We start from the raw sequence: 56518 nt of genomic DNA on the forward strand, positions 1-56518 counted from the left end.
ACGCTGGCCGGGGAGGTGCTGCGGTCCAAGGACATCGACGAGAAGCACGGCACGCCGGTGTCGGACGTCATGCTGCACGTGCCGCCCGCGTACGAGTAGTAGCCGACCTGCATCATCGCGTACTTGTACGTGTACGCCGCATAGCCGCCCGACGTCTTGCCGATCGAGTTCGAGGTCGTGTCGGTCAGCTGCAGGAGGTGGGTCGTGCTGAATACCCGGATCGCGGTCGAGGTGTTGCCGACCGCCGTCACGTAGATCTTGTCGCCGTACCAGGCCATCCCGCCCATGTGCGCCTTCGCCGCGGTGAAGCTGGACCCGGTGCTGGTGGGCACGGCGAGGTAGACCATGCGGTTGGTCGGCGCCGCCGGCTTGTCGTAGTCGACCGCCATGATCCGCGCGTCGTCGTTGCGGCCGAGCGCGTCGGTGCCGTGCCAGCCGGACAGGATGATCTTGTCCGCGCCCCACATGCCGTCGTCGTCGGCGTCGCCGGACGTGGTGATGCCCTGCGGAGACCAGGTCGCGGTGCCCGCGCGGTCGGCGTCCCAGCAGAACGACGTGGTGGCCGCCGGCGCCTTCGGCAGCGAGGCCTTTTCCGCGCTCGTGCAGCCGGTCGTCGGATAGCTCGGGTCGTTGACCACGGTGTTGAGGCTGACGTTGGGCAGCGCGTTGTCCAGCGCGGTCAACGCGGCGGGCGGCGTGGCGTGCCACACCAGGCTCTGCTTGGCCGTGGTCGTCAGCGGGTCGCTGTAGGCGGCGCTGGCGGTGCCGGGTATCACCAGCGCGCCGGCGACCACGGCCAGCACCAGGGGAACCATTCGGGAGATTCGCATGGCACCATTTCCGCACGCTTCTTCCGGAAGTGTCAAACTGCGGTTCAGCGGGCGTTTGTACGATTCTTGTACGGTGATTCGGTAGAACTATGATCGGGCCGGAAAACGGTCACTCCGCCGATCCGGGGTCCTTGCGCCGGTTGGCATTGAAGCGCGCTTTCTTCTGACGATTCCCACACGTGTTCATGTCACACCATTTGCGGGTGCGGCTTTGACTGGTGTCGAAGAAGGCGGCTTGACAGGTCGGCGAGGCGCACAAGGCCAATTTTCCATCTCGTTCGCCGGCGATGATGCTGATCGCGTCGGCGGCGATCACGCTGAGGGCGTCTTCCACGGAGGAAGCCGAGCTGAGCCGCCAGCGCCGCTCACCCTCGGGCGTCAGGACAGCCGCGGGCCGGCCCTGAGCACTGCGGTCATTGATGACCTGGACAGCGGACGCCGGGAGAGCGTCCTGGCTCGCGGCCGCGGTCGCGGCGGCGTGGATCGACTCCCTCAGCTCCCGAGCGAGGTCGAGCTGGGCAGCGGTGCACGAGTCCACGGCGAGGCCGCTCACCGCCAGCCAGTCGACGAGCCGGCGCGGCGTGGGAATGCGCTCCACCGCGTCGCCATGTCGCTCCGACAGAGTCCCCGTGAAGCTGGTCGCCAGCACGCTACCCAGGCGAAAGTCAGGGAACTCGACACGCATGGAACCACCTTAGCAGGTTGCACAAAGGCAAGGCGGCCTGCTAGAACCGTCTAAGCCGGTTCCACGACGACCAGGAGGTCTCATGCCCCGTCCGACCAGTGACGTTCAAGCATTCGAAGCCCACGCACCTGACGCCGACCTCGACGATCTGCGCGCGCGACTGGCGGCCGCGCGACTGCCGGAAGCCGAGACGGTCTATCGCGCCGCGCCCGGCCCTCGCCGATGGGACCAGGGCGTTCCGCTCGCCGACCTCGTTGATGTCGTGAACTACTGGCGCACCGGGTACGACTGGCGGTCGTTCGAAGAGCGCCTCAACCGGATCGGCCAGTTCCGCACGACCATTGACGATCTGGGAATCCACTTCCTGCACCGCCGATCCGCGCGCGCGGATGCCACTCCGCTGATCCTGACGCACGGCTGGCCGGGCAGCATTGCCGAGTTCATCGACGTGGTAGACGAGCTGGCAGATCCGGAAGATGCGGACGCGCCGGCGTTCCACGTCGTGGTCCCGTCGTTGCCAGGCTTTGGTTACAGCGACAAACCGGCCACCACCGGATGGGGAACCGAAAAGATCGCGGCCGCCTGGGTGGAACTGATGGGACGGCTCGGCTACCGCGAGTTCGTCGCCCACGGCGGCGACTGGGGAGGCAATATCACCACGGTTCTCGCCGGCCGGTTCCCGGCGCACGTACTCGGCATCCACACCACGTTCGCGGAGGGACCGCCCGGGTTGACCACGGACGGGCTGACCGCGGTCGAGCGCCAGTGGACCGAGGAAACCCGCGATTTCTGGCGCAACCGCGCGGCGTACGCGAAGCAGCAGGCGACCCGGCCGCAGACCATCGGCTACTCGCTCGTCGACTCACCGGTCGGGCTGCTCGCCTGGATCCTGGACAAGTTCGCCGAGTGGTCGGACACCGAAGACAGCCCGTTCGAGACGATTTCGATAGACCGAATTCTCGACGACGTCACCCTGTATTGGCTGACACGGACCGGTGCATCAGCGGCCCGCATCTACTACGAAAGCCACAACTCGCTCGATCCCGAACTCCGGGTCGACGTCCCGGCGGCAATCAGCATGTATCCCCGCGACATCGAGAAGTATCCGCGCGCCTGGGCACAGGAGCGGTACCGGCAGATCGTCCGATGGCGTTCGCCCGAACGCGGGGGACATTTCCCGTCGCTGGAGGTTCGCGAGTATTTCGTCAAAGATCTGCAAGAGGGCCTCGCGGCCGTGCTGGCCGCCAATCGGTGAACGCGGCCGGCCGCTGGGAGGGTGCGTCACACCCATCCCCGCCGTCCGGACCTCGTTTACCGTGGTCAGCGTGGAACGAGGCAACGAGCTAGGCGACTACCTGAGGGCGCGCCGGGACGAGGTCACCCCGGCGGCGACCGGGCTGCCCGACGACGGTTCACGGCGGGTGCCCGGGCTGCGCCGGGACGAGGTCGCGCTGATGGCCGGAGTGAGCACCGACTACTACGTGCGCCTGGAGCAGGGCCGCGAGCGGCATCCGTCCGACCAAGTCCTGCACGCGATCGCGCGGGCGTTGCGCCTGGACGAAGCCGCGGCCGCGCACCTGTTCCAGCTCGGCCTGCCCACCCCGCTGCCGGCGCCGGACCCGGTGGCCGAGGCCGGTCCGGAACTGGTGCGGTTGCTGGACCGGCTGGACGACGTGCCCGCGTTCGCGGTCGGGTCCGCCCAGGACGTGCTGGCCGCCAACGCGCTGGCCGAGCGGCTCTACGCGGGTTTCGCCCGGTTCGACAACCTGCTCCGGATGATCTTCCTCGATCCGTGCGCCCGCGAGTTCTACGTCGACTGGGATACTGCGTCCGCCACGGCGGTGAACAACCTGCGCGCCTCGGCCGCGCGATTCCCCGGTGACCGCCGGATCGAGGCCGTCGTCGGCCGGCTGAGCGTGCGCAGCCCGGCGTTCGCGACGTTGTGGGCGCGGTACGAGGTCCGCCCGCGCACCCACGAGGACAAGCACTTCCACCATCCCCAGGTCGGGGAGCTGTACCTGCACTACGAAGCGCTGGCCGTGACCAGCGCGCCGGGACAACACGTTTCCGTGTACAGCGCCGAGCCGGGCAGCCCCAGTGAGGACGGGCTGATCCTGCTGCGTCAGCTGGATGCCTTTCCGGACAAGGGAAATCGCCAGCTGTGATCGCGTTGCCCGCCTGAACCCCATCAACGAAAAGGAAACCCCATGCTGCTCCCCTACGACGAGGCTGGGTCGGGCCCGGCGGTGGTCCTGCTCCACGCCCGTCCCGCCGACCGCTCCATGTGGCGTGACCACCTGCCGCGCCTGGCCGCCGCCGGTTACCGCGCGATCGCGCTCGACCTGCCCGGCTACGGCGAGGCGGTGCTCCCGGACGGCCACGGGGCCGAGCCCGCGCAGGACGTGCTGAGCACCCTCGACCAGCTCGGGGCCGGCCGCTTCAGCCTGGTCGGCAACTCACTCGGCGCCCTGGTCGCGCTGCAGACCGCGGCAACGGCGCCGGAACGGGTGGAGGGACTGGTGCTCATCGGATACCGCCCCCACGACCAGCCCGCGACGGAAGGCCTCGACCTCGCGTGGCACCGTGAACGAACCGCGCTCGCGGCCCGCGATCTCGAAGGCGCGGTCCGCGTCGCCGTCGAGACCTGGCTCGGGCCCAAGGCTTCCCCGGAAATCCGGACGCACGCCGCCCGGATGCAACGCGGCAACCTGCTCCTGCGGCAAGCCCACGGCGAACCCCCGCGCGCCACTGACCCAGACCTCGCCGGGCTGCGGCCGCTGGCGTCACGAACCCTGGTCGCGGTCGGCGAGCACGACCTGCCGGACTTCTCCACCGGCGGCCGCGCACTGGCCGACGCCATCGGCGCAAGCGGGCCGGTCGTCGCCCCCAGTGCCGCCCACCTGGTCCCGCTGGAACAGCCGAAGTGGCTTTGCGTTCTGCTGCAAGGATTCCTCACCCAACCCGCCGGGCAAACGGCCGCCTGACCCGCAAAGGCGGCGCGCGAACAGCCGGACCCGCGAGGCCTGTCAGCCCAGCTCGGGACCACCCGCAGCCGTCGCCGCACGCAAGCGGATCGCGTTCTGCCGGACGCGGCCGAGCAGCTCGTGCAACTGATCGCGTTCGGCCGGAGTGAACCCGGCGTAGAGGTCTTCCTCCACCCGCTCCTGCACCGTCCACAATGCAGCGACGGCCTGTTCCCCGTCGCGGGTGATGGTCACCGCGTCGCCGTCTCCGGTCAGATATCCGCGCTCCCGCAACGGACGCACCAGTTCGGCGAGTTCGTCCTCGGTCGCGCCGAGGTCCCGCCGCAGCTGGTCGACCGGCGTGCTGCGCTCGCAGACCACCACCATCAACAGCACCACCTGCGCGCTGTCCAGCTCGCCGAACTCACCCGGCTGCGCGTCGAAGGCCGCGCGGACCAGTTGCGCGGTAACGCCGAGATTGCGGCCGAGGCTGTCCCGGATCCGGTCGGTCAACATGGTCAGGATCATCCTCATCCGCAGCTCGTAGATGCTGATACCGGTGGCCACGCCGACGTTGAGCGACTCGACCGCGCCGGCCATCGGGATCCGCACCGCCAGATCGGCGCCGGCCAGCGTCTCCGGCGTGACGCCTTCGGTCTCGTTGCCGACGACGAGGGCGACCTTCCGTCCGCGCAGCGGCGCCATGGACTGCACGTGGCTGCCCCGCGGCGAGGTCACCACGATCTGAAAACCATTGTCCCGCAACGCTTTCAGCGCGTCCTCGGTAGTGTCGAACCGGCGGACCCGGCAGCCGAGCACCGCGCCGCGAGCCGCGTCCAGCACCCGCCGGGAGGACAGGTCCGTCGCCGGGTCGGTGACCACGACGTCCCGCACACCCAGGGCTCGCGCGGTGCGCACGATGGTGCCGAGGTTGCCCGGATCGGCCACCTGCTCGCACACCACCGCGAAGTCCCCGTACGGCTCAGCCGGCCCGGTCTCCGCGGGCAGCACGGCCACCGCCAGCCAGTCGACCGGCTTCGCGCTGCCGGTCACCTTGCGCAGCAAGCCGTCCCGCACCACGTGCACGGTCACCCCGGGCAGCGCCGCCTCCGCCGCCGTGGCCGACCGCAGCACGTAGTCCACTTCGGCCCCGGCGGCCAGCGCCTGCCGGATCAACCCGATCCCCTCGACCAGGCATCGCCCGGCGGCCAGCCGGCCGGGCCGCGTGCCCAGCGCCCGCGCCGCGCTGATCCTCGGGTCCTTGATCGAGTCGATGACTTCCACAACGGTGCAGGCTAGCTGGCGGGACCGGGGTAAGCCGTGACCGGTCCGGTACGTACCGTGAAGATACGCTCCGGACCGGCCGATTCACCTGCCACGTCAGGATTTGGCGCCACCGGTGTCGGAGCCGACGTAGGTGTCCTTGTGGTCGCCGGTCGGCCCGCTCGCGCTCTGGTGCTGGTGCGTTTCCGCGCCGACGGCGGTGTACACCGTCCCACCGGCCAGGCCCATCAGCGCGACGGCCGCCGCGCCGGCCAAGATCCTGTACCGCCACGCACTGCTTTTGGTGTCAGACACCGATCCCACCCTTTTCTGTGATACCCGTAACTGGCGCGGTTCCCGAGACTCGCTCTTTCGATGATGCCCACGCCCGCTCGCCGGTTCCACCACCGCGGTACTAACAGGCACAAAGGACTGCCCGTTACCACCAGGCGGCCGGAATTGCGTGTGGGTAACGCGAATCCCGGGCCGGGAATGCTCACCCGACGAGCCGGTCGTCTGCTTCGTTGAGCAGGGCCAGCACGTCGTCGGCGTCGGGCAGGCCGAGGCGGACGAACAGCGTGTGCGCACGCCGCAGGTGGGCCAGTGCCGCGTCGGTTTCGCCGCGCTGGCCCAGTGTTCGCCCGAGCACGGTGAGTGCGTGGGCGAGGTCCCGTTCGATGCCGAGTTCTTCGCAATTCTCAACGGATTCGGCGGCGTACTTCTCCGCCTCGTCGTACCGTCCCATCACCCGCAAGGTTTCCGCGAGCCGGTACAGCGACTGCGACGCGCGGTCCGGCAGGCTGGAAGCCCGGCTGGTGACCAAGCAGGCCGTGAAGTGCGCGACGGCCTCGTCGTACCGCCCGAGCTCGTGCAGGGCCAGGCCCAGGACGTAGTGCCCGGAGGCCTTGCCCGGCCGGTCGCCGAGGCTGTCGGTCAGTGCCAGCGCGGACTCGCACGAGGGCACCGCCTCGGCGGCGCGCCCGCTGCGGACCCTGGCCAGTCCGGCGTTCAACGTGGTCGCCGCCTCCGCCGAACGGTGGCCGAGCTCGCGGGCCAGCGCGACGGACTCGTCGTAACAGGCCAGTGCTTCCTCGAAACGGCGCAGGTACTGGCAGGCCACGCCGAGATCGTTGAGCGCCTGCCGCAAGATGTCCCGTTCGCCGGTGCGGCGGGAGATTTCGACGGCCGCGCGGGCGTGCCGGGCGGCTTCGGCCGGGCGGGAAGCGCGCAGCGCCGCGATGGCGAGGATCAGCAACGCCCGGGCCGCGCTGGGCTCGTCGCCGCAGCGTTGCGCGGCCTCGCGCACCAGGTCCGCGGTGTCGGCGAGCCGGGGGTAACGCGTGTCGTGGCTGAGCGGGCTGGTGCACAGCAGGAGGTCCGCGGCGACACGCAGCCGTCCGGGATCCCGGGTGCTCGGCGAGGCCGCGGCGCGGCGCGCGACCGCCGTGACGATCTCGAATTCTTCGTTCGCCCAGGTCCGGGCGGCGTGGATGTCGGGGAACGTCAGCCCCGGCATGGGCAGGGGCCCCACCAGGTTCGCGACCGGATCCCCCGGGACGACGTGGGCCAGCGCCGCGCACGAGGTGGCCAGCAGGTGCTCGAGCAGCGCGCGCAGGGCGACGTCGGCCTCTTCGTCCGGCCGCTCGGCGGCGCGCTGCGCGGCGTAGGCCCGCACCAGGGCGTGATAGTGGTAGCGGCCGGGCTCCGGTGACTCCAGCAACGCCGCGTCCACCAACGACTCCAGCAGGAGTTCCGCGGTGGCCTCCGGCGCGCCGAGCAGGGCGGCCGCCGAGCCGAGCGAGACGGTCGCCGCGCCGGGGACGGACAGGAGCCGGAACGCCAGCGCCTGGGCGAGGGACAGCTGCTGGTAACTCAGCTCGAAGACGGCCCCGATGGCGAGGTCGCCCACCCGCAGTTCGCTGAGCCGGCGGCGCTCGTTGTCCACCCGGTCCGCCAGTGCCCGGATGGTCCAGCCGGGCCGGGCCGACAGGCGGTTCGCCACGATGCGCACGGCCAGCGGCAGCAGCCCGCACGCCTGGACCAGGCGGCGGGCCTGGGCCGGCTCGGCCGCGACCCGCTCGGCGCCGATCACCGCGACCAGCAGGTCGAGTGCTTCTTCGGGGGCGAAGGCGTCCAGGGCGAGGTGGGCCGTGAGCGGCAGCCCGACCGGCACGGCCCGCGTCGTGAGGATGACCCCGCACTCCGGCGAGCTGGGGATCATGTCCCTGACCTGGGCCGCGTCACGGACGTTGTCCAGCACCAGCAGCACCCGCCGGCCGTCCAGCAGGGAGCGCAGGAGCGCACGCCGGTCCTCCAGCCGCTCGGGCACCGCCTCGGGCGCGATGCCCAGCGAGGTCAGGAACCCGGCCAGCACGGTGCTCGGCCCGGCCGGGTTCTCCCCCTCCCCGCCCAGGTCGGCGTGCAGCTGCCCGTCGGGGTAGGCCGAGCGGACCCGGTGCGCGGCGCACAGGGCGAGCGACGTCTTGCCGATGCCCCCCATCCCGGCCACCGCCACGACGGCCGGGGTGTCCCGCCCGGTTTCGGTCAACAGCGCGAGCAGCCGGTACAGGCCCGCGGTGCGGCCGACGAAGTCCGGGAGGGTGGGCGGCAGCTGGCGGGGCACGGGCAGGGGCGCCCGCACCGATCTCTCCGGCGGCGCGGTGGCGGGGGCGTCCTCGCTCGCTGCCGCGTCCCCGGTTTCGGTGTCTTCGGCCGGTTCCCCGCCGTTCGCCTCCCGCTCGCCGTGGCCGGTCCCCCCGGCCAGGATGGCGGCGTGCACGGCGGCCAGTTCCGGGCCCGGCTCCACGCCGAGCTCGTCGACGATCCGGCGGCGGAAGCGGGCGTACACCGCGAGCGCGTCGGCCTGGCGGCCGGCCAGCTGCAGCGCGCGCATCAGCAGCCCGTGCGGACGTTCGCGCAGGGGGTACGCGGCCGTGAGCTCGGTCAGCGCCGAGGTCGCGAACATCTCGCCGTCGAGGCGGAGCTGAAGGTCGAGCTGCTCCTCCAGCGCCACGAGGCGCAGCTCGCCGAGCCGGTCCCGCTGCATCTCGGCGAACGGCCCCGGCACGCCGGCCAGCGGCTCCCCCCGCCACAGGCCGAGGGCCTCGGTGAGCAGCGCGCAGGCCTGTCTCAGCAGCCCCTCGCCACGAGCCGTCGCGGCGCGGCGGATCAACGTTTCGGCGCGCTGCACGTCCAGCGCGTCCGGCGGGACGAGGAACCGGTAGCCGTCACCGTGCGAAACCAGCACGCGTGGCTGGGACGGATCGGGTTCCAGCAGCCGCCGCAGCCGCCAGGCGTAAGTGCGGAGGGTGCGGATGCCGCCGCCGGCCGGCGGGAACTCCCAGACGGCGTCCACGATCTGCCGGGCCGAGACGGTGTGGCCCGACTGCAGGAGCAGGTACGCGAGCATGGCCTGCTGCTGCGGCGGCCCCGCGCTGACCTCACGGCCGTCCCGGTACACGAGCATCGCGCCCAGTACGGCGACCCGCAACGGTTCGGAGAGGTCGCCCGCGGGATCCGGTCCGCCGGCTTCCGGGACGGCCGGGTAGCCGACGGTGCCGTCTTCCGGCTCTCCCACTTGCCACCCCCCGCGGTTGCGTTCTGGGACGCCCCCACGGCCCTGCGGCCAGTCCGGCCGAGACGAGCCCGGTGCCTGGTCAACGACGGTGTTGACCGAACGCTGACCGCACGTGGAACGCGGCTCGGCAGACTGGAAAAACGTCGATCGAAGGCACCATAACAGGAGATCGACACCGGCGAGGCCGCAGCCGAATGGCTGCTGCCTCACAGCTGCACCTTCCCGGCTGCCGGGTGCGCTGACCGCTCGGGATCACCGGCGACGGAGGCGACTGAGAGTGACGACGACCAGCCAGACCCATCCGGTCGTGTCGGCGCCGCCGGCATCGCCCGGACGCCCACTGGCGTCGTGGCCCGGCCTGAAGCCGGCCGAGCCGCTCATGCGACCCATGCCGGCTCCTCCACGGATTGGAACCACAATGGACTTTCCCACCGCCTACGACGCTTCGGCGGACGGACTGCTCCTGCGCCCCTACCGCGTGGCGGACGTGCCCAGCCTGGTGACCAACGGCCGTGACCCGGAGACCCGCGCCTTCATGGCGGGCACCCCGGCCGACCTGACCACCAAGGGCATGCTGGAGTGGGTGCGGGAGATCGGTTCCCGGCCGTCGCCCGACCCGGACCGGCTCAGCTACGCGGTGGCCGACCCAGCCACGGACGAACTACTGGGCGGCGCGGTCATCCACGTGACGCGGCGCCGCGACGTCGCCGAGCTCAGCTTCTGGGTCTGTGAAGACGTTCGCGACCGGGGCGTCGGGACCCGCGTGGCGCGCGCGTTGAGCGAATTCTGCTTCTCCCAGGGAATCCACCGGGTCGAGCTGGTCATCCGGGCGGACGACATTCCCAGCCAGCATTTGGCGAAGGCCGTCGGCTTCCAGCGCGAGGCGCAGCTGCGCGAGGTCCTGCCCGGGTCCGGCGCCGGCTTCGGCGCGAACTCCGGACGACAGGACGGCGAACTCTGGGCGCGCCTGCGCACCGACGCGTAAGCCTTCACAAAACCGCACTGGCCAAGGAAAACACAGCCGGCACTGAAGAGTCAGTGCCGGCTGCAGTGGTGCCTGAACGGTTCTCCGCCTCAGATGATCCCGGCGCGCAACGCATAAGCGACCGCGTGCGACCGGTTGCGGAGCCCCAGCCGGTGGGTCAACGAGTAGATGATGTTCTTCACGGTGTGGTCGGCGTAACGCATGCGACGGGCTATCTCGTTGGTGTCACAGCCTTCCGCCATCAGCCGGACCACCGCGACCTCGCGCTGGGAGAGCACGTGCTTGCGGGCCGGGATCGGCCCGCCGCGCCGCGTTCTCCTGGCCTGCGCCAGCAACCGGAGCGCGGCCGTGTCCACCGCGGCCGCGCGGACGCACCGCGGCAGCCGGTCGTCGGTGACGGCCGCGCGGGGCAGCACCGCGACCACCGACGGTTCGAGCGCGGACGGCAGCTCGACCTCCTCCGCCGGATCCATCAGCAGGACAACGGGTTTGGTCTCCGCGCCGATCGCGGCCTCGAGTTCGGCGACCGCCGCCGGGTCCAGCTCGTCGAAGGCGGCGACGATGACGTCGGCCCGCCGCCGGGTCTCCCCGCGGCCGACAACCATGCCCTGCCGTCCGCTCAGGCAGGCCACCAAGCCTGCCCCGGTAAGGGGATCGAGGGCATGCACCGCCACAAGAACGTCCTCCACGGGATCCTCCTCAAAACTCTCCACCGGACAACAGTCGGTCCGGACGGGGCCGCGCGCCGGTACACCGCTTTTCGGTGCGCAGGACGAAGCCAAGCTGGGTGTAAGCCTCCGAGCAGACCTCATGAGAGGAGACGCCTGTACCGGCCGGCGGTTGCCGCCGTTCCCGGTTTCCGGTGTCCTCGTGCGTTCTTCTCTCCCTGGCCGGTTTCGGACCAGGAGGCCTTGGTACAAGTGAACACCGTGCCGCTACGGCATACTCAAGTCCGGATTACGTAACGAAGCCCACTGGCGGCGTAGTTGCCCGGCCGGACCTCATCCGTTGCCCGGCAACGCCTTGGAGCTGTAACGGGCGGCACGCAGGTAGCCGAGCACGAGCTGCTCGAGTTCCGGCCGCGCCGATTCCCAGCCCTCAGGCACGGCCCTGGTCCCCCGGACGAGCAAGGTCGCCTGACGGCCGGTCCGGGACTGCTCGACCACTTCCAGCCCGCCGGGCGTCTCCGCGGCGGCCGGGCCCACGAGCACCTGGTGCTCCTCCAGCAGTTCCTCGACGTCCCCGGATACCCGGCACTGCCCGCGTTCCAGCAGCACCAGGTGGTCGACGACCGGGCCGAGATCGGTCAGCAGGTGGGAGGAGACCAGCACGGTGGTGCCGCGTTCGGCCACATCGGACATCAGGATCCGGAGCGTTTCGTCCCGCGCCAACGGATCCAGGTCGGCCAGCGGCTCGTCGAGCAACAGCAGCCGCGGCAGCCGGCCCAGTGCCAGCGCGAGGGCGAGCTGGCTGCGCTCACCCGCGGAGAGGTGGCGCACCTTCCGGTCCCGCCCGACCCCGGAAAGCAGGTCGAGGGCCCGCTCGGCGTAGGCGGCCGACCAGCGTTCGTTGAGCTTCGCGCCCGCTTTCAAGGTCTCGCCGACGGTGAAGTCCTGATACAGCGGACGTCCCTGCGCCAGGAACGCGACGTCCGGGTGCACCCGCGGGCGCACCGGCTCCCCGGCGACGACCAGCTCGCCGCCGGTGGGGGCGACGAGCCCGGCGGCCATCCGCAGCAAGGTGCTCTTGCCCGCGCCGTTGGGTCCCACCAGCGCCCCGATCCGCCCCGCCGGCAGGGTGAACGAGCAGTCCCGCAGCGCCCACGTGGCGCCGAATCGCCGGCTCACGGCCTGTGCGCTCAGCATCTGCCCCTCATTCCCCCGGCGCGTGCTGTGCCGTTCGTTACTGATCCGACGGCAGCCACGGCGGAAACGGTTTCTTCGAGCAGGTCGGCTGTAGCCCGTGTCCGCCTGCTTTCGGTCGGATCAGTAATGTGCGCGCCGGACGTCTTGGTAGAGCGCGTCGACGTCCTCGATGCCCAGGCCGGCTTCGACCGCCCGGTCCATCCACTCGGCCAGATCCCGCCGCAACGGCGTCTCCCGCCCGCCCGCCTCACTGCCCAGCGAGCCGGTGATGAACGTGCCCACGCCCCGGCGTCCTTCGGCCAGGCCCGCGCGTTCCAGCTCGCGGTAGGCCTTGTTGACCGTGTTCGGGTTGATGGCGATCGCCGCCACGACCTCCCGGGTGGTGGGCAGCCGGTCGCCGGGCTTGAGCAGCCCGAGCCGCAGCGCCTGCTGCACCTGGTGGACGATCTGCAGGTAAGTGGAGACCCCGGACCGCCGGTCGATCCGGAACTCGATCACCTGGGTCAGCTTAGAGGGTGGCGGCGGCCCGTCCGGGCCGGACGCGGTGATCACACCCTCCGGCGCAGGGCCCACCACGAAGCCAGTACCGCCGCGGCGGCGAGCACGGCGAAGACCGCCGCCTCCACCCAGTGCACCGCCGTGGCCGACCCGGCCGGGAGCACGTCGGCGAACGACTTCGCCAGGCCGTGTTCCCGGTAGCAGGTGGCGAGGTCGGCCGAAGTCGCGGAGTTCCCGTGCGCCCCGCACGAAGCGACCTGGCTGTGCGCCGCTTTCGAGGAGATCTCCTGGCCCCCGGCCGTGAGGAAGCCGCTGCCGGTCACCTGCACGCCGCGGCCGGTCACCGCGGCCGTCGACGGGTCGTCGGACACCACGCGCTCGACCCCGCCGAGCGAGGGCTGCACGATGCTGAGCGCCACGCGGAGCACGAGGAACGACAGCAGCGTCACGGTCATCGCCACCAGCGTGCGCCGGGCCAGCGTCCCCACCGCCATCCCGATGGCGAGGCAGAACAGCAGGTACACCGCCGGGGAGACCCCGCTCGAACCGAACGTCGGATAGGCGTAGGGACCGCTGACCAGCGGCCCGAGCGAACCCGCCGTGTCGAGCCAGCCCGCCACCAGCAACTGCAGCACGACCAGCACCAGCACCGCGGGCGCCGCCGCCATGGCGAGCTTCGTGCCCATCCACCGGCCCCGCCCGACCGACTGGGTCAGCGCCAGCAGGTGCGTGCCGTGCTCCAGCTCGCGGGCGATCAACGGGGCGCCGCAGAACATGCCGAGCAGCACCGGCAGGGCGAGCAGGAAGAACTGGGCCGCCTTGAGCCGGTCGAACCAGGTGTCCTGGAACTCCCCCGTGCGCACGCGGCACGCTTCGTCCGCGGTGCCGGACAAGCAGTTCCCCAGCGCTGACAGGTCGGACTGCATCACACCGCGCAGCACCAGAACCGCGCCGCCGCCGGCGATCAGCAGGACCAGCAGCGAAACGAGCTGGGCCCGCTGCTGCCGCCACGCCACCCAGATCACGCCGTTACCTCCTCGTGCGAACGCAAGTAGCCGAGGGCGAGCTGCCCCAGCGTGGGCCGGTGCCACCGCCACCGCGGATCGGGTGGTGCGGAGAAAGCCGCGGACACCAGCAGTTGCCGTACGCCCGGCCGGTTCGCCGAGTCGATCACCGCGTGCGGCGGGACCGGCGGCCGTCCGTCCGGCGGCCCGGTCAGGATCGCATGCCCCGCCACGAGTCCCGCGATGTCACCCGCGAGCCGGGCCCGTCCGGCGGTCAGCAGCACCAGGTGGTCGCACACCTCCTCCAGCTCCGCCAGCACGTGCGACGACAGCACCACCGTCATCTCCTGCCGCTGCTGTTCCGCGCGGAGCAGTTCCAGCACCGCGGTCCTGGCCAGCGGATCAAGGTCGGCCAGCGGCTCGTCCAGCAACAGCAGCCGCGGCCGGGTCCCGAGCGCCACGGCGAGCGCCACCCGGGTCCGCTGCCCGCCGGACAGCGACGAGACCTTCGCCGTCAGCGGCACCCGCGCCTGCTCGACGAGCCACTCGGCGTACTCCTGGTCCCACCCCGGGTTGGCGGACCGGCCGAAGCGCAGCATCTGCGCGACGGTGAACTGCGGGTAGAGCGGTTTGTGCTGGGCCAGAAAGGAAATCCGCGGATCCGGGACCGTCCACGGCGGCTCGGTCCCGTACACCGACACCGAGCCCTCGGTCGGCCGCCCGGTCCCCGAGAGCAACCCCAGCAACGTGCTCTTGCCCGCGCCGTTCGGCCCGACCAATGCCACCATCCGCGGGCCGGGGATCTCCAGCTCGCACCCCCGCAGGCCCCAGCCGCGGCGATACCGCCGGCCCAGCCGCGCGGCGTGCACGGCGAGCCGGTCCCCCGGCACCGGCATCCCTGCCACCCCAGGCCTTCCCCTCGTCACGGTCTCAGTACGAGCAGTCGACACGGGGCCCTGCCGTGCTGCCGCCCGCGACGCAGGTGAAGGTCTTCCCCGCGTCGATCGGTGCGTAGCCGATCACCGGAACGCCGTTGCTGCGGAAGGTCACGGTGCTCCACACCCCCGGCGGCGTGGCGAGCGCCTGCGTGGTGTTCGCGGGCTGCTCGTAGGCGTAGCCGTCGCCCGTCGCGGTGACCAGCCGGACCTCCAGCGGATACCCGGCGGTGGTGACCGTGAGTGGCGTCGAATCGGCTTCCCGTGCGGCGGGGCGCTGGTCCGCGAAGGCCACCCCGGACAGCGCGATCGCCGAAACGGTGGCGGCGAGCGCCCCGGCGGCCACCCGTCCGGCGACCCGGCGGTTGTGTTCGGTCACGGATTTGCCTCCTTGGCTATTTAACTACCTAACTAGTGAAACTAAGGCGACCGTAGCACTCTTTCGTGGGACTTGCCGGGGGTGCCCGAGCGAGGCGAGCTTGACCGTGCCGCGACGGCACAGTTTCGAATGGCCGCCGGCGCGACACCGAGCAACTCAAGGAGAAGACATGAGCTGGACCCTGCCGCAACGGCTGTACCTGCTGAGCTATCACGGGGAAAAGGGCAGGCTCGACCTCGCCTCGGTCCTGGTGCGCGGCCAGCTGATGCGCGCCGCGGCGGTGGCCGAGCTGGCCATCGGAGGGCAGCTCGTCGACCAGGGCGGCAAGGCCGGCCGCGTCCCCGGCCGCCCGGCGCCGGAGGACCCGTTCCTGGCCGACGTCCTGGAGTACGTCTCGCCGGACAAGCCGCGCCGCTGGTTCACCGTGGTGGACCACCGGTGGGCGAAGGCCGAAAGCACGGTGAAGGACCAGCTGGCCGGGAACGGGACGATCACCGTCGGCAAGGGCAAGGCACTGGGGCTGATCCCGGTGGAAGAGATCACCCTGGGCAATCCGCACGAGGTGACCGGCCTGCGGGAGACGACGAGGAACGCGGTGCTCCTCGGCCGCGACCCGGCCACCGTCCCGGCGGACGAAGCGGCCCTGGCCCTGTTCGCCGCCGAGGGCGACGTCGGCAGCGTGTTCACCCACAAGGAGCGGTCCCGGCACAAGGGCGAATTCAAGGCGCTGGCCAAGCAGTTCGACGCCACCGTCCCCGGGGTGCGCAAGGCGCTCCAGCTGTCCATCGCGACCCGCCGGGGCGCCGCGGCCGGCTGAGGCGCGGTCGGTCCAAGGTGGCCGGTCCGGGGTTCATACCTTAGAATTTATGACACACATCACGCCTGCTAGGGGTTGAGTATGCCGCAGCGGCACAGTGTCTTATACCCGTTTTAGGCTAAGACGAGGTGAACGGCTTCAAGCCGCTTCGCCTCGTCGGCCCATACATCCAGTGAACCCCTAGCGGTGACCCTAACGGACCGAGTCGAGGCGGCGCATGCAACCTAATCTTGAACCTGGCGAGGACTTCGCCCTTCTCTTGGAGCGAGAGGCCAGGAAACTCCAGGAGAAGGGCGAAGCGCTCGCCGCCGCGTTCGCCGCCTCCGGCTCCACCGTGCGGTCTTCGGACGGCTCGGTGACGGTGAAGGTCGAGGCCAACGGCTCACTGAGCTCCATCGAGTTCGGCAACCGGGCCTGCGCGATGGGACCGGCCAACCTCTCCTCGCTGGTGATGAAGACCGTGCGCGAGGCCCAGCTCAAGACCGCCGGCAAGATCGCGGATTCCTACACCGAGATCAACGGCGACGACCAGGCCGCCGAGCTGGTCCGCACCTTCCTTCCGAAGGTCGAGGACACCGAGGAAGGCGCCCAGGAGAACCCCGAGCAGAACAAGTGGGCCCCGGAGGCGTACGAGGAGGAGCCGCCGCCGGCCGCGCGCCGGATGCCGCCGCCGCAGCAGCAGCCGGGCCGCCCGATGCCGCCGCAACCCGGACGCCCCCTGCCGCCGCAGCCGGGCCGGCCGATGCCACCGCAGCCGGGTGGGGCCGTGCCGCCGCAGTCAGGGCCGCCGATGCCGCCGCAGCCGGGCCGCCCGGTACGGCCGCCGAACCCGCCCCCGCCCCCGCCCCGGCGACCGCACTCCGACCCGGACGACGATGAAATGAGCCCCTGGTGAGCGACGGAATCAAAACGCAGTACGAGGCGCTTGGCGCTTTCGCCACCAGCCTCGACAAGATCGAAGAGCAGTTGCAGAAGAGCGCGGACATGGTGGGCAGCTGCGTCGGCGACCCCGGCATCTTCGGCATCACCGGCGGCCAGCTCTATGGGGCCGGCGCCAGCATGCACTGCGCGAAGGCACGGGATCATCTGCACGATTACTCGGCGAAGGTGAAGGACTTCTCCGACAAGGTGCGCGATTCCGCGAAGAAGTATCAGGAAGGCGACAAGGACGCGGAAGACTCCATCATGAGCGCCGCCAAGGGCCTCGGAGAGGTGAAGGTCAAGTGAGCGACGAGTACCACCGCGGCGATGTCGGGAACGGCAGTGGTATCAGCGCCGACGACTTCAAGGACCCGAAGAACCCGGGCGGGGGCGACAGCGCCGGCGCGGGCTTCTTCGACACGGCGTTCGGGCTGAAGAAAGCGGTTGCCGAAGGCGACAGTCTCAGCATCGGCATGGCCTCGGTCGGCATGGCGGTCGACATTCTCGGCATGGTCCTCGACCCGCTCGGATCGCTGCTCACCGCCGGGATCGGCTGGCTGATCGAGCACCTGGTCATCTTCCGCTGGCCGCTGGACGTCCTGATGGGCGACCCGAAGGGCATCGACGCGGCCAAGGAGGCGATCTGGGCCGAGGGCAAGACCGTGAAGGGACTGTCGGACGCCCACGCGAAGGCCACCCAAGACGTCCTGAAGAGCTGGACGGGCCAGGCGGCCGACACGTTCCGCACCGACATGGAGGGCGTCGCCGCCCAGCTCGACGCCCTGTCCGACTACGTCAACCTCGCCGGCAAGCAGATGGCGATCGCGGGCGGCCTCATCGGTACCGTCCGCGGCATCATCCGTGACCTCATCGCGATGACACTGGCCGGCATCCTCAAGGCCGCGATCATCGCGGTGGCGCTGGCGCCGGTGACGTTCGGCGGCTCGATCATCGCGGCGATCACCAGCACGATCATCGAAGTCGGCGTGGCGATCGGCAAGATCGGCACGAAGATCGCCGACCTCGCCAAGAAGCTGGCCGAGATGCTCAAGCTGCTGGCCAAGACCCGCGGCGCGGCCGACGACGTCGTGAAGAACACGGTCGGCGGCAATCTCGGCAAGATCAAGGTGCCGCCGAAGACCGGGCCGTACACCCCCAAGCCGCCGCCGGACAAGCCGATGATCAAGGAGAACGGCGAGCCCGGGGACAAAACCCCCGAGGGCGAAGGCAAGCCGGGCGACAAGGACCCCACCACGCCGGAGGGCAAAAAGCCGGAGAAGGTCGGCGACATGGTCACCCGGGTGGTCCGCGAAAAGCTGGAAAAGGAACTGCGAAAAGAAGTCAAAACGCAGAACGACCAGGTCGAAATGGACGCGGCCCTCAAGAATTTCGACAAGTGGTGCGGCGCGCCGATCTCCCTCACCAGTGGGAACTCCAAGAAAGCCCTGGAGGGAATCGAAAAGATCGTGAAGATCATGAGCGACCCGACGTACGGTGCTCAGGGTATGGGCGGGAAGATCATCGTCGACATGATGAAGAACATCCCGCCCGCCGCGACAGCCAAGCCCGAGGAAGAAAAGGCGAGTTAACCGCCAACCGCCGGCTCCCGTTTTGCCGTCAAGGCCTCCTTACCCGCGTCCGACGCGGGTAAGGAGGCCTTGACGGACTTCTGGCGGTCAGTCGAGGACCGCGGTCGCCTCGACCTCGACCAGAACGTCGGGCTCGGCCAGCGCGGCGACGCCGATCCCGGTCAGCGGCGGCATCGGCGTGACGCCCAGCTTCGCCGACGCCCGGGCGACGCCCTCCGCGAACAGCGGCATCTTGTCCTCGGTCCAGTCGACCAGGTAGACGGTCAGCTTCACCACGTTGTCGAACGTGGCGCCGACTTCGGCCAGCGCGGTGCCGATGTTGAGGTAACACTGCTCGACCTGGGCGGCGAAGTCGCCTTCGCCCACCTTTCCCCCGTCGGCGTCGCGGGCGATCTGACCAGCGATGAAGACCAGCTTCGATCCCGTGGCGACCGAAACCTGCCGGTAGATGCCGACCTCAGGCAGCCCCTTGGGGTTGACCAGGGTGATAGCCATGCTGACTCCTTGTCCGTGCGAGCTGGTCCCCAAACCATAGCATTGCAATGCTATGGTTTGACCCATGGCGAGGATGAAGGATCCCGCGGTCCGCACTCAGCTCCTCGAGCGCGCCGCACATCTGCTCCGTACCCGCGAGCCCCTCACCCTGCGCTCGCTGGTGGCCGGGACCGGGGTGTCCACAATGGCCGTCTACACCTACTTCGGTGATATGGACGGCGTCTGGAAAGCCTTGCGGCAGGAGGGTTTCACCCGCCTGGCGGCCAGATTCGCGGATGTGGCCCCCTCCGGCGACCCGGTCGAGGACCTGACCGTCCTGATCACCGCCTACCTCGGCAACGCCCTCGACCACACCGACCTGTACCGGGTCATGTTCGACGCGAGCTTCGCCCTCGAAGACCTCAAGGCCGCGGACGCGACCCTGGAGTACCTGGTCCAAGCCGCCGGCCGGGCTACCGCCGCCGGCCGCTTCCGCGCCGGGACCGACCCGCTGGAACTGGCGACCCAGAGCTGGACCATCGCCCACGGACTGGTCTCCCTGGTCGCGAACGGCCCGTTGCCCCGCGAAACGCTCGCGAACGGCGTCCCGCTGCTGATCGGGCTGTTCGTCCACAGGGGAGACGACCCCCGCAAGTGCCGTCGCTCGGTCGAGAGCGGCTGGAAGAAACTGCGGCCGCACAACGGGTCCTAGATGACCAATTCCAAGGGGTCAGTGGTAGTCCGAGGTGAGGGAGCGGTAGACCGGGCCGCTGATCTTGCTCGACGCTATGCGCCGCCCTCGATGAGCAGTTGCGCAGTGGCCCATCAACGCCGACACCACTCGAAGCGTCGGACCCACAGTTGCGGTCATATGGCATCACGCTTCGCCCGCCGTTCCATCACCAACGGCACCTCACCGAGGTGGGCCCTAGTCTCGATCGTTGGCACCGCAGTACGTCCTCGGCCCTGTTGTCATGCGACCCCCAGGTGCAGATGGCGGCTCCCAGGTGTTGTTGGCGGCTGGGCGAGGGGGTCAGCGGGATTGTGCGTCGACAGTTCTGGGAGACCAGAAATTTCCCGCGGGAAATCACCGGTCTCCCATGCCGATCACGTTGCCCAACCGTCCGTCACGCAGGTGCAGGCCGGGTAGCCGCTGCTCGATGGTGGCGATACCACAGGCGGCCAAGCCCTCGTCACCGTCCACCACGAGGATCCGCACCCGACTGTCGGTCAACTGCTCCTTCAGCACCGTCGCGAGGCTCACGCGCCAGCCGTCGTCACCGTTGCCGGGGTTGAAGAACTCGCCGCCCAGGTCCTCGATCAGTAACGCCCGCAACAGGACGAGTTCCGCGATGTCACCTTCACCTGCTTACCGCACCGATCCCATCGATCGCGATCATATAGCGATAGGAGGAGTATGCGGCTGGTTCGACCGGTGGCTGGGGTCGAGCGGCGGGTAGTCGGTGTAGCCACGGTGGTCACCCCGGTAGAAGGTGTTGGGGTCGGCTGACGCCAAGGGGGCGCCGACGCGGAGGCGGTGGACGAGGTCGGGATTGGCGACATAGGCCGTCCCGAAGGCGAGGATGTCGGCCAAGCCATCGGCGATGAGGTGCAGCTGACCGGGACCGGCGGGCGAGTCGTCGTGGGTGGCGTGCGGGTTGAGCATGAGGACCCCGGGCCAGCGGGAACGTAGCTGGGCGGTCAGGGCGCGGTGGTCGGGGAACTCGAACAGATGGAAGTAGGCCAGATCGGTCCGCAGCTCACCGACGAGCGCGGAGTACAGGGCGTCGACGTCGTCCTCGTGGAGACCGAAAGCGGTGCAGCCAGGGGAAAGTCGCAACGCGACACGGTGCGGACCGATCCGGCCGGCGACAGCGTCGACGAGTTCGAGCGCGAAACGGATCCGGCCGGCGATCGAGCCGCCGTAGCGGTCGGTGCGGAGATTGGCGTTGCCGACCAGGAACTGCTGAATCAGGTACCCGTACCCACCGTGCAGTTCGACGCCGTCGAAGCCGGCGGCGATGGCGTTGGCCGCGGCGGAAGCGAAGTCGGCGATGGTGTCCTGGATCTGCGAAACGGTCAGTTCGAGCGGTACGGGATAGGGCCGGTGCTCACGGTCGTTGATGCGAACCTGCCCCTCGGCGGCCACCGCGGACGGGGCGACGGGGTGTCGGCCGGTGAGCGAGGGATGGCCGCACCGACCCCCGTGGCAGAGCTGGGCGAAGATCCGCCCGCCCTCGGCGTGCACCCGGTCGGTGATCGGCCGCCACGAACGAACCTGCTGGTCAGAGTGCATACCGGGCATGTCGGTGTAGCCCTGCCCGACGACATTGGGGTGCTTCGCCTCGGCGACGATCAGGCCGGCGGTGCTGCGCTGGGCGTAGTACTCGGCCATCAACGGCGTGGCGGATAGCCCTGGCCCGTAAGCACGGCGGCGGGTCAGCGGCGCCATGGCGATGCGGTTGGGCAGTGTGAGCCCACCGAGCTGGATGGGGTCGAACGGAGTTGGCATGCCACAGACGATGGCCGCCCCACACACGAAGTCACCAGCAACAACGAAGAATTCGGCGATTTATGCCGCCAGCTAGAGTTTGACGGTGATATCCGACGGACCGGACTGCTTGACGGTCCGGACCGCGGGCGCGGTCTCCACGGCGGACAGCCCGGGCAGCGCGGCGATCGGGCCGGTCAGGTAGGCGTACAACGCCTGGGGATCACGGCACAGCACGCTCGCGTACAGGTTGGACGGTCCGGTGGTCGCCCCCACGAAACCAGCCTCGGCGTGCCGCGCCAACTCCTGCCCGGCGGCGACAAGTTGGCTTGGCACAACGGAAAGCCAGAGCGACGCGGTCGTGCGCAACCCCAGCAGCGTGGGATCGAAGTCCACGTCGAAGTACAGCACCCGGTGCTGCCGGAGCTCGGCCATCCGCCGTCGCACGGTGGTCTGCGACCAGCCGGTCGCCGCGGCGAGCTCCCGATACCCCAGCCGACCGTCACGGGCCAACTGCGTCAACAGCGCCCGATCCCCGTCGGAGGGCACGATCGGCGGTCCCTCGACTGCCTCGTCCGGACGCAACTGCTCGCACTGCTCGGGTGTCAACGGCCCGGTGCTGGTGAGCGTGCTGTTCGGCCCGCCGAAAAACGTGTGCAGCACGCTGTGGCCAATGACCTGCGTCACCCGAGGCGTGCGCGGCAGCCGCGTGAGGACCGACGACGTCCCGGCCGCGACCCGGACCATGCAGATGATCTCCGCACCGCCGGACGCCACCTGCACCCAGGACGTCTCCGGCCGGCGGGCGAGGGCGTGCGCGAGGTCGGCCGCCGCGCCCGGCGCGCACCCGACCCGGACCAGCCACTGCTCCTCCCCCATGGCCTCCGCCCAGGTCTGGCCGACGACCCGGACCGTGCCGGCGGCGCGCAGTGCCTGGTAGCGGCGGGCCACGGTCTGGTCGGAGACACCGAGGACCTCGGCGACGGCGCTGAACGCCACCCGGCCGTCGATCTGGAGCGCCTGCAACAGCCCTCGCACCACGTCCTCCGCCACAAGGACAACACTAACCAGAGAACGGGTCGACACCGGCGTGGTCGGCGTCGACCCGGCCAAGTCCCCACTGCCCGACGGGCTGACCTGCCAGCGGGCTGACGGCAACCGGTTCACCTTCACCTGGGCTCGGTAACCACAGGTGGTCCCCACCTCGGGGGATGACGTGGTCCGGGAACCCGCATCGGGGCCACGACCCTGTCGTGTCGTGCGTGCCGCCAGCACGGTGGCACGCACGACACGACCGCGGGTGAGCTCGACAGTGCCAGTGTCACTGACAGGCAGGCTTGCACCACACGGACTGGGCCGTGCGGCGACGACAGCGAGGGCGTCCAGAATCATCGGGTGACCACCGATCTGGACACCCTCGCGACTGCCTTGTACGTCACAACCGATGACCTGCTCACCGCCACCCCGCAGCTGGCACCGTGGCGTCCCACGGTCGGTATCGTGCCCAGGCTCACCGATGCGGAGTTGGTGACCTTGCGGTGATGCAGGCGTTGTCGGGGTTCACCTCGGAGTACCGGTGGCTGCGCTACGCCCGAGCCCATCTGGGGCATTTGTTTCGCTACCTGCCCCAGCAGCCGGGCTACAACAAGCGGCTGCGTGCCGCGGCGAGCCTGATCGCCAGTGTCATCCGGATGTTGGCCATGGATACGACGCTGTGGACCGATGACGTGTGGGTGGTGGACTCCACCCCGGTGGAATGTGGCCGCTCGAAGGACACCGTGAAGCGCTCTGACCTCGCCGGCTGGGCCGAGCACGGCTACTGCGCCTCCCACTCCCGCTACTTCTGGGGCCTGCGGCTGCACTTGGTGTGCACCCTGGGCGGACTCCCCGTCGCGTTCGCGTTGACCGGCGCGAAAGCCGACGAGCGTCAGACCCTGCTCGACATCCTGCATACCGACCCCACCCTGACCTCGGAGCGGCACGGGCAGACGGTGATCGGGGACAAGAACTACTTCGGCGCCGAGTTCGAGACCGAGTTGACCGCACAGGGACTGGATCTGCTGCGCCCCGCCCGCAAAGGGCGAGGCCGAACGCCCCGGGGCCCGGTTCTTCAAGCCGCTGCGCCAGACCATCGAATCGATCAACCAGACCCTCAAGGGCCAACTGGACCTGGAACGGCACGGCGGACACACCCCCAACGGCGTAGTCGTCCGTGTCCTGCAACGCATCCTCGCGCTGACTGCGGCGATTTGGCACAACGACAAGATCGGCGGGCCGGTCTACCGCTCCCTTACGGCGTATGACCACTGACCCCTTGGAATTGGTCGTCCTAGGCGAGGATGGGGATCAGCCCCGCGGCGAAAACCAGGTAGAGCAGTCCGGAAAGGGCCAGCCGCAGCGGGGTGAGCTTGTGGGCGCGCAGCAGCGCCAGCAGGTAACCGATCGCGATCATGGTGACCACGCCGGCCCAGAGCAGCGCGCTGTCGAAGTGCCAGCTGGTGAACAGCAGCCCGAGACCGCTGGGCACGGTGGCCTGGATCATCATCGCGCCGGAGATGTTGGCCAGCGCGAGCTGCGTCTTGCCCTGGCGCACCCAGATGATCGCGTTCATGATCTCCGGCAGCTCGGTCGCGATCGGCGACAGCAGCAGCGCCGTCACCGCGCCGGAAAGCCCGAGCATCGGGCCGACGGCATCAAGCTGGTGCACGAACAGCTGCGACGCCACGAAGATCACCCCGAGCGACCCCAGCGTCTGCAGCACCACCGCCCAGGTGGCCGGGACCGCGGCCGTTCGCTGCAGCTTCAACGGTTCCAGCTCGCCTTCGCTGTCCTGCTCGCCGTGGCCGCCGCGCATCTCCCGCCAGAAGTAGGCCGCGTAAGCCGCGAAGAAGATCAGGCCCAGCCACGGTTTGAACGCGAACGCGACCAGGCCCAGCGCGACCTTGACCACGAACACCGCGACGAACCAGCGCTGGTCCTTGGCCAGCCGCGCCGAGTCCGACGGCTCCCCCAGCACCTCGCCCGGAGCCCCGCCGGCGCCGAGCCCATCACCGGAACCGCCACCGGGCCCGGCCGTCGCCAGCTCGCGGCGACGCTGACGGCGCTTGGCCAGCAGCATCAGCCCGGTCACGCCGTAGGCCACGGTCGCCAGCGCCAAGGGCCCGCCCATCGCCGCGCCGACGCCGATGTCCCGCGCCTGCGCGGTCGCCCCGGTGGTCACCGCGACCAGGGTGACCACCGACTCGGGCAGCGCGGTGCCGAACGCGGCCAGGATCGTGCCCACCGCCAGCTGCCCGACGTTCAGCCGCCGGCCGAGCCATTCCACGGCGTTGACGAACCACTCGCAGGACAGGTAGATCGCCCCGGCACAGACGATCAGCAGGACAAAATGCCACATGGTTCGCCGCCTTCGACTTTCCTGGCACAGCACGGAAATCCCCGGACACGCGGCAGCGGGCGCTCGGGCCGCTCCCCGCCGGAACGAGCACCACCCTGCCACACGTTTCGTCATATTCGCAAACGACGAAACAGCGACGGTTCGGCACACCGGCCGCGCGGAAACCGCAGGTCATAGGCAACAATGGGGTTCGCCATGGCGAACTCCGACGAGGCGCGCACCGAACATCCACCGGGGGATGAACGCGTCGAACCGACCTCCCCGCAGCTCACCGCGGCCGCGAGCACCTTCGCGCTGCTGGGCAATCCGGTCCGGCTGCACGTGCTCTGGCTGGCCGCGCAAGGGATTCACGATGTGAGCGCCCTCGCCGCGCGCACCGGGGTGGGCGTCGCCACCATGAGCCAGCACCTGAGCAAACTGCGGCTGGCCGGGCTGATCAGCGTCCGCCGCGACGGACGGCACCACATCTACAGCGTCGAAGACCCGCACGTGCTCACCGTGGTCGAGCAGATCTTCGACCACATCGCCCCCGACGGCACCCTCGCCCCCGACCCGCCGGGCCGCTGACCGTCGCCGGCCCGCACACCGGGATTCCCGGTCACCGGTAAAGCCGGGGCAGGACGAAAAGACCTGGTCCCGCCCGCACGAAGCGGCGCGCCGGACCAGCGTCGGCAGGTCACCGCCGTGGGCCGCGGCCGGCACTCGGACCCCGGCGGCACACTCAACCACCATTGGTGTGAACTACGCCACACCCTGGCGGGACGCAGCAGCACTTGACCATGCCGCACCGTCAGAGTTTTGACTGGAATCCGCCGGCGTGATCGCGCCGGCGGACCGCGGTTCCGGAAGAGGTGGGCAGTCGTGGCTTGGAGCACCCGTGAGATCGCCGAGCTCGCCGGCACGACCGTACGGGCCGTACGCCATTACCACGAGATCGGCCTCCTCGACGAGCCCGAGCGGCGCGCCAACGGCTACAAGCAGTACGTCGTCGCCCATCTCGTGCGGATCCTGCGAATCAAGCGGCTGATCGACCTCGGGTTCTCCCTGTCCCAGATCTCCGCCATGGGCGACGCCGACGAGCATCCCGAGGAAGCCCTGCGCGCGCTGGACACCGACCTCTCCACGACCATCGAGCGGCTGCAGCGGATCCGGGTCGAGCTGGCCCTGATGCTCCGGGAAGCCGCGCCGACCGACCTGCCCCTCGAACTCGGCCCGGCGACCACCGACGGCGGGCTGTCCGACAACGACCGCTCGTTCATCATCGTGCTGACCCGGGTGCTCGGCCCGCAAGGCCTCCAGGCCTACGCGGAAATACTCCAGTCGTGCCAGGCGAACCCCGAGGTGGCCGCGTTCGACAACCTGCCCGCCGACGCCGGCGAGCAGACCCGCGCCGAACTGGCCCAGCGGCTGTTCCCCCACGTCCACGACCTGATCTCCGGCCACCCCGGGCCCGGGAAGGGCAGCAACGACGCGCCCGGGGGCCCGCGGTTCGCCGCGCAGACCGTCGTCCAGGCCATCCAGGACCTCTACAACCCGGCCCAGATCGACGTCATGCGCCGCGTCGCGCTACTGGGGCAGGCGCCGGAGAAGAACTGACCGGTCTCCCCTGCCCGCCCCTCCATCGCGAGCAGCGCCAGTTTCGCCGTCTCTCCGCCGCGGTAGCGTCCGGCCGCCCCATCCGACCGGACGACGCGGTGGCAGGGGACGATCAGCGGCACCGGGTTGGTCGCGCAGGCAGTGCCCGCGGCCCGCACGGCGCGCGGGCTGCCCGCGGCGGCGGCCACCTCCGCGTAACTCCGGGTGTGGCCGAACGGGATGTCCTTCAGCCGGTCGAGGACCGCACGCCGGAAGCCCTTCGCCAGCCGGAGGTCGACCGGGACCCCGAACCGGCGCCGGTCGCCCGCGAAGTACTCGTCCAGCTCCCGGGCCACCGGGTCGAGCCGGCCCGGGGCGGCGAGCACCCTCGGGCTGACGACGGCGGCCAGCGACTCGAGCACGGCGTTGTGGTCCTCGCCCTCGAACGCCACCCGCACGAGCCCTTCGGCGGTGGCCGCCAGCAGCAGCCGGCCGACCGGCGAGTCGACGGTGCGGTAGGCGACGTCGAGGACGCCCTCCGCCCGCGCCGCCCCGGTCAGCCTGGTGTGGAGCGAATCCAGGAGTTCATGGTCTACATCGGACAGTGTCGGGGACGCCTCGGCGGGCGCCCGCTTGACGAGCGTCATGCGGATACTCCTTTGTTCAGTGTTTTGCCGTCGGTTCGCACGGCTGCGACCACGCGGGCCGCGGCGGTGTCCGGGGCTTCGTGCTCCCAGACGCGCACGACCGCCCAGCCCTCTTCCCGCAGCCGTTCGGTCGTGTCTGCGTCACGGGCGCGGTTCGCCTGGATTTTCCGGGCCCAGTAAGGACGATTGGTGGCCGGCTCGGTGTAGTGGTCCTCGCAGCCGTGCCAGAAGCACCCGTCGACGAACACCGCGACCTTGGCGCGAGTGAACACGAGGTCCGCCCTCCGCCGGAGCGCGGCCACCGGCCGCACGTCGACGCGGTAGCGCAGCCCGGCCGCGTGCACCAGGCGCCGGACCGCGAGTTCCGGGCTCGTGTCACGAGAACGGTTCCCTTGCATGGAACGCCGCACCGCCGGCGTCGAAGCCCACGACCGGATCTTCCCGGTGGCCTTTCCTGTCATGCCCCGTAGACGCCGGCGGCCGCCGGGATGTGAGGTCGTCTCCCGCCGGCTGGGTAGGGTCGAGTCATGTCCGAGACCACCCGACCTCGGCCTGCACCGGGACCTGGCGGAGGGCGTGGCACACTCGCCACCTTCTCGGGCAAGGCCTGAAACCAAGGAGCCCCATGACTTTCGCTGAATTGCACCACGGCCCCGACCCGCTGGTGCTGCCCAACGCCTGGGACGTGCCGTCCGCCTTGGCCATGGCCGCGGAGGGCTTTCCCGCCATCGGGACGACGAGCTTCGGCGTCGCGTCGAGCCAGGGGCACCCGGACGGCGGCCGCGCGAGCCGGGCGGCGAACCTCACGCTCGCGCGGGCCCTGCGTGATCTGCCGGTGTACGTGAGCTTCGACGTGGAGGACGGCTACTCCGACGACCCGGCCGAGGTGGCCGAGTACGTCGAGCAGCTCGCTGTGGCCGGGATCAACATCGAGGACAGCACCGCGGAGCGGCTGGTCGCGCCGGAACTGCTGGCCGCCAAGGTCGCGGAGATCAAGCGGCGGAGCCCAGGGCTGTTCGTGAACGCGCGGGTCGACACCTACTGGCTCCGCCAGGACGCGGAGCTGGAGCCGACCCTCGAACGCGCGGAGGCGTACGTCCGGGCCGGCGCGGACGGGGTGTTCGTGCCCGGCGCGACCGACCCCGCCGTGCTGCGGAAACTCGCGGAAACCCTGCCCGTGCCGGTGAACACCCTGCCGGTGCCCGGGCTCAGCGTGAACGCGCTGGGCCGGCTCGGCATCCGGCGCGTGAGCACCGGTTCGCTGCCATACCGGGCCGCGCTGAACGCCGCCGTCACCGCGGCCCGCGCGGTACGGGACGGCGCGCAGGTCCCGCCGGCCCTCGACTACCAGCGCCTGCAGGAACAGCTGACCGGCTACAGCCGCACCGAGCGTTGACGGCGGCCGTGAGAGAAGGGATTTCCCATGCCTGAGCCCGGCAACATCTCCTTCGCCGCCTACCACGGTGTCGGCGACGCTAGGGACGTCGTCCTGCTGGAGCGTTACGACTCGCGTGAAGCCTTTGCGCGGCACCGGGAAACGGACCACTTCGCGGGGCTGGCGCCCGCACCCACGGCGACGAGTTCGCGGCCCTGGTCCTGCACCTGATCGGGGCAGCGGATCTCGCGGGCGGGCGCGTTCGCGGTCTTCGACCGGGTCAGCAGGCGAGCGGGCTGATCGACGTGTACCGGTCTTACGCCGCGGCCTTGCGGTGGCGGCACATCCAGGCCACCCGGGCTCGGTGACGATCTCACGTTTCGGCGGCGGCCACCGTCTACCTGGTGAGACCCCGACGAAGGAGCTTCGCCCGATGAGTACGACGACAGTGCGAAACCGCTACGCCGACCGCGTGGACGCAGCCGACTGGGGAGCGGTCAAAAACGGGCTCGACGACGTCGGCAGCGCCCTGCTCCCCCAGCTGCTGACGCCGGCGGAATGCCGTCAGATCATCGCTCTGTGGGCCGAGCCGGACCGGTTCCGGGCGACGATCAACCTGCGCCGCCACCGTTTCGGCGATCACGGTGACTACAAGTACTTCAGCGAGCCGTTCCCCGAGCCCGTGCGGGCACTGCGCGAGGCCCTGTACCCGCGGCTCCTGCCGATTGCCCGGGAATGGTCGGAAAAGCTCCGGTGTGCGGCCGAGTGGCCCGAGACTCTTGAGGAGTGGCTTGAGGTCTGCCACCGGGCGGGCCAGACCAAGCCGACCCCGATCCTCCTGCGGTACGAGCCGGGCGGCTGGAACGCGCTGCACCGCGATCTGTACGGGGACAAGGTGTTCCCGCTGCAGGTGGTGGTGAACCTGAACGACCCCGGCGCCGACCACACCGGCGGCGAGTTCCTGCTGACCGAGCAACGGCCGCGGGCCCAGTCACGCGGCACGGCGACGCTCATCCCGCAGGGGCACGGGCTGGCCTTCACCACCCGCGAAAAGCCGGTGAAGTCGGTGCGGGGCTGGTCGAGGGGGCCGGTCCGGCACGGCGTTTCGGTGGTGCGCAGCGGGGTACGGCACACGCTCGGCCTGGTGTTCCACGATGCGGCTTGACCCGCTTGATGGCGGTGTTGTGGCTACGCCGCTTGACCGCGGTGTTGTCCTTGCGCCGCATGACGACGGTGTTGTGTCTAAGCCACCCGACAGCGGCGTGCTCCCGATGCCGCATGACGGCGATGTTGTGCCTACGCCACCCAACAGCGGCGTGCTCCCGATGCCGCATGACCGCGGTGGGGTCCTGATGCCGCATCACCGCGGCCTGATCCCGGACGGTTTCTCCCCACTCCCACACCGCCCGGCCGCCGCCTCTCCCCCCGCGCGCCCGTGCGGCCCGGAGGAGCTGGCAGCGCTCATCAACGCCGCCCGCAGCGTGAAACCCGCGCCGGTGAGCGCGGTCGTGGGCACCGCGTCGGACGCGGTTTCCCGGGCGAACGGGGAACTGCTCGCCACGGCCTGGGCCGATGGCGGTGGCACGGTGCTGACCACTGTCCACTGGCCGGAGACCGCCGCCTCGTGGCTCCGGCCGTCCCGCCGGTTCGCCGCGCCGGAACCCGACGTGTGGCTGGTCGCCGCGACGGTGCCCGGCTGGGCGGCGATGGGCCGACGGCTCGTCACGTCGACCGGGTGGTCGCCGGCCCGCACGTTCGTCACCTCGCCGCTGGCCGACCCCGAGCTGATCGCCCTCGGCGGGATCGGCACGTTCGACGGGCTGCGCGGCGCCTACCCTGACGGTCGCTTGTGGACAGTGCAAGGACTCGTGAGTGTTCATGACGGTTAGAACCGGCATAGGCACTCACGAGTCCGGCCCAGGCGATGACCGCCTCACGCGCCCCGGGCCCGCCGCCGGCGCCCCGGGGCCTCACGGACCTCGATGTGGTGCCGGATCGCGAGCTGGACGATGTCCGCGACCAGCGGGTCCTCGGCGAGGTAGATCTGCCGCTTGCCGGCCCGGCGGGAGCTGACCAGGCCGGCGAGCTTCAGCTTGGCCAGGTGGTGGCTGACCGTGGCGACGCTCTGGCCGGTGTCCTCGGCGAGGGTGCCGACGTCCCGTTCACCGGTGGCCAGCAGCCAGAGGATGTGCAGCCGGACGGTGGCCGAGAGCAGGGCGAACGTGCCGGCGGCGTCCTGGAGCAGGTCAGGCGGCAGCGGGTCGGACGGCAGCGCATCAGAGGGCAATGCATCAGGCGGCAGCACATCAGAAGGCAGCGCAATAGAAGGCAGTGGAGTGGAGCCGGGTGGGGTGGGCACGGGACCATCCTCTCGGGTGTCCTCCGTAGCGTGACGTACGACCAATACTTGTACAAGTGTTTGACTGTTACGGGGTGGCTGCGGTCTACTGGAGCCCGGCGGTCCCGGCGGGGACCGGCGTGTCGTCGTGTGGAGGGAGGTGAGCCGGGTGACCGGCGAAGGAAGTAGTAGTCGCGATCGCGCGGACCACCGGCCCTCCCTGCTCACCCTGGGATAGGCCGGGTCCGCGTGGTCGGCGCCGCTGTCGTCACAGCTTCGGCCTCCACGGACAGGACCCCCTGATGACCCGCTTTTCCACGCTGCCCGCCCCGGCGCCGGCCCCCGGCGAGGTGTCGCTGGCCGCACTCGCCGATGCCCCGGTGCTCACCGTCTTCCAGCGGCTCGAAAGCACGCCCAAAGGACTGACCGAGTCCGAGGCGGCCGACCGGTTGCGGCGCTACGGCGACAACCAGGTGGCAGGCGCGGCCCGGCTCGGGCGGACCGGGCAGGTCTGGGCCGCGGTGCGAAGCCCGTTCGTCGCGCTGCTGACCGGGCTCGGTGTGGTGTTCGCCGTCGTCGGGGACCTGCGGGGCGCGGTCACCGTGAGCGTGATGGTGCTGCTGAGCGTGGCGCTGCGCTTCTGGCAGCACACCCGTTCCGAGCGCGCGGTGCGGGCACTGCGCGCCCAGGTGAGCACCACGGTCACGGTGCGGCGCCGGGCCGGCGACGGGTTCCCCGCGCTCGAGCGGGAAGTACCGACCGCCGACCTGGTGCCCGGGGACGTCGTCCTGCTGGGGCCCGGCGACGTCATGCCCGCGGACGTGCGGGTGGTCGCGGCCGGCGACCTGGTCGTGGACCAGTCGGCGTTGTCCGGTGAGGCGCTTCCGGTCGCGAAGCGGCTGCCGCCGGTCGAACGGCCGCGCCGTCCGCGTGACGCGCGGCCGGAGCTGGTCGACTCGCCGGCGCTGGGGTTCGCCGGGACGGCGGTGGTCGGCGGCGCCGCGACCGCGGTGGTGATCGCGACGGGCGCCGGCACCTACTTCGGGTCATTGGCCGCGCAAACCGCCGCGCCACGCGGGGAGTCGAGCTTCGACCTCGGCGTGCGGCGGGTCGGCTGGACGCTGATCCGGTTCATGCTGGTGATGGTGCCGATCGTGCTGGTCGTCAACGGCGTGGTCACCGGGAACTGGGCGCAGGCGGGCATGTTCGCCGCGGCCGTCGCGGTCGGCCTGACGCCCGAGATGCTGCCGGTGATCGTGACGACGAACCTGGCGCGCGGCGCGGTGCGGCTTTCTCGGCGTCGGGTGATTGTCAAGCGGCTCAACGCAATCCAGGACTTGGCCGCGATGGACGTGCTGTGCGTGGACAAGACCGGCACGCTCACCGAAGACCGCGTCGCCTACGCGCACAGCATCGACCTGTCCGGCCGCCCGGACGGCGAGGCGGCCGAGTACGCCTACCTGGCCGTGCACTTCCAGGCCGACCGGCACGACCGGCTCGACGAGGCGATCGTCGCCCAGCTCGCCGACGAGGACGAGGACCTGGTCACCGAGGCGATGTTCAGCAAGGCCGGCGAGATCGGCTTCGACCACGTCCGGCGCCGGGCCACGGTGATCGTGAGCCGCCCGGTCGACCAGGAAATCCTGATCTGCAAAGGGGATCCGGACGAGATCCTGCCCCGCTGCTCGCACGCCCGCCGCGACGGCGAGGTCGTCGAGCTGACCGGGGACGCCCGCGCGGCCGCGGCGGACATCGTGCGCGCCTACGCCCAGCACGGCATGCGCATCCTCGCCGTGGCGGCGCGCGAGTTCCGGACGCGGCTCGACGGCTACGACGAGCACGACGAGAACGAACTGGTGCTGGTGGGGTTCGTCGGCTTCGTCGACCCGGTCCGCGACGGCGCGGCCACCGCGGTGCGCGCGCTGGACGAGCACGGGGTGACGGTGAAGATCCTCACCGGCGACAACCCGCACGTCGCCGCCCAGGTCGCGGCGCAGGTCGGCGTGCCGGTCGGTGACGTCGTGCTCGGCCGGCAGGTCGACCACACCGACGAGGCCGACCTGCGGGTGCTCGTCGAGCGCACCACGGTCTTCGCGAAGCTCACCCCGGCGCACAAAGCGCGTGTCGTCGCGACACTGCGCGCGAACGGCCGCGCGGTCGGGTTCGTCGGCGACGGCGTCAACGACGTGACCGCGTTGCGCACCGCCGACGTCGGCATCGCCCCGGACACCGCGACCGACGTCGCCAAGGACGCGGCCGACCTCGTGCTGCTGGACCGCGATCTCGGCGTGCTCGCGCGCGGCGTGGTCGAGGGCCGCCGGACGCTGGGCAACACGCAGAAGTACGTCAACATCACGGCCAGCTCGAACTTCGGCAACGTGCTGACCGTGCTCGCGGCGAGCGCGTTCCTGCCGTTCCTCCCCATCCTGCCGATTCAGCTGATGGTGGCGAACCTGCTCTACGACGCCGCCCAGATCGCGCTGGCGTGGGACCGGGTCGACGACGGTTACCTGCGGCGGCCGCGACGGTGGGACGCGCGCGGCCTGACCCGGTTCATGCTCGTGTTCGGGCCGCTCAGCTCGATCTTCGACCTGTCCACTTTCGCGGTGCTGTGGTGGGTGTTCGACGTGGGCTCGGAACCGCTGCTGTTCCAGACCGGCTGGTTCGTCGAGGGCCTGCTCTCGCAGCTGGTCGTGGTGCTGGTCCTGCGCGGCCGGGGCCGCCCGGCGCGCCCGCTCGTGCTCGCCGCCGCCGCGGCCGGGCTGGTGGGCCTGCTGCTGCCGCTTTCCCCGCTGGCCGACGGGCTGCGGATGCACCCGCTGCCCGCCGGCTACCTGGTGTGGCTGGTGCTCGTCCTGGCCGGTTACGGCCTGGCCGCGCTGCTGGCCAAACGCTGGTACGCGCGCCGCGCCCCCGCGTTGTGGTGACCCGGCCCCGTCCGAAATAGCCCGACTTTCCGAATAAGCGATGAGAGTGAGAGCGCAGATGACGACTGCGGAGATGGTGCTGCGCCTGGGCAGCGGTGTGGGACTCGGCACGGTGATCGGATTCGAGCGGCAGTACCGCGCCCGGATGGCCGGTCTGCGGACCAACGCGCTGGTGGCCGCCGGCGCCACCCTGTTCGTGCTGCTTTCGGCGCACGGCTTCACCGGCGCCGCCGCCGACCCGACCCGGGTGGCCGCGCAGATCGTGTCCGGGATCGGGTTCCTCGGCGCCGGCGTGATCCTGCGTGAGGGCCTGACCGTGCGCGGCCTGAACACCGCCGCGACGCTGTGGTGCTCGGCCGCGGTGGGCTCGTTGTGCGGGGCCGGGCTGTACTGGATCGCGGTGGCGGGCACGGTGGTCGTGGTCGCCGTCAACGTCGCGCTGCGCCCGCTGGGCCGGGTGGTGGACCGCCGCCCGGACACCGGCGTGGAAACCCCGGCGTTCTACACGTTCCTGGCCGTGACCACCGACGAGGCCGAGGCGCACGTGCGCAGCCTGCTGGTCCAGGCGCTGACCCGCACCGACTTCGCGCTGCGCTCGGTGACCAGCACCAACGCCGACGGCGCCGGCAGCGGCCGGGTCGAGGTCCGCGCCGAGCTGTCCGCCGATCAGCGCGACGACAAGCAGATGGAGTCGGCGGTCAGCCGGCTGTCCATGGAGCCGTCGGTGACCAGCGTGCGCTGGGAGACCGAGACCTTCACCGGCCCCGACGACGAGAGCTGAGCCCGATGTCCCTGCTTCGCACCTTCCCCACTCGCGGGGCGCTGGCCCGGCCCGGGCGCAGTGTCGCCGACGTGCTGGTGTTCCTCGGCGCGGCCGCGCTGCTGTGGCTGGTCGTGCGGCTCGCGCACGGCACCGCGGTCCCGTGGAACGAGGCGACCGCACCGTCCACAGTGTCCACCGATCCGGCCGAACTTCCTTACTACGCCGGACGTTCACTGTTACGAATGTTCGTCGCGCTGGCCCTTTCGGTGCTGTTCACCTTCGTCTACGCCACCGCCGCGGCCCGGCTGCGGCGCGCGGAAAAAGTACTGATCCCGCTGCTGGACATCCTGCAGTCGGTGCCGATCCTCGGTTTCCTCTCGGTGACGATCACCGGTTTCATCGCGCTGTTCCCGGGTTCGCAGCTGGGCTTGGAGGCCGCGTCGATCTTCGCGATCTTCACCTCGCAGGCCTGGAACATGACCTTCGCGTTCTACCACTCGCTGGTGTCGCAGCCGCGGGACCTCGACGAGGCCGCCCGGCTGCTGCGGCTTTCGCGGTGGCAGCGGTTCTGGCGGGTCGACGCGCCCGGCGGGATGATCGGGCTGGTCTGGAACGGGATGATGAGCTTCGGCGGCGGCTGGTTCTTCCTCACCGCGTCCGAAGCGCTCAGCGTCGACAACCACAACTACGCGCTGCCCGGCATCGGCGCCTACGTCGCGACCGCCACCGACGAGGGCGACCTCGGCAAGGTGCTGCTGGCGATCGTCGTGATGATCGTGATGGTGGTCGGGGTGAACGTGCTGTTCTGGCGCCCGCTCACCGCGTGGGCCGAGCGCTTCCGCGTCGAGGATTCCGAAGCCGCCGAAGCGCCCCGCAGCGTCACCCTCATGCTGCTGCGGCGTTCCCGGATCCCGGCGTTCCTCGGCACGGTCTTCGGCCGGCTGGTGTTCCCGCTCGACCGGGCCATGGCGCTGTTCGGGCTGGCCGAGCACCCGCTGCGGACCTCACCCGTCCGTCGTCGCGCCGGAGACGCCGTGTTCGCCGTCGCCGTACTCGCCCTGATCACCTACGGGCTGGTCCGGATGGTCACGTTCATCGCGGGCACCGCCGGGTTCGGCGAAGTCGGGCACGCGTTGTGGCTCGGGCTGATCACGTTCGCCCGGGTGCTCGCGCTGGTCGCGGTCGCGACGCTGATCTGGGTGCCCGTCGGGGTGTGGATCGGGCTGAACCCCCGCGTTTCCCGCCTGGCCCAACCGGTGGTGCAGGTGCTGGCCAGCTTCCCGGCGAACTTCCTGTTCCCGTTGGTCACCGGGGTCCTGCTGGCCACCGGGGTCAGCCTGGACTGGGGCGGGATCCTGCTGATGGCGCTCGGCGCGCAGTGGTACATCCTGTTCAACGTCATCGCGGGCGCCAGCGCCATCCCGAACGACCTGCGCGAGGCGGCGTCGAGCCTGCGGCTGCCGCGGAAACTGTGGTGGCGCAAGCTGATCCTGCCCGCGATCTTCCCCAGCTACGTCACCGGCGGCATCACCGCGGCCGGCGGCGCCTGGAACGCCTCCATCGTCGCCGAAGTCGTTTCCTACCACGGCACCACCCTCACCGCGACCGGCCTCGGCGCCTACATCAAGGACGCCACCGGCAGCGGCAACGCCGCGCAGATCCTGATCGGCGTCGCGGTGATGAGCCTCTACGTCGTCGGCCTCAACCGGCTGTTCTGGCGCCGTCTCTACGCACTGGCCGAACGCCGCTTCTCCCTCACCTGAGATCCCCGGAGGAATCCCCATGCCCACGCCCCTGCGCACCGGCGACGTTCTGGTCAGCGTCGAGAAGGTGTCCAAGAGCTTCCCCGGCACCGCCGGGGACGAGCTGCGCGTCCTCGACGCCATCTCCCTCGACCTGCGCGCCGGCGAGATCGTCGCGCTGCTCGGCCGGTCCGGCTCCGGCAAGTCGACCCTGCTGCGCACCATCGCCGGCCTGATCGGGCCCACCAGCGGCACCGTCCGCTACCGCGGGACCGAGCTGAACGGCGCCAACCCCGGCACCGCCATGGTGTTCCAGTCCTTCGCGCTGATGCCGTGGCTGACCGTGCAGGACAACGTCGAGCTCGGCCTCGCCGCGCACGGCGTTCCCCCGGCGCAGCGCCGCGAACGCGCGCTCAAGGCCATCGACATGATCGGCCTGGACGGCTTCGAATCCGCCTACCCCAAGGAGTTGTCCGGCGGGATGCGCCAGCGCGTCGGCTTCGCGCGGGCGCTGGTGCTGGAGCCCGACCTGCTGCTGATGGACGAGCCGTTCTCCGCGCTCGACGTGCTCACCGCCGAGAACCTCCGCTCCGAGCTGATGGGCCTGTGGGACGGCGAACGGTTCCCCACCAAGGGAATCTGCATCGTCACCCACAACATCGAGGAGGCCGTCCTGCTCGCCGACCGCGTGATCGTGCTCGGCGCCAACCCCGGCCACATCAGCGCCGAGGTCCCGGTCGGCCTGGCCCGCCCCCGTGACCGGCGCGCCCCGGCGTTCGCGGCGCTGGTGGACCGGCTCTACGACCTGCTCACCGGCCGCGAGCCCGACCACGTCGTGCCCGAGCCCACCGAGGCCACGCCCACCGCGCGGCCGCTGCCGATCGCGTCCGTCGGCGGGCTGGCCGGGCTGGTCGAGATCGTCTACGCCCAGGGCGGGCGCGTCGACCTGCCCGACATCGCCGCCGAGCTCAGCTTCGAGATCGACGACCTGCTGCCCCTGGTCGACGCGGCCGCCATGCTCGACTTCCTGTTCGTCGCCGGCGCCGACCTCAACCTCACCCCGATGGGCACCGCGTTCACCACCGCCGACATCCAGGACAGCAAGAAGATCTTCGCCGAGCAGGCCCGCCACCGCGCGCCGCTGGTCCGCACCATCTACAAGGCACTGGCCGCCAGCGCCGACGGCAGCCTGCGGGCCGCGTTTTTCCTCGACCTGCTCCGCCGCGGCTTCTCCACCGACGACGCCCGGCAGCAGCTCGACACCGCCATCGACTGGGGCCGCTACGGCGAACTGTTCGACTACGACACCGACGCCGGCCAGATCACCCTCGACCCCGCGCACCAGATCGCCCCGGCCGTCGCGCAGCGAACACCCGCCTGAGCCTCGCCGTCTCCTCCGGCTCGGCCCCAAGCGCCCCAATGTGGCGTTGGTTGCGCCCAACGCACCGAACGCCACATTGGGTGCGTCTGACGCACCGAACGCCACATTGGGGCGCTTCGAGCCAGAGTCACGCAGTCCGGGGCCGGGGCCGGGGGGTCACGGCTCGGGGCGGAACCGTGACACCCGGGCGCCGCGGGCGGTGAACCACTGCTCGAGGTCCTCGCCGTCGAGCAGGGTGCGCTGCCCGCGCAGCACCACCGAAATCGGGCCGAGCACCGTGCCGGTGAACCCGGTCAGGTCGGTCTCCTCCAGCTTGCACTCCCGCAGCAGCAGCTTGTCCGCGCTCGCCCCGGCAAGGTTCGCCCCGGTCAGGGTGCACCGGTGCAACGACGCGTCGCCCAGCACCGCGCCCGAGAGGTCGGCGCCGGAGAAGTCGGCGTCGAAGAACTCGGCGGAACGGAGGTTCGCGGCGTGCAGGACGGCCCCGTGGAGGTTCGTTTTGCTGCCCGACGCGCCGGCGAGGTTCGCCTCCGTCAAGTCGGCCTCGGCCAGGTCGGCCCCATCGACGTGGGCGTGCGTCAGCTCGGCGCCCCGCAACGTCGTCTTGCGCAGGACCGCCTCGCCGAACCAGCACTCGACGAAGTCGCCGCCGGTGAAGTCCGCGCCGGAGAAGTCCAGGCCGTTGCCGACGAACCCGCCCGGCTCGGGATCGGCCAGCCAGGCGCGCACCGCTTCGGCGGCCGCGCGGTCGGCGGGCCAGGTACGCGGGACCCACGCCTTACGGGTAGAAGATGATCTTGCCATCCCAGTCCGGCCTCCCGTTTCGGATGTTGGTCATGGATTGGACGTCCGCCGCGCTCATGTTGCGGGTGTCGATGACGACGTTACGGCCCCGGCCGAGCTGGCCGTCGACCTTGTCGGTGAACATCTGGTCCGAGTACCCGTGCGTGAACTGCTGGCCCGGCGCGTGGTTCGAGCCGGGCGGCCAGTCGGAGTGCATGGACTTCACGTCCCAGGACTTGCCGTTGCCGTCGATCAGGTCGCCGCCGCCGAGGGAGTCCGGCCGGCCGACCCCGTCCTTGAACGGCCCGATGCCCTGCTTGTTGAGGTCGAGGCCGATCAGCGCCTCGTCCCTCGAGGTGTCGGTGATCTGGCCGCCGTGGTCCTCGTCCTTGGCCAGGTCGTCGTAGCGCGAGTCCTGCTTCAGTTCGTCCCAGCGATTGTTCAGGGCCTGTTTGTCCGCGTCGCTCAGCGCCGGGTTCGGCTGGCCGTGGTCCTGCGGACGGTCCGGCAGGTCCGGGTTGGGGTCCTCCGCGTGGTGCGGCCCGGCGTCGGAGTGGGTCGAACTCGCGTCGTCCATGCCGAAGCCGCCGAACGGGTCGTCCTCGTCGCCCCAGCCGCCGCCGTTGTCACTGTCCCCGTGCTCACTGCCATTGCCGTCGCCATGTTCGCCGGCGTTGTCGCCACCGTGATCACTGGCGTTGTCGCCACCATGGTCGCTACTGGCGTTGTCACCGTCGTGGTTACTCGCATTGTCGCCACCGTGATCGGAGCCCTCGTGATCCGAGCCGCCGTGGTCCGAGGCCGGGTCGTGCGGGTTGGCGTCCTGCACGTGCCCGGCGTCGCCGCCGCCGGCCGGGGTGGGCCGGTTCGGGGTCACGTCGTCGGGGTCCGGCTTGCTCTGCATGCAGCCCAGGCCCAGCGGGTCGCTGTCGCGCAACGGGTTGGCCACGTAGGCGACCGGGTTGGGCGCCGGGGCCAGGCCGAGCGGGTCCTGGCTGAGGTAGCGGCCCGTGCCGGGGTCGTAGTAGCGGTAGACGTTGTAGTGCAGGCCCGTCTCGTCGTCGGCGTACTGGCCGGGGAACCGCAGTGGGGTGGACCCGGCCGACGCGGGCGCCGGGCGGGCCCGGCCCCACAACGAGGCCGATCCGTGCCAGGCCACCACACCGCGTTCGTCGATCAGGTCGACCGGGGTGCCGATCTGGTCGGTGAGGAACGAGAAGAACCGGACCCCCGAGCCGAGGTGCTCGGTCTGGGCCACCGGCTGCGCGGTGCCGGGACGGTGATCCCAGGTGAGCACCAGCGGGTGCCCGTCGGGCCCGCGGTGCACCTGTTCGACCAGCAGCTGCCCGCTCCAGGTGAAGCGGGTTTCCTCGGCCACCACCGGTCCGTCCGGGCCGGGCACCAGCCGTTGCTTGGCGATCCGGCGGCCGAGCGGGTCGTAGCGGTACCGCCACTCGGCGCCGTCGGGAGTACGTACCCCGACCAGCCGGTCGAGCGGATCCCAGGCGTAGTAGAAGGATCGCGCGACCGGCCCGGTCTCGTGCCGGGCGACCAGCCGGCCCTGGCGGTCGTGCACATAGCGGACCGCTCCCGCCGCGGTCACCAGGTTCCCGGAGTAGCTGCGGGGACCGGCGTCGGGCGTGGCCACGGGTCCCTCGGCACCGACGATGCTGCCCGAAGGGTCGTAGCGGTAAGCCTCGGCGCCGCCCGGGGCCTCGACGCCCACCACCCGGCCGGCCGGGTCCAGCTGGAACCGCGCCGGGCCCGAGATCGCGTCGTCGACGCCGATGAGACTGCCGTCGAGCCGGTAGGTGTACTGACGTTGCTGCACGACCCGGCCGTCCGCGCCGGCGGTGACGGTCTGGCCGGTCAGCTGGTTTTCGGCGTCGAAGGTCTGTGACAGCTCGGCCCCGGCGCCGATCCGCCGTCCGACCTCGCGGCCGGCTTCGTCGTACTGGAAGCTCGTCACGTGTTCGCCGACGCTGAGCACGGCCGTGGCGCCCGCGTCGGCGAAGTTCCACGCACTGTCCACTCCGGACGGAGTGCGCCGCCGGACGCCGTTGTCGTCGTAGGTGTAGATGACCGCGTGGCCATCGACGGCTTCCCGGACGACCCGACCGGACTCGTCCCGGTCGATCTCCAGCACACAGCCGGCCTCGACGGCGCGGACGAGGAAGCCGACGGGATCGTAGGCATAAGTGGTGGTGGCGCTCGGAGTCCGGCGTTCGGCGACGTTGCCGAGCGCGTCGTAGCGGTAGGTGGTGACCGTGCCGAGGCCGTCGACCGTCTGCACGAGCTGCCCCGCGGCGTCGTAGCCGTACCGCACCACGCGGCCGTCGAAGTCGGTCTCCTCGACCAGGCGCCCGGCGGAATCGTAGGTATAGCTCCAGGTCAGCCCGGCCGGATTGGTGACGCGGGTGAGCCGCAGCTCCGTGTCGTAGACGTAAGCCGTGCGCGCCCCGGTCGCGTCGATCGTCGCCGTCGGCAGGTCGAACGGCCCGTACTCGTACCGGATGCCGGCGTGCTCGACGAGGTTGCCTTCGGCATCGTGGTGCCATTCCTCGTGCCGCCCGGACGGGCCGGTCCTGGTGGCCGGCAACCCTTCCACGGTCCAGCCGAGCCGGGTGCGCGCGCCGGTCGCGCCGGTCACCACCCGCTGACGCCCGAACAGATCGCGTTCCACCGGATCGGCGGCCGGGGCCGCGGGCTGGCCGGCGGTCCACTGGCGGTCCTGCTGGAACCGGGTGCCGGTCCCGGCCTGCGCGGTGAACGGATCCGGCGCGGTGCCGGCCGGGTACACGCGCTGCCAGTCCCGCCCGGCGCTCGTCACGGTGACGGTGAGCGTGCCGTCCGGGTCGGAGGTCACTCGCGCGCGGCTGCCGTCCGGGCGGATGACGGTCGTGAGCGCGCCTTCGCCGGTGTACTCGTAACGGGTGGTGCGGCCGAGCGGGTCGGTGCGGGACAGCAGGCGGTCGTAGCGGTCCCACTCCGACGTGGTGGCGTGGCCCAGCTGGTCGACCTCACGCAGGAGCTGGTTGGCCTCGTTGAAGTGGAATTCGCTGGGGTGGCCGAGGGAATCGGTGAAGACGGTGACCCGGCGCTGCGGGTCGTAGACGAACGCGCCGTCGTAGAAACCGCGGTCGCCGACCGTGCGCACGCAGCGGCCGTCGGCGTCGTAGATGTAGCGGTACCAGGTGCCGTTGCGGTCTTCCCAGCCGGTGATCCGGCCGTCGGCGTCGTAGTCGTAGCGCTCCGGCCGGCCCGAGGAGTTGACCACGCTGGTCAGGTGGCCCTGCTGGCTGTAGCCGAATCGCCGGACCGGGACGCGGACATCGTGTTCGGGGTCGGTCACGTGGATGCCCGTGACCCGTCCGCCGTCGGTTTCCAGCTCCACCCGGTACCCGGCGGAGTGGCGCAGGGCCCGCGGCGCGCCCAGCGGGTCGTAGTCGAACTCGACGCGGGCGCCGTCGGCGTCGGTGATGGCCAGCAGGACGAACTCGTCCGAGCCCCGGCCCGGCAGCGCGCCGAAGCGCAGTTCCCGCCCCCGCAACGGATCGGTCTGGGTGTAGCTGCCATCCTCGTGCCGGGCCAGCGGGCGGCGCGGGCCTTCCAGCGGCAGCACCGGCGCACCCGGCGCCGGGTGCGGATAGAACAGGATCGTGCCGTCCGGGGAGAAACACCGGAGGTGCCGGCCGTCCACCTCGAGCCTTTGGTCCACAGTAGACACCCAGGTCGGGCCGAACCAGCGGCCGTCGCGGTAGGAGGAGACGTGCAGCCGCTCGAGCAGCAGCGGTGACGGCAGCTCCAGGTCGATCTGGTCCACCACCACGTTCCCGCGCGCGACGTCCACCGGGTCGGTCTTGCAGATCCAGTTGTCCTTGTCCGACGAGTCCTTCCCCGGGTCGTCCGGCGGCTTCGTCTCGTCGCCCTGGCCCTTCGACGGCGGGTTGTCCGTCCCCGGCTTGTCGCCCGACGTCGTGACCGAGTCGTCGCCGCCGCCCTTCGTCGACTGGTCGCCGGAGGAGCCGCCGCCCTTCGAGTCGCCGCCGCCCTCGCCGCCGGTCGAGTGATCACCCGAGGTCGAGGTCGAGTCGCCGCCGCCCGTCGAGTGGTCACCCGAGGTCTCGGTGGAGTCCCCGCCCTTCGGCGTGCCCCCGCCGTCGCCGCCCTTGGGGTCCACTTTCGGCTTCGGCGGAGCTTCGACCTTCCCGCCCTTGAGACCCTTCAGCCCCTTGGCCGCGTCCTCGAACAGCGTGCCGGCCTTCTTCAGCAGCGGGACGAGTGCCTTGAGCGCGGAGACCAGCTTTTTGGTGATGCTCGCGATCTGCGACGCCGTCTTCGCCACCGCCGCGACGACCTCCGGGACCACCCAGGCCATGCCGATGCCGAGCGTGAACAGCACCTGCAGCGCCCAGCTGATCATGTGCCCGACCAGCTGCGCGATGATGTCCCGCACCATCGAGCGCACCGCGCCGACCACCTCGCCCGCGGTCTTCACCCCGGACGACGCGCCTTCACAGCCTTTCTGCGCCGACTGCAGCAACGCCACCGTGTCCTGCGTGCGCTGCCGGTACGCGTCGCCTGCGGGCCCGGTCCAGGACTGCAGGTCGGCCTTCACCATCGCGTCGAGATCCTGACCGACGCTTTCCAGTTCCTTCGCCACATTCGCCCACGTCTGCGACTGCGCCGCGATCTCATCCGCGTTGCCAGTCAAGGCGTTGAGCGCTTCCTTCAGCGGGCCGACGTGCTCCATCAACCAGCCCACACCCGCGGCCAGGATCGAGCCGAACGGATCCATCACCATCGACAACGCGTCCAGCGCGGTGCCCACCGCACCCATCGCGACCGACGCCCAGTCCTTGCTCTCGATCGCCGACTTCAGGCCCATGGCGTCTTCCAGCAGCGGCACACCGGAATACGCCGTCGTGGAGTCCTGAACGGGTGCTACCAAAGGATTACTCATTACGGACAATCACCCTCAACGACCTGGCGCCTCGGCAGACCTACCCGTCCAAGCTATCGATCCCGGTCCGGCGACGACGCCGCAATTCCGCTCTCTGCCTGAAAAGACGCGGCCGGCCGGTACTTCAGGGCGAGCCACCCACCTCCACTGCCCGGCTCGGTGACGTAGGCGACACAGTCCGTGAGAAGCCGGGCTTCCCGGCGTCGGCGCCGACGAGGTCGAAGCCGCGCCCGGAGCGTCCTAAACTGGTGATCATGCCTGAATTGCCAGAGGTCGAGTCGGCCCGCTCGGTCATCGAGCGGGCCGCGCTCGGGCGGCTGATCGTCGAGGTGGACGATTCCGACGCCTACGTGTGCCGGCCGCACCGCCCCGGCGAGATCCGGAGCGCGCTGGCCGGCCGCCGGCTGCTCTCGGCGCACCGCCGGGGGAAGTCACTCTGGTGCGAAACCACTGGTGACGACGCGCCGGTGCTCGGCATCCACCTCGGCATGTCCGGCAAGATCGTCATCGCCGGCGTCGACGGCTCGGAGCTCGACGGCGGCGACTACTGGGAGGGCCGCCGCGTCCCGGGCGACTACCGGTGGTCGCGGTTCTCCCTCACCTTCGACGACGGCGGCCGGCTGATGCTCGTCGACCCGCGCCGGCTCGGCCGCATCGTGCTCGACCCGGCGATCGACCGGCTCGGCCCGGACGCCGCGACGATCACCGCCGCCGCGTTCCGGGCGGCGGTGGCCACCGGGACCGTGCCCGTCAAGGCGCGGCTGCTCGACCAGCACGCCATCGCCGGGATCGGGAACCTGCTGGCCGACGAGATCCTCTGGCGCGCCCGCGTCAACCCGGCCCGCGCGCTCGACGAACTCACCGCCCCGGAGGTCGAGCGGATCCTGCGCGCCACCCGCAAAGCCCTGGCCGCCGCCCTCGAACACGGCGGTGTGCACACCCTCACCGTCATCCCGTTCCGGCGGCCCGGCGCCCGCTGTCCCCGCGATCACGCGCCCATGTCGCGTGGCAAAGTCGGGGGACGCACCACCTGGTGGTGCAGCGCCGAACAACCCGTCCCGACGACGAAGTAGTCACCCTGCCCTGGACAGCACAACCTTGGTACAGAAGGATTCCCTCATGACCGAAGCACCCGGTGGCGAGCCCCAAGAAGTCGTTCTCCCGACGTACTGCCTGCGCTGGGGGGTCAAGAGCAGCTTCCTCGGCTACGTCGCGCGCATGCCGGACGGCCGCGCCTACCTGGGCAGCGGCGCCGCGGTGAACGACCGCAACGAACTGCTCTTCCCGCTGGACGCCGACGCGGCCGCCGAGGACGACATGAAGTTCGCTTTCGGCGGCGATGTCCGGTTCAGCGGGCACTACGGGCTGCTGTTCGTGCAGATCGCCCAGCCGCGCGTGTACGTGCGCGAAGGCGAGGCCGAGCTGACCGTGGTGGACCCGGAATCGAAGGAGCCCAAGCGGTTGAAGCTGGCCACCTTCACCCTCACCGGGCCGGAGACCGAGGACGGCCTGGACCGCTGGAGCGCCACCGACGTACGCCTGGCCCCCGAGTCCGTCGACCTGTTCGGCGGCAGCTACCAGCCGGGCGAGCCGCTGGAGGAGCTGACCATCACGGTGCCTCACCCGCAGGACTGACCGAACCGGTCATCGCGCGACGTACCTTCAGCGCGACTCGCGTGACTCAGGCCGACCCCGGGGACATCGCGCGGCGCACCGCCGAGCGCAGCCAGCCGTGACCGCCGTCGGCGGCCTGGCGGGGATGCCAGGCCATGCCGATGGCCAGCGGGGGCAACGGAAACGGGACGTCCAGCAGCCGCAGGCCCAGCGTCCGGGCCACCTCGGTCATCGGGTTCGCGACCGTACCGGGATCGGTCGAGGGGTCGGTCGCGGGGACCAGGCAGACGACATCGGTCCGGACGGCCAGGGTCATCGCGGCCAGGTGGCTGGGCAGCACGGCCACCACCCGCCGTTTGAGGTCGAGGTCGGCCAGTGCGGCGTCGGCCGGGCCGGTGAAACGGCCGCGGCGGCTCACGACCACGTGTGCGGCGGCCGCGAACCGGGCCGCGGTCAGCCGTCCCTCGGTCAGCGGGTGGCCCGCGCGCACGCCGGCCACCATCCGCAGGGCGAGCAGCTGCTCGCTGCGGATCTCGGGGTCGACGTGGTCGAGCGCGCCGACCTCCAGGTCGATCTGCCCTTCCCGCAACGCCGGCCCGCCTTCCAGCTCCTCGGCGCGGAACCGCATCGCCACCCCGGGCGCCTCCTGGCCCGCGATCGCCAGCAGCCGGGGCGCCACGGCCGCGGCGACCAGGTCGGCGGCCTGCAAGGTGAACGTGCGGCTCAGCGTGCCCGGGTCGACGTCCACGCTGGGGGCGAGCAGCGCGCCGCACCGGCGCACGACCGCCGCCACCTCCTCGCGCATCGCCTCCGCCCGCGGCGTCGGCACCATGGCCTGCCCGGCCCGCACCAGCAACGGGTCGCCCAGCAGCCGCCGCAGCCGGCCGAGGGTGCGGCTCATCGCCGCCGGGGAGGTGTGCAGCCGTTCCGCGGCCCGGGTGACGCTGTGCTCGGCCAGCAACGCGTCCAGCGCGACCAGAAGGTTCGCGTCGATGATCTGCTTGTTCACCAGCGTTCTTCCATTCTGGACAACTATCCCGTGCTGACATTCCCATTGTGGCAACACCGAAGCCGGGACGACGGTGGGGGCACGACCGAATCACCCTCACGGACAAGGAGCCACCCCCGATGACCCGTCCTCACCTCGGCGACCGCCTGGCCGTGGTCAGCCAGAGCGGACCGACCGTCACCCTGTTCGACGCCGTCACCCACCGGGCCGAAACGGTGCTGACGGTGCCGGCCCAGCCGCACGAGCTGTGCTTCGACGCCGAGCACCGCCTGCTCTACTGCACCAACAGCTACCTCGACGGCTACTACGGCCACAACGCCGGCCCCAACCACGAGCTCACCGTCATCGACCCGGACGCGGGCCGGATCGTCGAGGTGATCGACCTGTCCCCCGAGCACGGCCCGCACGGGCTGGCCCTCGACCCGGCCCGGCAGCTGCTCTACGTCAGTGTCGAAGCCGGTCCCGCGGGCCCCGGCGGCGTGGTCGTCCTCGACACGACCACCCGCAAAGTGCTGCGCCGCATCGACACTCTCGCCCCCGGCCCGCACTGGTTCGTGATCGACCCGGACGGGAAACTCGGCTACGCGGCCAACAAGGAGGCGCCGTTCGTCACCGTGGTCGAGCTGGCCACCGGCGCGGTGGTCGACAAGATCTCCGTGTCCGGGAGCGAGGGCATCGCGGTCAGCCCGGACGGCTCGACCGTGGCGGTGGCCGCGCAGCACGCCGACCTGACGCACCGGGCCGTCGCCCCCTCGATCGCGCTGATCGACACCCGCAGTGGCGCGCTCGTCCGGACCCTGCCCACGGAGTACGCCGTCCACCCCGTGCACTGGACGGCCACCGGCGTGCTGCTGGCCGGTGAGGTGCGGACCGCGGCCGACACCGGGACCGCCTCGGACGGCGGATCCTTCGCGCAGATGCCCACCGGGCAGCTGGCGGTGTGGGCGGGCCCGTCGGCGGCCGAGGTCGAACGCGTGGGCACCGTGGAGGTCGGCGCGATGCCGCTGACCCTGACCTCGTCCCCCGACGGCGCGCGGGCCTACCTCGCGAACGTCATCACCTCGACCGTCAGCGTGGTGGACCTGGCCGACCCGGCGCGTCCCACCGTCGTCGACACCCTGGACGTGCCGCGGGCCGGGGAGCCGGGCGCGCACGGGATGGCCTACATCACCGGCGCCTGACCGGTTGACGCCCGCGGGATCGGCGCCACTCAGGTGAGCGGCGCCGATCCGCGGTCAGGCGACGGTGCTTTCAGGCGACTGGGCTTCAGGCGACTTTGTGCAGGATCACGTCCATCGACGGGGCCCAGTTCACGCCGTCGGGGCTGGCCTCGTGGCGCACGACCTGGGTCCGGCCGCCGTCGGTCAGCGTCACGGTGGAGCGCGTCCGCTCGCCGGTCCACCGGAGCACGTCACCGTCGATCTCCAGGCGGGAGTGGTGGACGTTGCCGAAGCTGTCGTAGAAGGTCGAGCGGTACGCGTCTTCGTGCACGCCGATCATCTCGACGCCGCCGACGGCCGTCTCGCCGATCCGCCCGAAAGCCGAGTGCAGGACGAAAAACCCGCCGGGCGCCCACTCGTAGACGTCGCTGGTCAGGATCGCCGCGGCCGGGATCTCGGCGGTGCCGATCGTGTGGCCTTCGTTGATCCACTTGCCGATCAGGACCTCAAGGGCCTGGTGGCGGCCGTCGCGGACGGCCGCGGCCTGGTCGGTCTGCTCGACACCGGCGGCGACGGCGACAACACGGGCGGACTCAGTGGTTTCCGGCATCGGAACTCCTCGGTTTCGGGGGTGATCTCGGCAGGGGGTCGGAGCCGATCCGGGCGTCCGGACATCGTGGCGGAAAGAAATCAGCCGGGCTCGATCAGGCCCAGGTAGGCGCTGAGCCGGGTGGCCGCGTCGAGCATGGCCCGCCCCTGCTCGGTGAGCTTGCGCTGCCAGTCGTCCAGGGCGCTGGACAGGCGGGCGGTGCCGCCGGCCGTGCGGACCTGCTGGACCACGGTGGCGATGCGCTCCAGCGGGTAGCCGCCGCGGCGGAGGAGGTGCGCGAGTTCGGCGTCGCGGACGTCGGTGGCGCGATAGACGCGGTATCCGGTGGCCGGGTCCCGGGCGGGCACGAGGATGCCGGCGCCCTCCCAGTTGCGCACGGTCGCCGGGGTGACCCGGAGCCGGCGCGCGAGTTCGCCGATGGTCCGGGCCGCTCGATCCGGGGTGGCATCGGGCTCCGCCGTCAGGTCGTCCACCGCCTCGCGCACCGCTTCGAGGGTCTCCCGGTCGCGGAGCAGCTGGTAGTGGCCATGGTCGACGGCCGTGAGCGCGCCGTCGACGTCGCCGACGGTGAGCGCGCCCATGATCCGGCCGGCGGTCGAATGCCCGTACGCCGGGATCAGCGCGAGGTAGGCGCGCAACGCCGCCGCGTGCACCTCGGTGTAGATCCGGTAGCCGCTGGGGGTGCGCTGGGCGGGCGGGAGGAAGCCGTCACGCTCGTAGTTGCGGACCGCCTGGGCCGAGATGCCGTGCTCCCGCGCGAGGCCGGCCGGTTTGAAGGTGAACACCGGTTTGAGACTTTACCGCACCTGCTCGTGGCCAGAGCGGAAAAAGTCTCAACTGTACTTTCAGAGATACGCTTGAGTCTCATGAGTCAAGACATTCGAGACTTCACCCCGGCGTCCTGTGACCTCCTTGGCTTCGGCGAGCCGGCCCACGCGGAACCGGCCTTCGGCTGGGTCCGCAACGAGCTGTTCGACCGGCTGGCCGGCGCCGGCTTCCGGTCCATCGCACTGGAGACCGACCGGGTGGCCGCCCTCGCCGTGAACGACTTCGTCCAGGACGGAGCAGGCACCCTCGACGCCGTGCTGAGCGAGGGCTTCTCCCACGAATTCGGCGCGCTGGAGACCAATCGGGCGCTGGTCGCCTGGATGCGCGAGTACAACAAAAACCGTCCTGCGGAAGAGAAGCTGGCGTTCCACGGCTTCGACGCGCCGACCGAGATGATGAGCGCCCCCAGCCCGCGGCGTTACCTCGAACACGCCCGCGACTACCTGGGCCGCGACCTCGACATCGCGAGCCTGGCCGGCGAGGACGAGCGGTGGAGCCGCACGGAAGCGGTGCTGGACCCGGCGATGTCGCCCGGCGCCACTCCCGAGGCCGAGCGGCTGCGCACGATCGCCGACGACCTGCTCACCGCGCTTTACCTGCGGGCACCGGAACTGGTCGCGGCGACTTCACGCGCCGAGTGGCTGCGGGCCCGGACGCACCTGACCGGCGGGCTCGACCTGCTGCGCTACCACAAGCAGTCGTCGGAGCGGCTCGAGCGCAACGAGCGGATCTCCCGCATGTCCGCCGTCCGGGACGCGCTGATGGCCCGGAACCTCCTCGACATCCGCGAGATCGAAGCGCGGCGGGGCCCGACCCTGGTCTTCGCCCACAACCTCCACCTGCAGCGGAGCCCGAGCCACTGGGGCCTGAACGAGCTGAAGCTCAACTGGCTGGGCGCCGGCGCCATCGTGGCGTCCCTTGTGGACGATCGGTACGCCTTCATCGCGGGCAGCCTCGGCCGGAGCGTCACCCTCGGCCTGCAGCCACCCGCCGCGGACACCTATGAGGGCCTCCTGCAGACCGACGCCGCCTGGTCCCTGACGAAGGCCACCGCGGCCGCGGACGCCCGTACCCGCACCGACATCATCGTGGAACAGGGCTACTTCCCGCTCACCGAGGCAACCCTGAACGGCGCCGACGCGGTGCTGCACATCAGCGACGCGTCTCTTTCGCGCTCCTGACAGCGTCTCCCCGTGGCCGAACGGTCCGGCCACGGGGAGACGTCACACCAGTGGCTCGCCGCCGTCGAGGCTCAGCGAAACACCGGTCAGGAACGGGCTGGCCAGGGCGAACACCACAGCGTCCGCGATGTCGTCGGGCGTGCCGATGCGGCGCGCCGGGCTGCTGGCGGACCGCTGGGCGAACAGCGCGGCCTTCTTCTCCTCGCCGAGCGCGTCGTACGCGCCGGTGTCGATCGTGCCCGGCGAGACGGCGTTGACGCGGATCGGCGCCAGTTCCACGGCGAGCGAGCGGGTGAGGACGTCGACCGCGCCGTTGGTCGCCGCGACCGCGAGCATGCCGATCGAGGGCTTCTGGGCCGAGGAGCCGGAGAAGAGCACGAACGAGCCGTCCTCGGGCATCCGCGGGGCCAGGTGCTTCGCCAGCAGGATCGGGCCGACGACCTTGGTGCTGAAGGAAAGCAGGACGGTCTCCGGAGCGAGGTCCCCGATCTGGCCGCGGGCGCGCGCCGACGCGGTGGACACGACGTGGTCGACCCGGCCCAGCCGTTCGCCGAGGGCCGCGACGCTCGCTTCGTCGGTCAAGTCGACCGTCTCGGCCGAGATGCCGGGATCGTCGTAGGCCGCCGCGAGCTTCTCGCCGTCGCGGCCGGCCACGACCACCTCCGCACCGGCGGCGCGGACCGCGAGCACGGTCGCCCTGGCGATGCCGCTGCCGCGTCCGACGACCAGGACTTTGCTTCCCTCAAAGGATGTGGACATCGTCTTGTCTCCTTAGGACAGTTTCGCCGCTTCGCCGGCATCCAAGCCGCGATCGACGCCGTGGGGAACCACCCGGCGCGCACTGCCGAGGCGCGAAACCGGACTCGTACAGCACCACCGGCCGCCGGGTGCCGGCGACGACCCAATCGCCGTCCCGCACGACGAGGTGGCGGGAGGTGCCGCGGATGTCGTTGCGGTGGTACAGATCCGCGGCGCGGCCGACGATCCGCTCGTCCTCTTCGTAGAACGCGTCCATCACCCGCCACGCGAACGCCACCCGGCCCCGCAGCTCGCCCGCGTAACCAGGAAGACCGGTGTACTGCCACGCCGCCCGACGGACCTCGTCGACAGCGGTCCCTGTTGCCAAGCCAGCCCCATCGTCGTTGTCCCTTCTCGCTTTTCAGACGCGGCCGAGGAAGCCGAGAATCAGCTGGGCGACCTCGTCACCCGCGCTCTCCAGCAGGAAGTGCCCGCCGTCGAGCAGGTGGATCTCGGCGTCCGGGACGTCCTCGGCGAACGCGCGGGCGCCTTCGGGCCCGAAGATCGGGTCGCCCCGGCCCCACACCGCCAGCACCGGGGGAAGGGTGGTGCGCAGGTACTCGTGCAGCGCCGGGTACAGCGGCGAGTTGGTCGCGTAGTCGCGGAACAGGGCCAGCTGGATGGCGTCGTTGCCCGGCCGCGAGAGCAGCGCGAAGTCGTGGTGCCAGGTGTCGGGGCTGACCAGGCTCTTGTCCGGCTCCCCGGTGAGGTACTGCGACCGAGTGCTCTCCAGGCTCAGCGCGCCACGGATCTTCGCTTCGGTCTCGGGGGTCTGCTCGCGCTGGTAGGCCCACACGTTCTTCCAGAAGCCCTCGACGAAGCCGGCGTCGTAGCCGTTGCCGTTCTGCGTGACGATCGCCGTGACGACCTTCGGGTCGGCCAGCGCGAGCCGCCAGCCGATCGGGGCGCCGTAGTCCTGGACGTAGATGGCGTACCTCGTCACGCCCAGCTGGTCCAGCAGCCCGGCGGTCAGCTCGGTCAGCGCGTCGAAGGTGTAGCCGAACTCGTCGGCCGGCGGGGCCGCGGACAGCCCGAAGCCCAGGTGGTCCGGCGCGATGACGTGATAGCGGACGGCCAGCTCCGGGATCAGGTTCCGGAACATGAACGAGCTGGTCGGGAAGCCGTGCAGGAGCACGATCACCGGCGCGTCGGCGGGGCCGGCCTCCCGGTAGAACAGCTCCTGGCCCCGGACGGTCGCGTAACGGTGGTGAACGGCGGTCATTTCTAACCCCTTCGACGCAGGTTGATGGTTAGAGCCAAGCAGGTTTGGCTCTAACTTGTCAACCCGTTTCGAGGGGTTAGTTCTTGCAGGCCCTCGGACTCCGGCCCGGCTTCCTCACCGCACCTGCGGCAGAACCTCCTTCTGCAGCAAGGAATACAGCTCACGAGCCTCGTCCGGTGGGCCGAACGTCGGGACGAACAGCTCGTCCAAGCCGGCCTCGCGCCAGCGGCCGATGGTGTCCACGAGCTGCGCCACGGATCCGCCGAGGACGAAGCGCCCCGGCTGGGCGTCCACGTCGCCGACTGTCAGCACCGCCTGCGTGGTGCGGCGGATGGACCGCGGGTCGCGGCCGATGCGTTCGCAGTGCTGGTCGAGGACCGCGGACTTCTGGGCGAAGACCTCGGGGTCGGACCAGGTGTTCCACTCGTCGGCGTGCTCGGCGACGATGCCCAGCATGCGGCGCTCGCCGGAGGCACCGATCAGGATCGGCACGCGGGGACGGACGACGGGCGTCCGCGGCGCGTCGGTGACCGTGTAGTACTCGCCCTTGAACGTGGTCCGCGGCTCGGTCAGCAGGCCGCGGAGCACGGTCAGGCCTTCCTCGAACCGGTCGATGCGCTCGCGGACGGTGCCGAGCTCGATGCCGTACGCGGCGTGCTCGTTCAGCTGCCAGCCCGCGCCGACGCCGAGCACCAGCCGGCCGCCGCTGAGGTTGTCGATGGTCGCCGCGATGTTCGCCAGCACGGCCGGGTGCCGGTAGGTCATGCCGGCGACCAGGCTGCCCAGCCGCACCCTCGGCACCGCCGCCGCCAGCGCGGCCAGCAGGCTGAAGCACTCATGCAGCGCCGGCTCTGCGACCGCTTCGGTCCCGGAGTTCATCATGAAGTGGTCCGCCACCCAGACGCTGTCGTACCCCGCCTGCTCGACCTCGCCCGCCACCGCGAGCACGTCCTCGGTCGCCCACCCAGGGCTCAGCCACGCCCCGACCGCCAGCTCCGCCACCGGAGTCCTCCTCTCTTCGGCCCGCAGTCCCGCGCGCCTGGTCCCCAGCCTGCCACGCGACCCCGACAGAATTCAGCGACCGCCTCCGCCGACCGGCGTGGTCAGAGCCGGACCGCCTCCTCGACGGCGTCGGCGAAGGCCCGAGGTTTCTCCTGCGGCAGGTTGTGCCCGGCGCCCGGCACGCGGTGGTGCACCCGGGGTCCCGCGAAGTGCCCGGCGGACGACGTGCCGTCGGTGGCCGGGTAGCTGCCGTCGGACAGCCCGTCGAGCGTCACCGCGGGCACGGTGATCGGCGGCTGCCCGAGCAGGCGGCTCTCCAGCGCGTCGTAACGCGGGTCGCCCGGCGCCGCAGCCAGGCGGACCCGGTAGCAGTGCAGGACGATGTCCGCGTAATCGGGATTGGCCGTGACCGCCACGGCGCGATCGAGGTCGGCGGCGGTGAAGGGCCAGTCCGGCGAATTGCGGCGCCACACCACGTCGAGCAGCTCCCGCCGGTAGGTGGTCAGCGCGCTGCGGCCGCGCTCGGTGAGGAAGTAGTAGAAGTACCAGTGCGCCGACTCCGTGCCGGGCAGGTCGGGTTTGCCGTTGATCACCCGCGGGTCTAGGTTCTGCACCAGGTAACTGTTGACCGCCACCAGCGCGCGGCAGCGTTCCGGCCACAGCGCGGCGGCCGCGACGAGCGCCCGGCCACCCCAGTCGTAACCGCCGAACACCGCCCGTTCGACGCCCATCGCGTCGAGGAACGCGACCATGTCCGCGGCCAGCGCGGCCTGCTGACCGGAGCGGACGGTGCCCGCGGCGAGGAACCGGGTCTCCCCGTGCCCACGCAGATACGGCACCAGCACCCGGAATCCCTGCCGCGCCAGCCTCGGCGCGACTTCGGCGTAGGCGTGCGGGCTGTACGGCCAGCCGTGGCCGAGCAGCACCACGTCGCCGCGGGGTGGGCCGACCTCGTGGTAGGCGAGGTCCAGCAGGTCGGTGCGGACGTGGCGCACCGGGCCGAGCCCGAGCTGGACTGGCCGCAGGCCGGGCACGCTCACCAGGGAAGCCGCGCCCACCGTTTTGCCGAAGGCACGCCGGGAAAGGGGATTCATGGCAGAAGGCTGACAGACCATCAGTAACCAGTCAAGAGGGTTACGCATAGCTGGCCGAGGAGCCCTCTGCTATCGTGGAATGGAGAGAACCGTTCTGAGGAGATTCGACGTGGCAGGTGAAGACGACATCTCCGGGTGAGCCCCGGAGGTAACGGGCCACCGGCGCGCCATTCCGCGCAGCCGCCGTGGCCACGTCGTCGTCCACTCCTTTCGCTGCGGGACCGGTGTCCCGCGCACACCCACGAACCCGAGGTCTCTTTCATGCCCGACGCCTGCATCGTCGTCTCCGGCCTGTCCTTTTCCTGGCCCGACGACACCCCGGTCTTCGACCGGCTGTCCTTCACCGTCCCCGGCGGCCGCACCGGGCTCGTCGCCCCGAACGGCGCCGGGAAGACCACCCTGCTCAAGCTCATCGCGGGCGAGCTGCGGCCGTCCGAGGGCAGCGTCACCGCCGACGGCGTGCTCGGTTACCTCCCGCAGAGCCTGCCGTTGAGCGGCGAGCTGACCGTCGCCGAGGTGATGGGGGCCGCCCCGATCCTGCGGGCGCTGGCGGCGGTCGAATCCGGCGACGCCGCCGAGGAGCACTTCACCACCATCGGCACCGACTGGGACATCGAGGAGCGCACCCGCGCCCAGCTGGACCGGCTGGGGCTCGGCGCGGTCGCCCTCGACCGCCGTCTGGACACGCTGAGCGGCGGCCAGATCGTCTCCCTGGGACTCGCGGCCCAGCTGCTCAAGAACCCGGACGCGCTGCTGCTCGACGAACCCACCAACAACCTGGACCGCGAGGCGCGCCACCGGCTCTACAGCGCGCTCGACGACTGGCACGGCTGCCTGCTCCTGGTCAGCCACGACCGCGCGCTGCTCGACCGGATGGACCGCATCGCCGAGCTGGACAGCGGCGAAGTCCGGTTCCACGGCGGGAACTTCACCCAGTACGAGCTGGCGGTCGAGGCCGCGCGCGAGGTCGCGGAGAAGAACATCCGCAACGCCGAGCAGGACGTCAAACGCGAGAAACGCGAGATGCAGCAAGCTCGCGAGCGCGCGGCCCGCCGGGCGAGCAACGCCCAGCGCAACGTCGGCAACGCCGGTCTGCCCAAGATCTTCGCCGGCACCATGAAGCGCAACGCGCAGGAGTCGGCGGCCAAGGCGGACGGCACGCACTCGTCCCGGGTCAGCGCGGCCAAGGCCCGGCTCGACCAGGCCGAGCGGACGCTGCGCGACGAGCAGAAGATCGTGCTGGAACTGCCGCAGACCGCCGTCCCGGCCGGCCGGACGCTGTTCCTCGGCGAGCGCCTGCGGGTGAACTACGGCGACCGGGAGCTGTTCACCGGCGACGGCGCGGACCTGGCCGTCCGCGGCCCCGAGCGGATCGCGTTGACCGGCCCCAACGGCGCCGGCAAGTCCACCCTGCTGCGCCTGGTCCACGGCGATCTGACCCCTGGCGGCGGGGAGCTGAAACGGGCCGAGGGCCGGATCGCCTACCTGTCCCAGCGCCTCGACCTGCTGGACGAAAACCGCACCATCGCGGAGAACCTGGCCGACGCCGCACCCGCGATGCCGCCCGCCGACCGGATGAACCTGTTGGCGCGCTTCCTGTTCCGCGGCTCCCGGGTGCACCTGCCGGTCAGCGTCCTCTCCGGCGGCGAGCGCCTGCGGGCCACGCTGGCCTGCATCCTGTTCGCCGAGCCGGCACCGCAGCTCCTGCTGCTGGACGAGCCGACGAACAACCTCGACCTGGTCAGCGCCGGCCAGCTGGAGAGCGCGCTCAACGCCTACCAGGGCGCGTTCATCGTGATCAGCCACGACGAGCGTTTCCTGGCCGAAATCGGCGTCGCCCGCTGGCTCCGCCTCGACGACGGGCAGCTGCGGGAGACTGCCGCGCCCGAGTGAGCCGTCGTTCGTCCACAGTGCACAGACGCGCCGCCGGGAGTCGTCCGGCGTCTTGAGCACCCGCGCGATGTCGGCGCGGGTGCTCAAGCCCAGCTCACGGGGTCAGCCGGTCCCGCGCGTCCGGCCGGTCATCAGCTGCCACAGCCGCGGCCGCTCTTCGGCCGAGGCGGTCCGTGCGCGGGCCGTGAACTTCTCGTCCCGGGCCAAGCCTGAGCCATTTCTTCGAACGAATCAGTAACCATCTTGACAGGTTACGAACAGCCGTGCCAAAGTTTCCCCGCCCACCGAAAGGTGCCATCGCAATGCAAAAACATCACCGAAGAGGACCCCGATGAAACGCGTAGCGAAACTGATAGCCGCGGCCGTGCCGTTGGCCGCCCTCGTGCCCTTGACGCTGACGGCCGTGACGCCGCTCGGCCCGAGCGCCCCGGCGGCGCAGACGGTCAGCCAGGCCGAGCCCGCCTGCGCCACCGCCCCGTTGACGGCCCCGGACGGGGCGAAGATCGAGTCGGTGCAAGCTGTCCGGCAGCCGGGCGGCACCGTCTCGTTCCCGGAGACACCGGCCTCCGGACCGATCCGGATCGACGACGTGCCGGCGTACTGCCAGGTCACCGTCACCCTGACCCACCCGGGCGCGAACGACCACGTCAAGGTCGCGGTGACACTGCCGGAGACCGGGTGGACCGGCCGGCTGCAGGCCGTCGGCGGCAGCGCGTACACCGCCGGCGACTTCGGCGCCCCGCTCGTGCAAGCCGTCAAGAACGGCTACGCCGGGGTCACCACCGACGCCGGCGTGCCGCTGACCTTCCTCGACACCACCTGGGCGCTGACCGCGGACGGCAAGATCAACCAGCCGCTGGTGACCGACTTCGCGACCCGCTCGGTGCACGAATCCGCCGTGATCGGCAAGGACGTGGCGAAGCGGTTCTACAGCCGGGCG

Annotated in this window: 54 protein-coding genes and 1 pseudogene (2 of these 55 cut by a window edge); 26 read left to right on the top strand and 29 right to left on the bottom strand. The window is 70.9% G+C overall.

Annotated elements, in window-relative coordinates:
- A protein-coding gene (locus tag OG943_RS26030) for a hypothetical protein (RefSeq protein ID WP_328603536.1) crosses the window boundary here: on the bottom strand, positions 1–830 show its 5' portion. Its footprint begins 421 nt before the window's first position; the window shows 830 of its 1251 coding nt (coding positions 1–830); the start codon lies at positions 828–830; its stop codon lies beyond the left edge, outside the window.
- Between the two features lie 109 nt (positions 831–939).
- Positions 940–1515 carry a CGNR zinc finger domain-containing protein gene (locus tag OG943_RS26035; protein WP_328603537.1) on the bottom strand — a complete coding sequence of 192 codons (576 nt, stop codon included), beginning with the start codon at positions 1513–1515 and terminating at the stop codon, positions 940–942.
- Between the two features lie 82 nt (positions 1516–1597).
- On the opposite strand from OG943_RS26035, the gene OG943_RS26040 reads away from it, so the two are divergent.
- The 3 genes from OG943_RS26040 (at position 1598) to OG943_RS26050 (ending at position 4499) form a co-directional block, all read left to right on the top strand.
- A complete protein-coding gene (locus tag OG943_RS26040) occupies positions 1598–2770 on the top strand; it encodes an epoxide hydrolase family protein (protein WP_328603538.1) in 1173 nt (390 codons plus the stop codon).
- Positions 2771–2840: 70 nt separating this feature from the next.
- Positions 2841–3680, top strand: coding sequence for a helix-turn-helix domain-containing protein (locus OG943_RS26045; protein WP_328603539.1), 840 nt, complete (start codon positions 2841–2843; stop codon positions 3678–3680).
- A gap of 42 nt (positions 3681–3722) precedes the next feature.
- On the top strand, positions 3723–4499 hold the full coding sequence (locus tag OG943_RS26050; RefSeq protein ID WP_328603540.1) for an alpha/beta fold hydrolase: 777 nt from the start codon (positions 3723–3725) through the stop codon (positions 4497–4499).
- Between the two features lie 42 nt (positions 4500–4541).
- On the opposite strand, the gene OG943_RS26055 is transcribed toward OG943_RS26050, so the two are convergent.
- The 3 genes from OG943_RS26055 to OG943_RS26065 form a co-directional block, all read right to left on the bottom strand.
- The gene (locus OG943_RS26055; RefSeq protein WP_328603541.1) at positions 4542–5762 is read right to left on the bottom strand and encodes a TrmH family RNA methyltransferase; all 1221 of its coding nucleotides are present in this window, start codon (positions 5760–5762) and stop codon (positions 4542–4544) included.
- A gap of 96 nt (positions 5763–5858) precedes the next feature.
- On the bottom strand, positions 5859–6056 hold the full coding sequence (locus OG943_RS26060; RefSeq protein WP_328603542.1) for a hypothetical protein: 198 nt from the start codon (positions 6054–6056) through the stop codon (positions 5859–5861).
- A 181-nt stretch (positions 6057–6237) separates the two neighbouring features.
- Positions 6238–9318: an AfsR/SARP family transcriptional regulator gene (locus OG943_RS26065; RefSeq protein WP_328603543.1), complete on the bottom strand. Its 3081-nt coding sequence runs from the start codon at positions 9316–9318 to the stop codon at positions 6238–6240.
- Between the two features lie 418 nt (positions 9319–9736).
- Here OG943_RS26065 and OG943_RS26070 point away from each other — a divergent pair, with 418 nt between their 5' ends.
- On the top strand, positions 9737–10303 hold the full coding sequence (locus OG943_RS26070; RefSeq protein WP_328603544.1) for a GNAT family N-acetyltransferase: 567 nt from the start codon (positions 9737–9739) through the stop codon (positions 10301–10303).
- An 89-nt stretch (positions 10304–10392) separates the two neighbouring features.
- Here the strand turns inward: OG943_RS26070 and OG943_RS26075 are convergent, their stop codons facing one another.
- The 6 genes from OG943_RS26075 to OG943_RS26100 form a co-directional block, all read right to left on the bottom strand.
- On the bottom strand, positions 10393–10992 hold the full coding sequence (locus OG943_RS26075; RefSeq protein WP_328603545.1) for a helix-turn-helix transcriptional regulator: 600 nt from the start codon (positions 10990–10992) through the stop codon (positions 10393–10395).
- A 312-nt stretch (positions 10993–11304) separates the two neighbouring features.
- Positions 11305–12168: an ABC transporter ATP-binding protein gene (locus OG943_RS26080; protein ID WP_328603546.1), complete on the bottom strand. Its 864-nt coding sequence runs from the start codon at positions 12166–12168 to the stop codon at positions 11305–11307.
- A 120-nt stretch (positions 12169–12288) separates the two neighbouring features.
- Complete coding sequence (locus tag OG943_RS26085; RefSeq protein WP_328603547.1) at positions 12289–12666, bottom strand: GntR family transcriptional regulator; 378 nt, start codon at positions 12664–12666, stop codon at positions 12289–12291.
- 50 nt (positions 12667–12716) lie between these two features.
- On the bottom strand, positions 12717–13691 hold the full coding sequence (locus tag OG943_RS26090; RefSeq protein ID WP_328603548.1) for an ABC transporter permease subunit: 975 nt from the start codon (positions 13689–13691) through the stop codon (positions 12717–12719).
- Positions 13688–14566: an ABC transporter ATP-binding protein gene (locus OG943_RS26095; RefSeq protein ID WP_328603549.1), complete on the bottom strand. Its 879-nt coding sequence runs from the start codon at positions 14564–14566 to the stop codon at positions 13688–13690. Before OG943_RS26095 ends, OG943_RS26090 begins: the two co-directional genes overlap by 4 nt.
- 34 nt (positions 14567–14600) lie before the next feature.
- Positions 14601–14984, bottom strand: coding sequence for a hypothetical protein (locus OG943_RS26100; protein ID WP_328603550.1), 384 nt, complete (start codon positions 14982–14984; stop codon positions 14601–14603).
- 169 nt (positions 14985–15153) lie between these two features.
- Here OG943_RS26100 and OG943_RS26105 point away from each other — a divergent pair, with 169 nt between their 5' ends.
- From OG943_RS26105 to OG943_RS26120, 4 genes are all read left to right on the top strand, one after another.
- Positions 15154–15801: a GOLPH3/VPS74 family protein gene (locus OG943_RS26105; protein WP_328603551.1), complete on the top strand. Its 648-nt coding sequence runs from the start codon at positions 15154–15156 to the stop codon at positions 15799–15801.
- A 259-nt stretch (positions 15802–16060) separates the two neighbouring features.
- Positions 16061–16696 carry a YbaB/EbfC family nucleoid-associated protein gene (locus tag OG943_RS26110; protein ID WP_328603552.1) on the top strand — a complete coding sequence of 212 codons (636 nt, stop codon included), beginning with the start codon at positions 16061–16063 and terminating at the stop codon, positions 16694–16696.
- On the top strand, positions 16693–17028 hold the full coding sequence (locus OG943_RS26115) for a type VII secretion target (RefSeq protein WP_328603553.1): 336 nt from the start codon (positions 16693–16695) through the stop codon (positions 17026–17028). The genes OG943_RS26110 and OG943_RS26115 overlap by 4 nt, the downstream gene beginning before the upstream one ends.
- Positions 17025–18311 carry a WXG100 family type VII secretion target gene (locus OG943_RS26120; RefSeq protein ID WP_328603554.1) on the top strand — a complete coding sequence of 429 codons (1287 nt, stop codon included), beginning with the start codon at positions 17025–17027 and terminating at the stop codon, positions 18309–18311. Before OG943_RS26115 ends, OG943_RS26120 begins: the two co-directional genes overlap by 4 nt.
- An 87-nt stretch (positions 18312–18398) precedes the next feature.
- On the opposite strand, the gene OG943_RS26125 is transcribed toward OG943_RS26120, so the two are convergent.
- The gene (locus OG943_RS26125; RefSeq protein ID WP_328603555.1) at positions 18399–18806 is read right to left on the bottom strand and encodes a RidA family protein; all 408 of its coding nucleotides are present in this window, start codon (positions 18804–18806) and stop codon (positions 18399–18401) included.
- A 64-nt stretch (positions 18807–18870) separates the two neighbouring features.
- On the opposite strand from OG943_RS26125, the gene OG943_RS26130 reads away from it, so the two are divergent.
- Positions 18871–19497 carry a TetR/AcrR family transcriptional regulator gene (locus tag OG943_RS26130; protein WP_328603556.1) on the top strand — a complete coding sequence of 209 codons (627 nt, stop codon included), beginning with the start codon at positions 18871–18873 and terminating at the stop codon, positions 19495–19497.
- A 375-nt stretch (positions 19498–19872) separates the two neighbouring features.
- Here OG943_RS26130 and OG943_RS26135 read toward each other — a convergent pair whose 3' ends face one another.
- The 3 genes from OG943_RS26135 to OG943_RS26145 all read right to left on the bottom strand — a co-directional run bounded on the left by OG943_RS26135 (position 19873) and on the right by OG943_RS26145 (position 22329).
- Complete coding sequence (locus OG943_RS26135; RefSeq protein WP_328603557.1) at positions 19873–20121, bottom strand: hypothetical protein; 249 nt, start codon at positions 20119–20121, stop codon at positions 19873–19875.
- A 60-nt stretch (positions 20122–20181) separates the two neighbouring features.
- A complete protein-coding gene (locus OG943_RS26140; RefSeq protein ID WP_328603558.1) occupies positions 20182–21297 on the bottom strand; it encodes an alkene reductase in 1116 nt (371 codons plus the stop codon).
- Between the two features lie 72 nt (positions 21298–21369).
- Positions 21370–22329 carry an Lrp/AsnC family transcriptional regulator gene (locus OG943_RS26145; protein WP_328603559.1) on the bottom strand — a complete coding sequence of 320 codons (960 nt, stop codon included), beginning with the start codon at positions 22327–22329 and terminating at the stop codon, positions 21370–21372.
- A gap of 342 nt (positions 22330–22671) precedes the next feature.
- On the opposite strand from OG943_RS26145, the pseudogene OG943_RS26155 reads away from it, so the two are divergent.
- Positions 22672–23586 (top strand): annotated as a pseudogene (locus OG943_RS26155) (IS982 family transposase).
- Positions 23587–23605: 19 nt separating this feature from the next.
- Here OG943_RS26155 and OG943_RS26160 read toward each other — a convergent pair.
- A complete protein-coding gene (locus tag OG943_RS26160; protein WP_328603562.1) occupies positions 23606–24673 on the bottom strand; it encodes a sodium:calcium antiporter in 1068 nt (355 codons plus the stop codon).
- Positions 24674–24868: 195 nt separating this feature from the next.
- On the opposite strand from OG943_RS26160, the gene OG943_RS26165 reads away from it, so the two are divergent.
- Together OG943_RS26165 and OG943_RS26170 are read left to right on the top strand one after the other, a co-directional pair.
- Positions 24869–25240, top strand: coding sequence for an ArsR/SmtB family transcription factor (locus OG943_RS26165; RefSeq protein ID WP_328603563.1), 372 nt, complete (start codon positions 24869–24871; stop codon positions 25238–25240).
- Between the two features lie 294 nt (positions 25241–25534).
- Complete coding sequence (locus OG943_RS26170; protein WP_328603564.1) at positions 25535–26269, top strand: helix-turn-helix domain-containing protein; 735 nt, start codon at positions 25535–25537, stop codon at positions 26267–26269.
- On the opposite strand, the gene OG943_RS26175 is transcribed toward OG943_RS26170, so the two are convergent.
- Both OG943_RS26175 and OG943_RS26180 read right to left on the bottom strand, forming a co-directional pair.
- Positions 26200–26895, bottom strand: coding sequence for a methylated-DNA--[protein]-cysteine S-methyltransferase (locus OG943_RS26175; RefSeq protein ID WP_328603565.1), 696 nt, complete (start codon positions 26893–26895; stop codon positions 26200–26202). The two genes, OG943_RS26170 and OG943_RS26175, sit on opposite strands and share 70 nt — an antisense overlap.
- Positions 26892–27356, bottom strand: a complete 465-nt coding sequence (locus OG943_RS26180) for a very short patch repair endonuclease (RefSeq protein ID WP_328603566.1) — start codon at positions 27354–27356, stop codon at positions 26892–26894. The genes OG943_RS26175 and OG943_RS26180 overlap by 4 nt, the downstream gene beginning before the upstream one ends.
- A 164-nt stretch (positions 27357–27520) precedes the next feature.
- Between OG943_RS26180 and OG943_RS26185 the strand changes: the two genes are divergently transcribed.
- From OG943_RS26185 to OG943_RS26200, 4 genes are all read left to right on the top strand, one after another.
- The gene (locus tag OG943_RS26185; RefSeq protein ID WP_328603567.1) at positions 27521–28291 is read left to right on the top strand and encodes an isocitrate lyase/PEP mutase family protein; all 771 of its coding nucleotides are present in this window, start codon (positions 27521–27523) and stop codon (positions 28289–28291) included.
- A gap of 27 nt (positions 28292–28318) precedes the next feature.
- Positions 28319–28501, top strand: a complete 183-nt coding sequence (locus tag OG943_RS26190; RefSeq protein ID WP_328603568.1) for a putative quinol monooxygenase — start codon at positions 28319–28321, stop codon at positions 28499–28501.
- Between the two features lie 202 nt (positions 28502–28703).
- Positions 28704–29435, top strand: coding sequence for a 2OG-Fe(II) oxygenase (locus OG943_RS26195; RefSeq protein ID WP_328603569.1), 732 nt, complete (start codon positions 28704–28706; stop codon positions 29433–29435).
- A gap of 187 nt (positions 29436–29622) precedes the next feature.
- Positions 29623–30159, top strand: a complete 537-nt coding sequence (locus OG943_RS26200; protein WP_328603570.1) for a hypothetical protein — start codon at positions 29623–29625, stop codon at positions 30157–30159.
- Positions 30160–30203: 44 nt separating this feature from the next.
- Here the strand turns inward: OG943_RS26200 and OG943_RS26205 are convergent, their stop codons facing one another.
- Positions 30204–30557: an ArsR/SmtB family transcription factor gene (locus OG943_RS26205; protein WP_328603571.1), complete on the bottom strand. Its 354-nt coding sequence runs from the start codon at positions 30555–30557 to the stop codon at positions 30204–30206.
- A 353-nt stretch (positions 30558–30910) separates the two neighbouring features.
- Between OG943_RS26205 and mgtA the strand changes: the two genes are divergently transcribed.
- From mgtA to OG943_RS26225, 4 genes are read left to right on the top strand one after another with little or no spacing between them, the layout of a single operon-like run.
- Positions 30911–33535 carry a magnesium-translocating P-type ATPase gene (mgtA, locus tag OG943_RS26210; protein WP_328603572.1) on the top strand — a complete coding sequence of 875 codons (2625 nt, stop codon included), beginning with the start codon at positions 30911–30913 and terminating at the stop codon, positions 33533–33535.
- A 58-nt stretch (positions 33536–33593) separates the two neighbouring features.
- Positions 33594–34316 carry an MgtC/SapB family protein gene (locus OG943_RS26215; RefSeq protein WP_328603573.1) on the top strand — a complete coding sequence of 241 codons (723 nt, stop codon included), beginning with the start codon at positions 33594–33596 and terminating at the stop codon, positions 34314–34316.
- 5 nt (positions 34317–34321) lie between these two features.
- On the top strand, positions 34322–36061 hold the full coding sequence (locus OG943_RS26220; protein WP_328603574.1) for an ABC transporter permease: 1740 nt from the start codon (positions 34322–34324) through the stop codon (positions 36059–36061).
- Between the two features lie 19 nt (positions 36062–36080).
- Positions 36081–37421 carry an ABC transporter ATP-binding protein gene (locus OG943_RS26225; RefSeq protein ID WP_328603575.1) on the top strand — a complete coding sequence of 447 codons (1341 nt, stop codon included), beginning with the start codon at positions 36081–36083 and terminating at the stop codon, positions 37419–37421.
- A gap of 156 nt (positions 37422–37577) precedes the next feature.
- Here the strand turns inward: OG943_RS26225 and OG943_RS26230 are convergent, their stop codons facing one another.
- Entirely contained in the window at positions 37578–38225 is a 648-nt protein-coding gene (locus OG943_RS26230; RefSeq protein WP_328603576.1) for a pentapeptide repeat-containing protein, read from the bottom strand.
- The gene (locus OG943_RS26235; protein ID WP_328603577.1) at positions 38200–43155 is read right to left on the bottom strand and encodes an RHS repeat-associated core domain-containing protein; all 4956 of its coding nucleotides are present in this window, start codon (positions 43153–43155) and stop codon (positions 38200–38202) included. The genes OG943_RS26230 and OG943_RS26235 overlap by 26 nt, the downstream gene beginning before the upstream one ends.
- A 266-nt stretch (positions 43156–43421) precedes the next feature.
- On the opposite strand from OG943_RS26235, the gene OG943_RS26240 reads away from it, so the two are divergent.
- Both OG943_RS26240 and OG943_RS26245 read left to right on the top strand, forming a co-directional pair.
- Positions 43422–44240, top strand: a complete 819-nt coding sequence (locus OG943_RS26240; RefSeq protein WP_328603578.1) for an Fpg/Nei family DNA glycosylase — start codon at positions 43422–43424, stop codon at positions 44238–44240.
- Between the two features lie 46 nt (positions 44241–44286).
- Positions 44287–44802 carry an HtaA domain-containing protein gene (locus OG943_RS26245; RefSeq protein WP_328603579.1) on the top strand — a complete coding sequence of 172 codons (516 nt, stop codon included), beginning with the start codon at positions 44287–44289 and terminating at the stop codon, positions 44800–44802.
- Positions 44803–44848: 46 nt separating this feature from the next.
- Here the strand turns inward: OG943_RS26245 and OG943_RS26250 are convergent, their stop codons facing one another.
- Entirely contained in the window at positions 44849–45790 is a 942-nt protein-coding gene (locus OG943_RS26250) for a LysR substrate-binding domain-containing protein (protein WP_328603580.1), read from the bottom strand.
- Positions 45791–45909: 119 nt separating this feature from the next.
- On the opposite strand from OG943_RS26250, the gene OG943_RS26255 reads away from it, so the two are divergent.
- A complete protein-coding gene (locus tag OG943_RS26255) occupies positions 45910–46971 on the top strand; it encodes a YncE family protein (RefSeq protein ID WP_328603581.1) in 1062 nt (353 codons plus the stop codon).
- Between the two features lie 85 nt (positions 46972–47056).
- Here the strand turns inward: OG943_RS26255 and OG943_RS26260 are convergent, their stop codons facing one another.
- Positions 47057–47560 (bottom strand): hypothetical protein, encoded by a 504-nt coding sequence (locus OG943_RS26260; protein WP_328603582.1) that lies wholly within the window; start codon positions 47558–47560, stop codon positions 47057–47059.
- An 80-nt stretch (positions 47561–47640) separates the two neighbouring features.
- Positions 47641–48345 carry a TioE family transcriptional regulator gene (locus tag OG943_RS26265; protein ID WP_328603583.1) on the bottom strand — a complete coding sequence of 235 codons (705 nt, stop codon included), beginning with the start codon at positions 48343–48345 and terminating at the stop codon, positions 47641–47643.
- Positions 48346–48426: 81 nt separating this feature from the next.
- On the opposite strand from OG943_RS26265, the gene OG943_RS26270 reads away from it, so the two are divergent.
- Positions 48427–49569, top strand: coding sequence for an erythromycin esterase family protein (locus OG943_RS26270; RefSeq protein ID WP_328603584.1), 1143 nt, complete (start codon positions 48427–48429; stop codon positions 49567–49569).
- A gap of 42 nt (positions 49570–49611) precedes the next feature.
- Here the strand turns inward: OG943_RS26270 and OG943_RS26275 are convergent, their stop codons facing one another.
- The 5 genes from OG943_RS26275 to OG943_RS26295 all read right to left on the bottom strand — a co-directional run bounded on the left by OG943_RS26275 (position 49612) and on the right by OG943_RS26295 (position 53685).
- The gene (locus tag OG943_RS26275) at positions 49612–50328 is read right to left on the bottom strand and encodes an SDR family oxidoreductase (RefSeq protein WP_328603585.1); all 717 of its coding nucleotides are present in this window, start codon (positions 50326–50328) and stop codon (positions 49612–49614) included.
- On the bottom strand, positions 50312–50695 hold the full coding sequence (locus OG943_RS26280; protein ID WP_328603586.1) for a hypothetical protein: 384 nt from the start codon (positions 50693–50695) through the stop codon (positions 50312–50314). Before OG943_RS26280 ends, OG943_RS26275 begins: the two co-directional genes overlap by 17 nt.
- Before the next feature lie 33 nt (positions 50696–50728).
- Positions 50729–51589 (bottom strand): alpha/beta fold hydrolase, encoded by an 861-nt coding sequence (locus OG943_RS26285; protein ID WP_328603587.1) that lies wholly within the window; start codon positions 51587–51589, stop codon positions 50729–50731.
- Between the two features lie 114 nt (positions 51590–51703).
- Positions 51704–52591, bottom strand: a complete 888-nt coding sequence (locus OG943_RS26290) for a TIGR03560 family F420-dependent LLM class oxidoreductase (protein WP_328603588.1) — start codon at positions 52589–52591, stop codon at positions 51704–51706.
- A gap of 101 nt (positions 52592–52692) precedes the next feature.
- Complete coding sequence (locus OG943_RS26295; RefSeq protein ID WP_328603589.1) at positions 52693–53685, bottom strand: alpha/beta fold hydrolase; 993 nt, start codon at positions 53683–53685, stop codon at positions 52693–52695.
- Positions 53686–53946: 261 nt separating this feature from the next.
- On the opposite strand from OG943_RS26295, the gene abc-f reads away from it, so the two are divergent.
- Positions 53947–55578: a ribosomal protection-like ABC-F family protein gene (abc-f, locus tag OG943_RS26300; protein ID WP_328603590.1), complete on the top strand. Its 1632-nt coding sequence runs from the start codon at positions 53947–53949 to the stop codon at positions 55576–55578.
- Between the two features lie 331 nt (positions 55579–55909).
- Positions 55910–56518: the beginning of a tannase/feruloyl esterase family alpha/beta hydrolase gene (locus tag OG943_RS26305; RefSeq protein ID WP_328603591.1), read on the top strand. It continues 1014 nt past the right edge of the window; only the first 609 of its 1623 coding nucleotides appear in the window; it begins with the start codon at positions 55910–55912; its stop codon lies beyond the right edge, outside the window.

The sequence above is a fragment of the Amycolatopsis sp. NBC_00345 genome (assembly GCF_036116635.1).
Lineage (GTDB): Bacteria > Actinomycetota > Actinomycetes > Mycobacteriales > Pseudonocardiaceae > Amycolatopsis.

What these genes read in the sequence shown, in the direction of transcription:
- OG943_RS26035 (WP_328603537.1), bottom strand. Translation starts at nt 1,515, where the DNA reads ATGCGTGTCGAGTTCCCTGACTTTCGCCTGGGTAGCGTGCTGGCGACC.
- OG943_RS26040 (WP_328603538.1), top strand. Translation starts at nt 1,598, where the DNA reads ATGCCCCGTCCGACCAGTGACGTTCAAGCATTCGAAGCCCACGCACCT.
- OG943_RS26050 (WP_328603540.1), top strand. Translation starts at nt 3,723, where the DNA reads ATGCTGCTCCCCTACGACGAGGCTGGGTCGGGCCCGGCGGTGGTCCTG.
- OG943_RS26070 (WP_328603544.1), top strand. Translation starts at nt 9,737, where the DNA reads ATGGACTTTCCCACCGCCTACGACGCTTCGGCGGACGGACTGCTCCTG.
- OG943_RS26080 (WP_328603546.1), bottom strand. Translation starts at nt 12,168, where the DNA reads ATGCTGAGCGCACAGGCCGTGAGCCGGCGATTCGGCGCCACGTGGGCG.
- OG943_RS26095 (WP_328603549.1), bottom strand. Translation starts at nt 14,566, where the DNA reads ATGCCGGTGCCGGGGGACCGGCTCGCCGTGCACGCCGCGCGGCTGGGC.
- OG943_RS26105 (WP_328603551.1), top strand. Translation starts at nt 15,154, where the DNA reads ATGAGCTGGACCCTGCCGCAACGGCTGTACCTGCTGAGCTATCACGGG.
- OG943_RS26125 (WP_328603555.1), bottom strand. Translation starts at nt 18,806, where the DNA reads ATGGCTATCACCCTGGTCAACCCCAAGGGGCTGCCTGAGGTCGGCATC.
- OG943_RS26130 (WP_328603556.1), top strand. Translation starts at nt 18,871, where the DNA reads ATGGCGAGGATGAAGGATCCCGCGGTCCGCACTCAGCTCCTCGAGCGC.
- OG943_RS26140 (WP_328603558.1), bottom strand. Translation starts at nt 21,297, where the DNA reads ATGCCAACTCCGTTCGACCCCATCCAGCTCGGTGGGCTCACACTGCCC.
- OG943_RS26160 (WP_328603562.1), bottom strand. Translation starts at nt 24,673, where the DNA reads ATGTGGCATTTTGTCCTGCTGATCGTCTGTGCCGGGGCGATCTACCTG.
- OG943_RS26165 (WP_328603563.1), top strand. Translation starts at nt 24,869, where the DNA reads ATGGCGAACTCCGACGAGGCGCGCACCGAACATCCACCGGGGGATGAA.
- OG943_RS26175 (WP_328603565.1), bottom strand. Translation starts at nt 26,895, where the DNA reads ATGACGCTCGTCAAGCGGGCGCCCGCCGAGGCGTCCCCGACACTGTCC.
- OG943_RS26180 (WP_328603566.1), bottom strand. Translation starts at nt 27,356, where the DNA reads ATGACAGGAAAGGCCACCGGGAAGATCCGGTCGTGGGCTTCGACGCCG.
- OG943_RS26185 (WP_328603567.1), top strand. Translation starts at nt 27,521, where the DNA reads ATGACTTTCGCTGAATTGCACCACGGCCCCGACCCGCTGGTGCTGCCC.
- OG943_RS26190 (WP_328603568.1), top strand. Translation starts at nt 28,319, where the DNA reads ATGCCTGAGCCCGGCAACATCTCCTTCGCCGCCTACCACGGTGTCGGC.
- OG943_RS26195 (WP_328603569.1), top strand. Translation starts at nt 28,704, where the DNA reads ATGAGTACGACGACAGTGCGAAACCGCTACGCCGACCGCGTGGACGCA.
- OG943_RS26200 (WP_328603570.1), top strand. Translation starts at nt 29,623, where the DNA reads ATGCCGCATCACCGCGGCCTGATCCCGGACGGTTTCTCCCCACTCCCA.
- mgtA (WP_328603572.1), top strand. Translation starts at nt 30,911, where the DNA reads ATGACCCGCTTTTCCACGCTGCCCGCCCCGGCGCCGGCCCCCGGCGAG.
- OG943_RS26215 (WP_328603573.1), top strand. Translation starts at nt 33,594, where the DNA reads ATGACGACTGCGGAGATGGTGCTGCGCCTGGGCAGCGGTGTGGGACTC.
- OG943_RS26220 (WP_328603574.1), top strand. Translation starts at nt 34,322, where the DNA reads ATGTCCCTGCTTCGCACCTTCCCCACTCGCGGGGCGCTGGCCCGGCCC.
- OG943_RS26225 (WP_328603575.1), top strand. Translation starts at nt 36,081, where the DNA reads ATGCCCACGCCCCTGCGCACCGGCGACGTTCTGGTCAGCGTCGAGAAG.
- OG943_RS26230 (WP_328603576.1), bottom strand. Translation starts at nt 38,225, where the DNA reads ATGGCAAGATCATCTTCTACCCGTAAGGCGTGGGTCCCGCGTACCTGG.
- OG943_RS26240 (WP_328603578.1), top strand. Translation starts at nt 43,422, where the DNA reads ATGCCTGAATTGCCAGAGGTCGAGTCGGCCCGCTCGGTCATCGAGCGG.
- OG943_RS26245 (WP_328603579.1), top strand. Translation starts at nt 44,287, where the DNA reads ATGACCGAAGCACCCGGTGGCGAGCCCCAAGAAGTCGTTCTCCCGACG.
- OG943_RS26255 (WP_328603581.1), top strand. Translation starts at nt 45,910, where the DNA reads ATGACCCGTCCTCACCTCGGCGACCGCCTGGCCGTGGTCAGCCAGAGC.
- OG943_RS26260 (WP_328603582.1), bottom strand. Translation starts at nt 47,560, where the DNA reads ATGCCGGAAACCACTGAGTCCGCCCGTGTTGTCGCCGTCGCCGCCGGT.
- OG943_RS26270 (WP_328603584.1), top strand. Translation starts at nt 48,427, where the DNA reads ATGAGTCAAGACATTCGAGACTTCACCCCGGCGTCCTGTGACCTCCTT.
- OG943_RS26275 (WP_328603585.1), bottom strand. Translation starts at nt 50,328, where the DNA reads ATGTCCACATCCTTTGAGGGAAGCAAAGTCCTGGTCGTCGGACGCGGC.
- OG943_RS26285 (WP_328603587.1), bottom strand. Translation starts at nt 51,589, where the DNA reads ATGACCGCCGTTCACCACCGTTACGCGACCGTCCGGGGCCAGGAGCTG.
- OG943_RS26295 (WP_328603589.1), bottom strand. Translation starts at nt 53,685, where the DNA reads ATGAATCCCCTTTCCCGGCGTGCCTTCGGCAAAACGGTGGGCGCGGCT.
- abc-f (WP_328603590.1), top strand. Translation starts at nt 53,947, where the DNA reads ATGCCCGACGCCTGCATCGTCGTCTCCGGCCTGTCCTTTTCCTGGCCC.